The sequence below is a fragment of the Shewanella sp. M16 genome, from assembly GCF_018224605.1.
Taxonomy (GTDB): domain Bacteria; phylum Pseudomonadota; class Gammaproteobacteria; order Enterobacterales; family Shewanellaceae; genus Shewanella; species Shewanella oncorhynchi.
In genome coordinates this window covers 1-57,671 of record NZ_JAGTUL010000023.1, presented here as the reverse complement: position 1 = coordinate 57,671, position 57,671 = coordinate 1, and the positions used below count along the sequence as shown (strand labels likewise).

Annotated in this window: 59 protein-coding genes and 1 pseudogene (1 of these 60 running past the window's edge); 53 read left to right on the top strand and 7 right to left on the bottom strand. The window is 43.8% G+C overall.

Annotated elements, in window-relative coordinates:
* Positions 1 to 162: the end of an LPP20 family lipoprotein gene (locus KFE26_RS15620; protein ID WP_212600942.1), read on the top strand. It extends 291 nt beyond the left edge of the window; only the last 162 of its 453 coding nucleotides appear in the window; its start codon lies beyond the left edge, outside the window; its stop codon occupies positions 160 to 162.
* Between the two features lie 127 nt (positions 163 to 289).
* Here KFE26_RS15620 and KFE26_RS15615 read toward each other — a convergent pair whose 3' ends face one another.
* The 3 genes from KFE26_RS15615 to flgA form a co-directional block, all read right to left on the bottom strand.
* Positions 290 to 715 carry a flagella synthesis protein FlgN gene (locus KFE26_RS15615; protein ID WP_212600941.1) on the bottom strand — a complete coding sequence of 142 codons (426 nt, stop codon included), beginning with the start codon at positions 713 to 715 and terminating at the stop codon, positions 290 to 292.
* Positions 716 to 717: 2 nt separating this feature from the next.
* Positions 718 to 1,041: a flagellar biosynthesis anti-sigma factor FlgM gene (gene flgM, locus KFE26_RS15610; RefSeq protein WP_107948432.1), complete on the bottom strand. Its 324-nt coding sequence runs from the start codon at positions 1,039 to 1,041 to the stop codon at positions 718 to 720.
* A gap of 75 nt (positions 1,042 to 1,116) precedes the next feature.
* Complete coding sequence (gene flgA / locus KFE26_RS15605; protein WP_212600940.1) at positions 1,117 to 1,824, bottom strand: flagellar basal body P-ring formation chaperone FlgA; 708 nt, start codon at positions 1,822 to 1,824, stop codon at positions 1,117 to 1,119.
* Between the two features lie 205 nt (positions 1,825 to 2,029).
* Between flgA and KFE26_RS15600 the strand changes: the two genes are divergently transcribed.
* The 28 genes from KFE26_RS15600 to fliJ all read left to right on the top strand — a co-directional run bounded on the left by KFE26_RS15600 (position 2,030) and on the right by fliJ (position 29,988).
* Positions 2,030 to 2,950, top strand: coding sequence for a chemotaxis protein CheV (locus KFE26_RS15600; RefSeq protein WP_028761211.1), 921 nt, complete (start codon positions 2,030 to 2,032; stop codon positions 2,948 to 2,950).
* Positions 2,951 to 3,050: 100 nt separating this feature from the next.
* A complete protein-coding gene (locus tag KFE26_RS15595; RefSeq protein WP_168824478.1) occupies positions 3,051 to 3,890 on the top strand; it encodes a protein-glutamate O-methyltransferase CheR in 840 nt (279 codons plus the stop codon).
* Positions 3,891 to 4,033: 143 nt separating this feature from the next.
* Positions 4,034 to 4,438: a flagellar basal body rod protein FlgB gene (flgB, locus tag KFE26_RS15590; protein WP_113939454.1), complete on the top strand. Its 405-nt coding sequence runs from the start codon at positions 4,034 to 4,036 to the stop codon at positions 4,436 to 4,438.
* A gap of 2 nt (positions 4,439 to 4,440) precedes the next feature.
* A complete protein-coding gene (gene flgC / locus KFE26_RS15585) occupies positions 4,441 to 4,857 on the top strand; it encodes a flagellar basal body rod protein FlgC (protein WP_006085646.1) in 417 nt (138 codons plus the stop codon).
* A gap of 24 nt (positions 4,858 to 4,881) precedes the next feature.
* The gene (gene flgD / locus KFE26_RS15580) at positions 4,882 to 5,652 is read left to right on the top strand and encodes a flagellar hook assembly protein FlgD (RefSeq protein WP_212600939.1); all 771 of its coding nucleotides are present in this window, start codon (positions 4,882 to 4,884) and stop codon (positions 5,650 to 5,652) included.
* Between the two features lie 82 nt (positions 5,653 to 5,734).
* Positions 5,735 to 7,096, top strand: a complete 1,362-nt coding sequence (gene flgE, locus KFE26_RS15575) for a flagellar hook protein FlgE (protein ID WP_105251929.1) — start codon at positions 5,735 to 5,737, stop codon at positions 7,094 to 7,096.
* A gap of 172 nt (positions 7,097 to 7,268) precedes the next feature.
* Positions 7,269 to 8,012, top strand: a complete 744-nt coding sequence (flgF, locus tag KFE26_RS15570) for a flagellar basal-body rod protein FlgF (RefSeq protein WP_105251930.1) — start codon at positions 7,269 to 7,271, stop codon at positions 8,010 to 8,012.
* 10 nt (positions 8,013 to 8,022) lie between these two features.
* Positions 8,023 to 8,811, top strand: coding sequence for a flagellar basal-body rod protein FlgG (gene flgG / locus KFE26_RS15565; RefSeq protein WP_028761205.1), 789 nt, complete (start codon positions 8,023 to 8,025; stop codon positions 8,809 to 8,811).
* 11 nt (positions 8,812 to 8,822) lie between these two features.
* The gene (gene flgH, locus KFE26_RS15560) at positions 8,823 to 9,497 is read left to right on the top strand and encodes a flagellar basal body L-ring protein FlgH (RefSeq protein ID WP_028761204.1); all 675 of its coding nucleotides are present in this window, start codon (positions 8,823 to 8,825) and stop codon (positions 9,495 to 9,497) included.
* Positions 9,498 to 9,508: 11 nt separating this feature from the next.
* Positions 9,509 to 10,600 (top strand): flagellar basal body P-ring protein FlgI, encoded by a 1,092-nt coding sequence (locus tag KFE26_RS15555; protein WP_028761203.1) that lies wholly within the window; start codon positions 9,509 to 9,511, stop codon positions 10,598 to 10,600.
* 17 nt (positions 10,601 to 10,617) lie between these two features.
* Positions 10,618 to 11,760: a flagellar assembly peptidoglycan hydrolase FlgJ gene (flgJ, locus tag KFE26_RS15550; RefSeq protein WP_028761202.1), complete on the top strand. Its 1,143-nt coding sequence runs from the start codon at positions 10,618 to 10,620 to the stop codon at positions 11,758 to 11,760.
* 40 nt (positions 11,761 to 11,800) lie between these two features.
* Positions 11,801 to 13,726: a flagellar hook-associated protein FlgK gene (gene flgK / locus KFE26_RS15545; protein WP_212600938.1), complete on the top strand. Its 1,926-nt coding sequence runs from the start codon at positions 11,801 to 11,803 to the stop codon at positions 13,724 to 13,726.
* A gap of 11 nt (positions 13,727 to 13,737) precedes the next feature.
* Positions 13,738 to 14,949: a flagellar hook-associated protein FlgL gene (gene flgL / locus KFE26_RS15540; protein ID WP_212600937.1), complete on the top strand. Its 1,212-nt coding sequence runs from the start codon at positions 13,738 to 13,740 to the stop codon at positions 14,947 to 14,949.
* Between the two features lie 94 nt (positions 14,950 to 15,043).
* Entirely contained in the window at positions 15,044 to 15,865 is an 822-nt protein-coding gene (locus KFE26_RS15535) for a flagellin (RefSeq protein ID WP_212600936.1), read from the top strand.
* A gap of 258 nt (positions 15,866 to 16,123) precedes the next feature.
* Positions 16,124 to 16,942 carry a flagellin gene (locus tag KFE26_RS15530; protein ID WP_212600935.1) on the top strand — a complete coding sequence of 273 codons (819 nt, stop codon included), beginning with the start codon at positions 16,124 to 16,126 and terminating at the stop codon, positions 16,940 to 16,942.
* A gap of 140 nt (positions 16,943 to 17,082) precedes the next feature.
* Entirely contained in the window at positions 17,083 to 17,460 is a 378-nt protein-coding gene (locus KFE26_RS15525) for a flagellar protein FlaG (protein WP_212600934.1), read from the top strand.
* A gap of 33 nt (positions 17,461 to 17,493) precedes the next feature.
* Complete coding sequence (gene fliD, locus KFE26_RS15520) at positions 17,494 to 18,864, top strand: flagellar filament capping protein FliD (RefSeq protein WP_131523082.1); 1,371 nt, start codon at positions 17,494 to 17,496, stop codon at positions 18,862 to 18,864.
* Positions 18,865 to 18,894: 30 nt separating this feature from the next.
* Positions 18,895 to 19,215: a flagella biosynthesis chaperone for FliD, FliT gene (locus tag KFE26_RS15515; protein ID WP_212600933.1), complete on the top strand. Its 321-nt coding sequence runs from the start codon at positions 18,895 to 18,897 to the stop codon at positions 19,213 to 19,215.
* Positions 19,216 to 19,221: 6 nt separating this feature from the next.
* The gene (gene fliS, locus KFE26_RS15510) at positions 19,222 to 19,632 is read left to right on the top strand and encodes a flagellar export chaperone FliS (RefSeq protein ID WP_212600932.1); all 411 of its coding nucleotides are present in this window, start codon (positions 19,222 to 19,224) and stop codon (positions 19,630 to 19,632) included.
* Between the two features lie 287 nt (positions 19,633 to 19,919).
* On the top strand, positions 19,920 to 21,353 hold the full coding sequence (locus KFE26_RS15505) for a sigma-54 dependent transcriptional regulator (protein ID WP_283090761.1): 1,434 nt from the start codon (positions 19,920 to 19,922) through the stop codon (positions 21,351 to 21,353).
* Positions 21,354 to 21,462: 109 nt separating this feature from the next.
* Positions 21,463 to 22,545 (top strand): PAS domain-containing sensor histidine kinase, encoded by a 1,083-nt coding sequence (locus KFE26_RS15500; RefSeq protein WP_212600931.1) that lies wholly within the window; start codon positions 21,463 to 21,465, stop codon positions 22,543 to 22,545.
* Positions 22,538 to 23,881, top strand: a complete 1,344-nt coding sequence (locus KFE26_RS15495; RefSeq protein WP_173243795.1) for a sigma-54 dependent transcriptional regulator — start codon at positions 22,538 to 22,540, stop codon at positions 23,879 to 23,881. The genes KFE26_RS15500 and KFE26_RS15495 overlap by 8 nt, the downstream gene beginning before the upstream one ends.
* Before the next feature lie 231 nt (positions 23,882 to 24,112).
* Positions 24,113 to 24,448: a flagellar hook-basal body complex protein FliE gene (gene fliE / locus KFE26_RS15490; protein ID WP_028761191.1), complete on the top strand. Its 336-nt coding sequence runs from the start codon at positions 24,113 to 24,115 to the stop codon at positions 24,446 to 24,448.
* Positions 24,449 to 24,493: 45 nt separating this feature from the next.
* Entirely contained in the window at positions 24,494 to 26,179 is a 1,686-nt protein-coding gene (gene fliF, locus KFE26_RS15485; protein WP_212600961.1) for a flagellar basal-body MS-ring/collar protein FliF, read from the top strand.
* Entirely contained in the window at positions 26,172 to 27,224 is a 1,053-nt protein-coding gene (fliG, locus tag KFE26_RS15480) for a flagellar motor switch protein FliG (protein WP_028761189.1), read from the top strand. Before fliF ends, fliG begins: the two co-directional genes overlap by 8 nt.
* A complete protein-coding gene (gene fliH, locus KFE26_RS15475; protein WP_198572625.1) occupies positions 27,211 to 28,206 on the top strand; it encodes a flagellar assembly protein FliH in 996 nt (331 codons plus the stop codon). Before fliG ends, fliH begins: the two co-directional genes overlap by 14 nt.
* Positions 28,175 to 29,512 (top strand): flagellar protein export ATPase FliI, encoded by a 1,338-nt coding sequence (gene fliI, locus KFE26_RS15470; RefSeq protein ID WP_212600930.1) that lies wholly within the window; start codon positions 28,175 to 28,177, stop codon positions 29,510 to 29,512. Before fliH ends, fliI begins: the two co-directional genes overlap by 32 nt.
* A 29-nt stretch (positions 29,513 to 29,541) precedes the next feature.
* Positions 29,542 to 29,988, top strand: a complete 447-nt coding sequence (gene fliJ / locus KFE26_RS15465; protein ID WP_028761186.1) for a flagellar export protein FliJ — start codon at positions 29,542 to 29,544, stop codon at positions 29,986 to 29,988.
* A gap of 195 nt (positions 29,989 to 30,183) precedes the next feature.
* On the opposite strand, the gene KFE26_RS24040 is transcribed toward fliJ, so the two are convergent.
* Positions 30,184 to 31,203 (bottom strand): hypothetical protein, encoded by a 1,020-nt coding sequence (locus KFE26_RS24040; protein WP_249195768.1) that lies wholly within the window; start codon positions 31,201 to 31,203, stop codon positions 30,184 to 30,186.
* 445 nt (positions 31,204 to 31,648) lie between these two features.
* On the opposite strand from KFE26_RS24040, the pseudogene KFE26_RS24425 reads away from it, so the two are divergent.
* The 22 genes and pseudogenes from KFE26_RS24425 to KFE26_RS15355 form a co-directional block, all read left to right on the top strand.
* Positions 31,649 to 32,134 (top strand): annotated as a pseudogene (locus KFE26_RS24425) (flagellar hook-length control protein FliK); the annotation flags it as partial.
* A gap of 84 nt (positions 32,135 to 32,218) precedes the next feature.
* Positions 32,219 to 32,746 (top strand): flagellar basal body-associated protein FliL, encoded by a 528-nt coding sequence (fliL, locus tag KFE26_RS15455; RefSeq protein WP_212600928.1) that lies wholly within the window; start codon positions 32,219 to 32,221, stop codon positions 32,744 to 32,746.
* A gap of 39 nt (positions 32,747 to 32,785) precedes the next feature.
* The gene (fliM, locus tag KFE26_RS15450) at positions 32,786 to 33,814 is read left to right on the top strand and encodes a flagellar motor switch protein FliM (protein ID WP_212600927.1); all 1,029 of its coding nucleotides are present in this window, start codon (positions 32,786 to 32,788) and stop codon (positions 33,812 to 33,814) included.
* 11 nt (positions 33,815 to 33,825) lie between these two features.
* Positions 33,826 to 34,206, top strand: a complete 381-nt coding sequence (fliN, locus tag KFE26_RS15445; protein ID WP_028761182.1) for a flagellar motor switch protein FliN — start codon at positions 33,826 to 33,828, stop codon at positions 34,204 to 34,206.
* A gap of 30 nt (positions 34,207 to 34,236) precedes the next feature.
* The gene (gene fliO, locus KFE26_RS15440) at positions 34,237 to 34,665 is read left to right on the top strand and encodes a flagellar biosynthetic protein FliO (protein ID WP_105251944.1); all 429 of its coding nucleotides are present in this window, start codon (positions 34,237 to 34,239) and stop codon (positions 34,663 to 34,665) included.
* Positions 34,662 to 35,408 carry a flagellar type III secretion system pore protein FliP gene (gene fliP / locus KFE26_RS15435; RefSeq protein ID WP_028761180.1) on the top strand — a complete coding sequence of 249 codons (747 nt, stop codon included), beginning with the start codon at positions 34,662 to 34,664 and terminating at the stop codon, positions 35,406 to 35,408. Before fliO ends, fliP begins: the two co-directional genes overlap by 4 nt.
* 18 nt (positions 35,409 to 35,426) lie before the next feature.
* Positions 35,427 to 35,696 carry a flagellar biosynthesis protein FliQ gene (gene fliQ, locus KFE26_RS15430; protein WP_012587225.1) on the top strand — a complete coding sequence of 90 codons (270 nt, stop codon included), beginning with the start codon at positions 35,427 to 35,429 and terminating at the stop codon, positions 35,694 to 35,696.
* Between the two features lie 4 nt (positions 35,697 to 35,700).
* The gene (gene fliR, locus KFE26_RS15425; RefSeq protein ID WP_028761179.1) at positions 35,701 to 36,498 is read left to right on the top strand and encodes a flagellar biosynthetic protein FliR; all 798 of its coding nucleotides are present in this window, start codon (positions 35,701 to 35,703) and stop codon (positions 36,496 to 36,498) included.
* Positions 36,499 to 36,516: 18 nt separating this feature from the next.
* Positions 36,517 to 37,647: a flagellar biosynthesis protein FlhB gene (flhB, locus tag KFE26_RS15420; protein ID WP_028761178.1), complete on the top strand. Its 1,131-nt coding sequence runs from the start codon at positions 36,517 to 36,519 to the stop codon at positions 37,645 to 37,647.
* Between the two features lie 182 nt (positions 37,648 to 37,829).
* Positions 37,830 to 39,929 carry a flagellar biosynthesis protein FlhA gene (gene flhA / locus KFE26_RS15415; protein ID WP_028761177.1) on the top strand — a complete coding sequence of 700 codons (2,100 nt, stop codon included), beginning with the start codon at positions 37,830 to 37,832 and terminating at the stop codon, positions 39,927 to 39,929.
* 11 nt (positions 39,930 to 39,940) lie between these two features.
* Positions 39,941 to 41,323, top strand: a complete 1,383-nt coding sequence (gene flhF / locus KFE26_RS15410) for a flagellar biosynthesis protein FlhF (RefSeq protein WP_131523092.1) — start codon at positions 39,941 to 39,943, stop codon at positions 41,321 to 41,323.
* Between the two features lie 4 nt (positions 41,324 to 41,327).
* Positions 41,328 to 42,209 carry a MinD/ParA family protein gene (locus tag KFE26_RS15405; RefSeq protein ID WP_006082389.1) on the top strand — a complete coding sequence of 294 codons (882 nt, stop codon included), beginning with the start codon at positions 41,328 to 41,330 and terminating at the stop codon, positions 42,207 to 42,209.
* Entirely contained in the window at positions 42,202 to 42,915 is a 714-nt protein-coding gene (locus KFE26_RS15400; protein ID WP_028761175.1) for an RNA polymerase sigma factor FliA, read from the top strand. The genes KFE26_RS15405 and KFE26_RS15400 overlap by 8 nt, the downstream gene beginning before the upstream one ends.
* A 47-nt stretch (positions 42,916 to 42,962) precedes the next feature.
* Positions 42,963 to 43,346, top strand: coding sequence for a chemotaxis response regulator CheY (cheY, locus tag KFE26_RS15395; protein WP_007649667.1), 384 nt, complete (start codon positions 42,963 to 42,965; stop codon positions 43,344 to 43,346).
* Positions 43,347 to 43,359: 13 nt separating this feature from the next.
* Positions 43,360 to 44,097, top strand: a complete 738-nt coding sequence (locus KFE26_RS15390; protein ID WP_028761174.1) for a protein phosphatase CheZ — start codon at positions 43,360 to 43,362, stop codon at positions 44,095 to 44,097.
* A gap of 15 nt (positions 44,098 to 44,112) precedes the next feature.
* Entirely contained in the window at positions 44,113 to 46,350 is a 2,238-nt protein-coding gene (locus KFE26_RS15385) for a chemotaxis protein CheA (protein WP_212600926.1), read from the top strand.
* A gap of 20 nt (positions 46,351 to 46,370) precedes the next feature.
* Positions 46,371 to 47,498 carry a chemotaxis response regulator protein-glutamate methylesterase gene (locus KFE26_RS15380; protein ID WP_212600925.1) on the top strand — a complete coding sequence of 376 codons (1,128 nt, stop codon included), beginning with the start codon at positions 46,371 to 46,373 and terminating at the stop codon, positions 47,496 to 47,498.
* A gap of 13 nt (positions 47,499 to 47,511) precedes the next feature.
* A complete protein-coding gene (locus KFE26_RS15375; RefSeq protein WP_212600960.1) occupies positions 47,512 to 48,033 on the top strand; it encodes a membrane anchored protein in chemotaxis locus in 522 nt (173 codons plus the stop codon).
* A 71-nt stretch (positions 48,034 to 48,104) separates the two neighbouring features.
* Complete coding sequence (locus KFE26_RS15370; protein WP_028761170.1) at positions 48,105 to 48,896, top strand: ParA family protein; 792 nt, start codon at positions 48,105 to 48,107, stop codon at positions 48,894 to 48,896.
* Positions 48,880 to 49,875, top strand: a complete 996-nt coding sequence (locus KFE26_RS15365) for a chemotaxis protein CheW (protein ID WP_212600924.1) — start codon at positions 48,880 to 48,882, stop codon at positions 49,873 to 49,875. Before KFE26_RS15370 ends, KFE26_RS15365 begins: the two co-directional genes overlap by 17 nt.
* A 7-nt stretch (positions 49,876 to 49,882) precedes the next feature.
* Positions 49,883 to 50,377, top strand: a complete 495-nt coding sequence (locus KFE26_RS15360; RefSeq protein ID WP_006082380.1) for a chemotaxis protein CheW — start codon at positions 49,883 to 49,885, stop codon at positions 50,375 to 50,377.
* A 230-nt stretch (positions 50,378 to 50,607) separates the two neighbouring features.
* Complete coding sequence (locus KFE26_RS15355; protein WP_028761168.1) at positions 50,608 to 51,006, top strand: DUF2802 domain-containing protein; 399 nt, start codon at positions 50,608 to 50,610, stop codon at positions 51,004 to 51,006.
* Positions 51,007 to 51,059: 53 nt separating this feature from the next.
* On the opposite strand, the gene KFE26_RS15350 is transcribed toward KFE26_RS15355, so the two are convergent.
* Together KFE26_RS15350 and KFE26_RS15345 are read right to left on the bottom strand one after the other, a co-directional pair.
* A complete protein-coding gene (locus KFE26_RS15350) occupies positions 51,060 to 51,368 on the bottom strand; it encodes an EscU/YscU/HrcU family type III secretion system export apparatus switch protein (protein ID WP_028761167.1) in 309 nt (102 codons plus the stop codon).
* 61 nt (positions 51,369 to 51,429) lie between these two features.
* The gene (locus KFE26_RS15345; RefSeq protein WP_212600923.1) at positions 51,430 to 53,337 is read right to left on the bottom strand and encodes a hypothetical protein; all 1,908 of its coding nucleotides are present in this window, start codon (positions 53,335 to 53,337) and stop codon (positions 51,430 to 51,432) included.
* 219 nt (positions 53,338 to 53,556) lie between these two features.
* On the opposite strand from KFE26_RS15345, the gene KFE26_RS15340 reads away from it, so the two are divergent.
* On the top strand, positions 53,557 to 54,342 hold the full coding sequence (locus tag KFE26_RS15340; RefSeq protein ID WP_028761165.1) for a VacJ family lipoprotein: 786 nt from the start codon (positions 53,557 to 53,559) through the stop codon (positions 54,340 to 54,342).
* A gap of 121 nt (positions 54,343 to 54,463) precedes the next feature.
* Positions 54,464 to 55,567 carry a response regulator gene (locus KFE26_RS15335; protein WP_212600922.1) on the top strand — a complete coding sequence of 368 codons (1,104 nt, stop codon included), beginning with the start codon at positions 54,464 to 54,466 and terminating at the stop codon, positions 55,565 to 55,567.
* Between the two features lie 114 nt (positions 55,568 to 55,681).
* On the opposite strand, the gene KFE26_RS15330 is transcribed toward KFE26_RS15335, so the two are convergent.
* The gene (locus KFE26_RS15330) at positions 55,682 to 57,187 is read right to left on the bottom strand and encodes a peptide MFS transporter (protein ID WP_028761163.1); all 1,506 of its coding nucleotides are present in this window, start codon (positions 57,185 to 57,187) and stop codon (positions 55,682 to 55,684) included.
* Positions 57,188 to 57,671: the final 484 nt, after the last annotated feature.

Sequence of the window (57,671 nt, the reverse complement as noted above, 5' to 3'; positions counted from 1 at the left end):
AAAGCGTCAGTTTCTGGCGTGATCCGCGGCGCACGAGTCGTTAAGAGTTATCCAGCAGGCGAGCATTATGTCACTGAGTTAGAACTTGATTTTTCACAGGTTTGGGCGCTTTATCAACAACAAAACCGTCCACAACGAGTGAAGGAAGTGACGTATTTCTAGCGTTTTTGAGAGTATGTTCAACAGCATGTATTGAGCCGCGTATTTACGCGGCTTTTCTTTTTGTACAAGACATTAATATCTAATCAGAGCTTAGAAAAGGGAATGCTAAGTGGGAGTGATGCGCTTGTTAGGCCTTTAAATCATTGCCTAAACTTGAGATAGTCGAGGTCTTGCCTTTATCGTTATAGGTGAGGCTGGAGGCGTTTCTGCTGGCTTGTAAAGCTTGAGCAAAGCGATTTAAACTCGCTAAATTCATCTCAATTAAACTGGCATTTTGTTCGTTTAATTCTTTGCATTCAGTCAATGCGTCTTTGATCTCGGCCATTTTATGCACGAGTTCGACTTGCTGAGTGAGTCGCGATTTATCACTGTGGTTTGCCAGAATATCATCATTAGTCTTTAGTTCTTTCAGACATTGCGATTTTTCGTTAGCAAGGGAAAGCAGTAAATCGGCGTTTTGGTCAACCAAAGCGCCTTTTTCCTTGAGTATGATTTGCTTAAGAACAGCCAAATGGGCGTGTTGTAGATCTACCAGTTTAGCTATTTCAGTCATAGTTACTCTTTATTTAAGTCATTAAGTTCGGCTTCAAAACTTGCAATATTGGCAGCCAACTTTTCAGGGTCAATTTTATAGCGACCTTCGGCAATAGCTTGTTTGATTTCTGCTACTTTCTTTTGATCAACTTCAGGAAGGCTAGCCATTTTAGTCTGAGCTCCTTGAAGTTGTTGTGCCTGGGCCGTAATGACCACTGAGTCGCTTCTCTGTGGTGTTGTCGATTTTGTAGCAACTTGAGCAGATTGATCGCTGCTCGTTTTCGTTGCGCCTGAACGAACTTGCGCAGTCGTTGCAGTGTTGAGTTTGCTAATATCAATTGCCATTTTAGGCTCCAGCGTCGTGTGTACGGGATTTCTTAACTGGGGTATCGGCAGCTTACAAAAAAGCTTTAGATTATTTTACATTCTTACTTCAACTTCGCCAATGCCTGTGACTATAGCATCTAGTTCTTTGTTTGAACTGCTATTTTTGACTCTGATCCGATCACCTTTATTGCCATCTTGTAGGGCTTCGCCCACTGTTTTGAGCTCGAATGAGCCAGAACGAACGTAGATAGATACCGAATCACTTTTACAAACGAAGCATAAGTTGTTGCTTAATATGGGATTATCTTTTGCTACTCGTCGTTTTACTCGCACGCCAGCCAATTTACTCGGGTCATCGAATTCGGCACCTCTCAAGCTATTTTGTTCAATGTAACGGACTTCTACTTGACTAGGAGAGATGAGTTCGCCTGGTGCTAAGATTTCGGTTGAGACAACAACGGGGAATAAGATATCCACCCGAACCGAGATATAGATTTGCCAAGGGTAAGCTAAGTCTTGTGTATCGCAGCTGACTTTTAAGGTGTTATTACGGCTAATTTCCCTATCGCTAGCCAGTTCAACTTTCATTGGAGACGAACATTGTGACGGCAGCATTCTTGCGTCAACCATCTGTGGCGAAATATTTACTTTGGCATTTTCTGGAACGGATATTTTTTCTGAAATAAGCGCTTTAGCTAATTCTGAGATTGCCGATACGGTGGGGACAATAGGCTCTGCACTCGCAAAAGCGGGTATGAAGAGGGTGAAAAGACTAAAAAAACAGACTAAATTTACTTTCATAATGAAGAGACTAGCTTGTAACGCCAGAATGCACCTATACTTTTATTAAGTTCGAAGCTGACCACTGTAATAATAATTTGCATCACTGTCAGAAGATTGACTCAGTTTCGACTATGTTTATCGATAGATAAGACGTAAGCAATTAATATGCCTATACTCAACTGAGTTATAGGGCCGAACATAAACAGAACAACAAGGCAGAGTTATGTCGAGTATTCTTGATTCAGTCAACAAACGAACCCAGCTCGTTGGACAAAACCGTTTAGAATTGCTGCTTTTTAAATTAAACGGTCGTCAACGGTTTGGGATTAACGTGTTTAAGGTGAAAGAAGTACTGCAGTGTCCACCACTGACCACTTTGCCTAAACTTAATCCTTATGTGAAGGGTGTTGCTCATATTCGTGGAACAACCATTTCAGTGATTGATTTGAGTGCGGCAACAGGGGGAAAACCTTTAGCAAGCACTGAAAACTGTTTCATCATTATTTCTGAATATAACCGCAGTGTTCAAGGCTTCTTGGTCAGTTCTGTTGAGCGGATCATTAACATGAATTGGGAAGCGATTATGCCTCCGCCGCAAGGTGCTGGCCGTTATTCTTATCTGACAGCTGTGACTGAAATTGAAGGTGAATTAGTTGAAATTCTCGATGTGGAAAAAATCTTAGATGAGATTTCACCGGTTAAAACGGCTATCAGTGAAGAAGCCAATGAAAAACTGACCCTCGACAGAACTCAGCATTACCATATTATGGTTATTGATGATTCTGCCGTGGCGCGTAAACAAATTATTCGTTCACTCGAGTCATTGAATTTACAAATTGATACCGCAAAAGATGGTCGCGAAGCATTAGATAAGCTTAAAGAGATCGCCAAAGAGATGGATAATGTGGCCGATGAGATCCCCCTCATTATCTCTGATATTGAGATGCCTGAAATGGATGGCTACACCCTGACCGCTGAAATCCGAGATGATCCTAAGCTTAAGCATATTAAAGTGGTACTGCATACTTCGTTAAGTGGTGTATTCAATCAGGCAATGGTTCAAAAAGTGGGGGCTAATGACTTTATCGCTAAGTTTAATCCCGACGAACTGGCCGCTGCTGTGAATAAGCATTTAAGTTTGTAATTGATGTAGGTTAGTACCTAGATACGCCTTACGCTATAATCTCGACTTTATAACATGATGGTTTCGCACTGATTTTGGTGCTTGCTATAGGATTTAGGATGTGAATGTGCCAAATAAATCACTCGCTGAGGCTGAATATAATCAATTTAGGTTGTTCTTAGAGCAACACAGCGGCATCGTACTGGGTGAAAATAAGCAATATCTTGTGCGCAGTCGTCTTGCTCCTTTGATGGGCAAATATAACCTGCCATCCTTATCTGATGTGGTTAAGCATTCGATGAAGCCTACTGAGCGTGCGCTCAGAGCTGAAGTGATCGATGCTATGACGACCAATGAAACCCTTTGGTTCCGTGATCGTTATCCATTTGAGTTGTTGAATAATGTCCTACTACCTGAATACAGTCGTCTGGGGCGTCCGCTTAAAATTTGGTCTGCGGCTTGCTCGTCAGGCCAAGAGCCATACTCATTGGCTATGACTATTCTTGAGTATCAACAGAAGAAGCCTGGTGCCTTGGCTGGTAGTGCTTCTATTCAAGCAACGGATTTATCTCCTTCCATGTTGGAACGTTGCAAAAATGCCGAGTACGATAGTTTGGCATTAGCGCGTGGTTTATCTGAAGAACGTAAGCGTCAGTTTTTTGATGCATTACCTTCAGGCAATATGAAGTTAAAGGACAATGTGAAGCGGTTGGTGAACTTTAGAGCGCATAATTTACTCGAGAGTTATAGTCTGCTTGGCAAGTTCGACATTATCTTTTGCCGCAATGTGCTGATTTATTTTGCACCAGAGGCAAAGGCAAAAATTTTGCGGCAATTCGCTGCCGCTCTCAATCCCAAAGGGATTTTATTTCTCGGTGCATCAGAATCTATCGCTGGTTTAACGGACGAGTTTGATATGGTTCGTTGTAACCCTGGCATTTATTACCAGAAAAAGACTTAACTCAGCCGCTCTAAAGAAAATTACCGACAATTGTCGGTAATTTTTTACCCATCACTTGCTCATCCTTGTTGTTATTCTCAAAATTTTCCTGATGTTGGCACATGAATTGCTTTATTTTCGTGAGAACACGAGGAGGCAATTTTATGGCGATCAATTTTGATAATGCACTGGGTGTGCATCAATACACTCTCGGTATTAGAGCGCAGCGGGCTGAAGTCATTTCAAGCAATATCGCTAACGCAGATACGCCACATTACAAAGCCCGCGATGTTGATTTTTCTGCGGCAATGCAGGCCGCTCGAGGCCAACAGCAGCAGCGAAATAGTCTTGAAATGCAAGAGCCAGATAAGCATTTTGGGCTTGCGGAGTTGACTGGGCAATTTGTTAAGTTCCGTGTGCCAAATCAACCCGATACCGGTGATGGTAATACTGTTGATATCCAACAGGAACAATCGGCATTCATGCAAAATGCACTTGAATATCAAATGTCGCTAGGTTTTTTAGACAGTAAGTTTAGTGGCATGAAGAAAGCGTTGAGAGGGGATTAATCATGAGTTTATTTAGCATATTTGATGTTGCTGGCTCGGGAATGTCTGCTCAATCGGTCAGGCTAAACACCACCGCGAGCAACATAGCCAACGCGGATTCCGTCTCGAGTAGTGTAGATAAGACCTATCGTTCTCGTCATCCCATTTTTGAAGCCGAAATGGCTAAGGCCCAAAGTCAGCAACAAGCCTCTCAAGGTGTAGCTGTAAAAGGCATTGTAGAAAGTGATAAACCACTACTGAAAGAATACTCGCCCGATCATCCAATGGCGGATGCGGACGGCTTTATTTATAAACCGAATGTTAATGTCATGGAAGAAATGGCAGATATGATTTCTGCTTCGCGCTCATATCAAATGAATGTTCAAGTCGCTGAAGCAGCTAAGTCTATGCTGCAACAAACACTTGGGATGGGTAAATAACATGTGTTACTTAGGAGGTAAGCTGTGAGCCTCATTAATCAAATTAACCAAGCGTCGGCGCAGACGGCTCAAAATAAGAGTCAGCCAAATGCCGTTACGACGAATTCATCAACCAGCTCAACGGGTAATCCGTTTCTTGATGGCATACGTTTGCCAAAAGAGTCAATAGTACCGGAAGCAAAAAGCCAGCAGTTAACTCAAGATGACTTTTTCTCGTTATTAAGCCAACAGTTATCGATGCAAGATCCCTTTAAGCCCGTCGACAACGACCAAATGATTGCGCAGATGGCATCATTCTCGACGGTTGATGGTATTACTAAGTTGAATAAGGAAATCGTTAATTTAAACGGTGTTATGACATCAAGCCAAGCATTACAGGCATCAGGACTTGTTGGTCGCAAGGTGTTGATCCCAACTGATACAGGTAACATTTCAGCTGAAAGCCCAACAATAAAAGGTGTGATTAGCACGCCAGCTAAAATTCCTGAAGTTACTGTACGTGTTGAGGATGAGAAAGGCCAAGTTGTGACCACCTTTAAAGTTGATGGCAGTAAGGGGGGCAATGTCGATGTTAACTGGGATGGCCTCGATAAAGATGGAAACCCTGTAACCACAGGTAACTATACGATCAAGGCGAGTGGTTTAGTGGATGGGAAATCCCAAGAATTGCCAGTCTCGACCTATGCTCATGTGACCAGCGTTTCTCTCGGTACGGCCAGTACTGGCGCGATTCTTAACTTGAGAGGCGGTATGGGCATCAAGTTAACCGATGTGTTAGCTGTGTCTGAAACCTAAGTTTGCATAAAAGAATTTTTGCAGTATCCGAATTGAGCGTAAGTTGCTCATAAATGAATTGAGTCAAGTGTAGAGGTGAATTATGTCGTTTAACATTGCATTGAGTGGCATTTCTGCCGCGCAGAAAGATTTAAACACTACGGCGAATAACATTGCTAATGCGAACACCATTGGCTTTAAAGAGTCCCGTGCTGAATTTGCGGATGTTTACGCTAATTCTATTTTTTCAAATGCTAAAACTGCTGTCGGTGGTGGTGTTGCTACGAGTCAAGTGGCACAGCAATTCCATCAAGGTAGCTTACAGTTGACGAATAACTCCCTTGATATGGCGATTAAAGGTGGTGGCTTTTTTGTTACTGCCTCTGAACTGGGTACATTAGACCACTCGTTTACCCGTGCTGGAGCATTTAAGGTCGATAAAAATAATTACATGGTTGATTCTGCTGGTAATTATTTGCAAACTTTCCCAGTGGATAAAGATGGGAACTCAACATCAGTGAGTTTAACGACGGCTAAGCCGGTACAAATACCAGACACTGCAGGTAGCCCTGTAAAGACTGAGAATGTTACTTTACAAATGAACTTAAATGCTAAGGAAAGTGCACTCGACCCCGCGGCATTCGATCCTTTAGATGCAAAAACCTACAATAACGTTACATCAATGACAATTTATGACTCACTCGGTGAGCCACATATTATGACCACTTATTTTGTTAAGCCCAAAGATGGTTCGTACAATGGTGAGAACAATTGGGTGGCTTACTATGCTGTTGATGGAAAACAAGTCGATCTAGCTGGTCCTGCTGGTACTTATCAAACAGATACCACAGGAGATGGTACACCTGATGCAACGGGCACGGCTCAAACTGCTGGTGGTTGGAAAGGCTCTGTCCTCAAGTTTAATTCTGTTGGTGTCTACACTGGTAGTGATCCTGCTATAGTCAAGACTGAGGCTTTGGGCGTCAGTGGTGCGGGTGTTTTAGGGGCTGGTGCCGATGGTACTCAAGATTTGACTGTGAAGTTTAATGCCCCAACGCAATATGCGGCTCCTTTTGGTGCAACTGAGTTGACGCAAGATGGTACAACTGTAGGTCGCTTAACTAACGTTGAAATCGGTGAAGATGGTTTAGTGACCGCGAGTTATTCTAATGGTTCAACCGTGCCTTTAGCACGGGTTGCTTTAGTTCGTTTTGCTAACGAACAAGGTTTAACGCAAGTGGGTAATACGTCGTGGAAGGCTAGTTTGAACTCTGGTCCAGCGTTAGCGGGTGAGGCAAATAGTGGAACTTTTGGTAGCATCAGTTCATCGGCGTTAGAGCAATCTAACATTGATTTAACGACTGAACTGGTCGATTTAATTTCGGCGCAGCGTAACTTCCAAGCGAACTCCCGTACCCTTGAAGTGAATAACACGCTGCAACAAACCGTATTACAAATCCGCTAATCATTACTTTATTTAACTAAGTGTTGCCGCCAGTGGCAACACTTAGCCTTTATCCTGCCGTCAACTCACTTCATTTCTTTATTCTTCAATTTTATCAGTAAATTAAAATCAATTTTTATTGGCACGATGCTTGCTTTGATATCGTCATGTAGAAAATTTGACGGAGCAGTCTGTGGACAAATTCCTTTATGTCGCCATGAGTGGCGCTAAGCAAAATATGAATGAGCTGGCACTCCGTGCGAACAACTTAGCCAATGCTAATACCGATGGTTTTAAATCAGATATGGCGCAGGCCAGATCGATGCAAGCCTTCGGTGAAGGGTTGCCTTCAAGGGTGTTTGCGATGACAGAATCTCCGTCAGCTAATTTTCGCTCTGGTCCGATTAAAACCACTGGACGGGATCTCGATGTTGCCATTAAAGGTGATGGCTGGTTTGCCGTTCAGGCGAAAGATGGCAGTGAAGCTTATACCCGTTCCGGTAGTCTCAGTTTCGATGCGACGGGCATGTTGTATAACGACAGAGGCAATCCCGTGATGGGGGACGCTGGCCCGATAGTGCTGCCATTACCTATTGATAAAGTGTCAATTTCACAGGATGGCATAGTGTCTGTTCGCCCTCAAGGGGCGACTGCTGAAGTAATAGAAGAAGTGGCGAGATTGAAGTTAGTCAATCCCGGCAATGCGCAGATGATGCGTGGTGAAGATGGATTATTTCGACAAATGTCAGGTGAACCTGCACCAGCTGACCCTTTCGTCGCAGTTGAAAGTGGCGCCGTAGAGGGCAGTAATGTTAACCCTGTTGATGAAATGGTGTCTTTAATTGATCTTCAGCGGCAGTTTGAATTGCAAGTCAAGATGATGAAAACCGCGGAAGAGAATGATCGCGCTTCATCTTCATTAATGCGTATTAGTTAGGAGATAGATTATGCATCCGGCGTTATGGATTAGTAAAACTGGCTTAGACGCACAGCAAACTGATATTTCAGTGATTTCAAACAACGTAGCGAACGCTAGCACTGTGGGCTACAAAAAAAGCCGCGCAGTATTTGAAGATTTACTCTATCAAACAGTTAACCAAGCGGGTGGTGTTAGTGCTTCTAACACTAAGTTACCCAACGGATTAAACATCGGTGCGGGTACGAAAGTCGTCGCCACTCAAAAAATGTTTACTCAGGGTAACATGCTGACGACGGATAACTCACTGGATCTCATGATTGAAGGTCCTGGATTTTTTGAAATCCAGCTCCCTGATGGAACCACTGCTTATACTCGAAATGGTCAGTTTACCTTAGACGATACGGGTCAGATTGTGACGCCAGGTTCTGGCTATTTGCTACAACCCGCGATCACTATTCCTGATAATGCGACCAGTATTACCGTTTCAGCAGAGGGTGAAGTTTCAGTAAAAACGCCGGGTACCGCTGAGAACCAAGTCGTGGGTCAGTTGACTATGACGGATTTTATTAATCCATCGGGTCTAGATCCTATGGGACAAAACTTATATACGGAAACCGGTGCGAGCGGCACGCCAATTCAAGGTACCGCTTCGTTAGATGGCATGGGAGCGATTCGTCAAGGCGCCTTAGAAACCTCTAATGTTAACGTGACTGAGGAACTGGTTAACCTTATCGAAAGTCAGCGTATTTACGAGATGAACTCCAAAGTGATTTCAGCGGTAGATCAGATGCTGTCTTATGTGACTCAGAATTTATAGAGGCAAACATCATGGCTAGATATCTTGTGTTGGCCGTCGCGTTATTGCTTGCAGCCTGTAGCTCGACGCAAAAGAAACCCCTTGCGGATGATCCCTTTTACGCGCCGGTATACCCAGAGGCGCCGCCGACAAAAATTGCCGCAACTGGCTCTATTTATCAAGACAGTCAAGCATCTAGTTTGTATTCGGATATACGCGCCCACAAAGTTGGCGACATTATCACTATCGTATTGAAGGAATCGACTCAAGCTAAGAAGAGTGCAGGCAATCAGATCAAAAAAGGCTCAGATATGAGCTTAGATCCCATCTTTGCAGGTGGTAGTAATGTGTCCATTGGCGGAGTGCCAATTGATTTGCGTTACAAAGATAGTATGAACACTAAGCGTGAATCGGATGCGGATCAGAGCAATAGTCTAGATGGCAGCATCTCGGCAAACGTGATGCAAGTGCTGAACAACGGCAGTTTAGTGATCCGTGGTGAAAAATGGATTTCAATTAATAATGGTGATGAGTTTATTCGTGTCACTGGTCTCGTTCGCTCGCAGGACATAAAACCCGATAACACTGTCGATTCAACGCGAATGGCTAATGCCCGTATCCAATACAGTGGCACAGGCACTTTCGCAGATGCTCAAAAAGTGGGCTGGTTAAGCCAGTTCTTTATGAGCGACTGGTGGCCCTTCTAAGGAGTCGTATCATGAAATATAAACTGGTGTTAGCCGTTGCCATGCTAGTGTTTTCTCTACCTAGTCAGGCTGAACGAATTAAAGATATTGCCAATGTGCAAGGTGTGCGTAGTAACCAGTTGATTGGTTATGGCTTAGTGGTCGGTTTACCGGGAACGGGGGAAAAAACCAGTTATACCGAGCAGACCTTTATGACTATGCTCAAAAACTTTGGGATTAATCTCCCGGACAACGTCAAACCGAAAATTAAAAACGTTGCAGTGGTAGCCGTACATGCGGATATGCCTGCCTTTATCAAACCTGGTCAAGATCTTGACGTGACGGTATCTAGCTTAGGCGAAGCCAAAAGCTTACGCGGTGGCACCTTATTACAGACCTTTTTGAAAGGGGTAGATGGTAATGTGTATGCCATAGCCCAAGGTAGTTTAGTGGTGAGTGGTTTTAGTGCCGATGGTTTAGATGGTTCAAAGGTGATTCAAAATACGCCAACTGTAGGTCGTATACCCAATGGCGCAATTGTTGAGCGTAGTGTAGCAACCCCATTTTCAACTGGCGATTATTTGACGTTTAACCTACGTCGTTCGGATTTCTCTACTGCGCAGCGAATGGCCGATGCGATCAATGATCTATTAGGTCCTGATATGGCGCGTCCTTTAGATGCGACGTCTGTTCAGGTAACGGCTCCACGCGATGTATCACAACGGGTCTCCTTTTTAGCAACGCTTGAAAACCTTGATGTTGTTCCCGCAGAGGAATCTGCCAAAGTGATCGTTAATTCACGTACTGGAACCATAGTGGTTGGGCAAAACGTACGCTTACTCCCTGCGGCGATTACCCATGGCGGCATGACTGTCACTATTGCGGAGGCGACACAGGTTTCGCAGCCTAACGCGTTGGCAAATGGTCAAACAACCGTCACGAGTAATAGTACGATCACAGCGACAGAAAGTGACCGTCGTATGTTTATGTTTAATCCAGGCACTACGCTGGATGAGCTGGTTAGAGCGGTTAACTTAGTCGGTGCAGCCCCTTCAGATGTGTTAGCAATACTTGAAGCATTAAAAGTGGCAGGAGCTTTGCATGGTGAACTTATCATCATCTAATTTCTGTCGGGAAAATCATGGAAAAGCTTTCAAGTTCATCACATTTTCTTGACCTGGGCGGGCTAGATTCACTCCGCGCCCAGGCTCAGAAAGATGAGAAGGGCGCCTTGAAAAAGGTCGCCCAACAATTTGAAGGTATTTTCGTGCAAATGCTGATGAAAAGTATGCGCGATGCCAATGCGGTTTTTCAGTCTGATAGTCCACTCAATAGCCAATACACTCAGTTTTACGAGCAGATGCGCGATCAGCAGTTATCGGTCGATTTATCTGACAAAGGTGTATTGGGCCTTGCCGATATGATGGTGCAGCAACTCTCTCCCGAAACAAGTCATTTCACGCCTGCATCGGTATTGCGTGACGATGGTGGCATGAAAATGCTCCACGACGATAAAGCGCTTAATGTGCCTATGCAGAGTTCAGCCGCTCCAGTGGTTGAACCCACAGTTGTAAATCATGGTGTGCCGGCTGCTATTGCTCGGCCTGTATTTGAACCGGATAGAGCTGAAGATGCAAATTCATCAATGGACATTGATGCGCCTAATCGTTCACTGGCTATCGATACGCCTAAGCCGAGCTGGAGTGAACAATCACTTTCAGTGGTAGAACCTGTGATTAGCGGCCAAGTTTTGCCGACGGCAGCATTTAGGGAAACCCAAAAAATTGTCAGGTTCGGTAGTCGAGAAGAATTTTTAGCGACCTTATATCCACATGCTGAAAAAGCCGCAAAAACATTAGGTACCCAACCAGAAGTATTATTGGCGCAATCGGCACTGGAAACTGGCTGGGGACAAAAAATCGTCCGCGGCAATAACGGTGCGCCGAGTCATAACCTATTCAACATTAAAGCTGATCGTCGTTGGTTAGGCGATAAGGCTAACGTCAGTACCTTAGAATTTGAGCACGGTGTTGCTGTCCAGCAAAAAGCTGACTTCCGAGTTTATAGTGATTTCGAGCATAGCTTTAACGATTTTGTGTCCTTCATTGCCGAAGGTGAACGTTATCAAGATGCGAAAAAAGTGGCCGCTTCCCCTACTCAATTCATCCGAGCTTTGCAGGATGCGGGTTATGCCACTGATCCTCGATACGCTGAAAAAGTGATTAAAGTGATGCAGTCGATCAGTGAAGAACTGAAATCAATTCTGCCAGGAGAAGACAAATGATGAATCTTACAACCCTGTTTGTTCATAGGAGTGTCAACTAATGGCCGTTGATCTACTGAATATAGCGCGAACTGGGGTGCTTGCCTCCCAGTCGCAACTGGGTGTTACCAGTAATAACATAGCTAACGCCAATACCGCTGGTTACCACAGACAAGTGGCAACCCAGTCGACTCTTGAATCGCAGCGTTTTGGTAGTAGTTTTTATGGCACAGGAACTTACGTTAATGACGTTAAGCGTATCTACAATGACTATGCCGCAAGAGAGTTACGCATTGGCCAAACAACGTTAAGTGCCGCCGAAGCCAGCTACGGTAAATTGAGTGAGCTAGATCAGCTGTTTTCACAGGTAGGTAAAGTTGTGCCACAAAGCTTGAATGACCTGTTTTCGGGGCTGAATAGTGTGGCTGATTTGCCTGCAGATTTGGGTATTCGGAGTTCGACCCTAACAAACGCACAGCAAGTTGCCAGCAGTCTTAATCAGATGCAGTCGTATTTGAATGGCCAGCTTAATCAGACCAATGACCAGATCACTGGTATGACTAAGCGTATCAATGAGATCAGTACAGAACTGGCAAATTTAAACCTAGAGTTAATGAAGTCGCCGAATCAGGATGCGCAGTTGCTTGATAAGCAAGATGCACTTGTTCAAGAGTTAAGCCAGTACGCTCAAGTGAATGTTATTCCATTAGAAAATGGTGCTAAGAGCGTAATGCTTGGTGGCTCAGTGATGTTGGTTTCTGGTGAAATTGCTATGACGATGGGAATCCAAGCGGGTGATCCATTTCCGAATGAGCTCCAATTGACTTCAAGTATTGGTTCGCAAAGTGTCACTGTTGATCCGAGTAAACTTGGCGGTCAGTTAGGGGCCATTTTTGATTATCGTGATCAAACGTTAATTCCCGCGGGTCATGAGCTCGATCAATTAGCCTTGGGCGTGGCTGATAACTTCAATAAAATGCAAGCACAAGGTATTGACCTCAATGGGCAAGTTGGTGCCAATATCTTCAAAGATATCAACGATCCTATGATGTCTTTGGGCCGTGCAGCAGGTTTTTCTGGTAATACGGGTAATGCAACGTTAGGCGTCACCATAGATGACACCAGTTTATTAACTGGTGGTGCCTACGAACTGTCATTTACCGCGCCTGCAACTTATGAACTGAGAGATTCGAAAACGGGGGCAATTACGCCACTGACGTTAAATGGCTCGACTTTATCGGGTGGATCTGGATTTTCAATTGACATAAAAGCGGGCGCTATGGCGTCTGGCGATCGTTTTGCGATACGTCCGACAGCGGGTGCTTCAAATGGCATTGAAGTGGTCATGAAAGACCCTAAAGGCATTGCCGCCGCATCACCAAAGATTACCGCAAATGCCGCTAACTCTGGCAATACCCAAGTGAAGTTGACTCAAATTAGCAATCGTAATGCCACAAATTTCCCTGTAACGGGCAGTGAGTTGACGATAAAGCTTGATACCACAGTTGTGCCTCCAACCTATGAAGCATTTGACGCCGCGGGAACATCCCTTGGGGCTGCAGCCCCTTATACGCCTCCGAGTATTAGCGCTTTTGGTTTTACCTTTGAAGTTGACAGCAAAGCAGCTGCAGGCAATGACAGATTTACCTTCGATTTATCCTTCGCAGAGGGGAATAACTCTAATGCTGTCGCTATGGCTAAGTTGAGCGAAAGTAAGGTGATGAACGGGGGAAAGTCGACCCTAGCTGATGTGTTCGAGAACACTAAGCTCGAGGTAGGCAGTAAAACGAAAGCGGCTGAAGTGCGTGTTGGTTCGGCAGAGGCCGTGTATCAACAAGCTTATGCGCGAGTAGAGAGTGAGTCGGGCGTGAACTTAGATGAAGAAGCAGCAAATTTAATGCGTTTTCAGCAAGCCTATCAAGCCTCTGCGCGGATCATGACGACTGCACAGCAGATTTTTGACACCTTATTATCCTCAGTGCGTTAGGAGATTTAACTATGCGATTATCATCCGCGCAGATTTTTAATCAAAGCATTACCAGTGTGCTGCAAAAGCAAACGGCGACCAGCAAAATTCTTGACCAATTGAGCAGTGGTAAGAAAGTCAATACTGCTGGTGATGATCCTGTGGCGTCACAGGGTATTGATAATCTGAATCAGAAAAATGCACTCGTCGATCAGTTTATGAAAAATATTGACTATGCGACAAATCGTCTTGCTGTGGCAGAAAGTAAACTCGGTAGTGCTGAAGATTTAACTGGCTCTATGCGTGAGCAAGTTATGCGAGCGATAAACGGCACACTATCAGGAACTGAGCGGCAAATGATTGCCGAAGAGATGAAAGGCAGCTTAGAAGAATTGCTCTCAATTGCGAATAGTAAGGATGAATCTGGCAATTATATGTTCTCTGGTTTCAGTACCGATAAAGAACCTTTTGCTTTTGATAACTCGACGCCGCCTAAAATAGTGTATAGCGGCGATTCTGGCGTCAAAAATAGTTTAGTACAAACGGGTGTTGCCATGGGGACAAACATCCCTGGCGATAGCGCGTTTATGAAAGCACCCAATGGACTTGGTGATTATAGCGTCAATTATTTGGCCAGCCAGCAGGGTGAGTTTAGCGTTAAAACAGCAAAAATTGCTGATGCTGCAACTTATGTGGCTGATACATATACATTTAACTTCACTGATAATGGTGCCGGTGGTACTAACTTGCAAGTGCTCGATTCTGCAAGTAATCCCGTCGCAAACGTAGCTAACTTCGATGCCACTAATCCCGTTAGTTTTAATGGTATAGAAGTTAAAATTGATGGAAAACCCAGCGCTGGCGATAGTTTCACCATGGAGCCGCAGGCCGAAGTCAGTATTTTCGATACGATCAGCAGTGCGATTGCATTAATTGAAGACCCTAATTCTGCCAACACTCCCCAAGGGCGAGCTCAGTTGGCACAGATATTGAATAACATCGATAGTGGCGTCAATCAAATTAGTTCTGCCAGAAGTGTGGCGGGGAATAATCTGAAAGTTGTCGAAAGTTATAAAGAGACTCATACCGAGGAGAAAGTAGTGAACTCATCAGCGCTATCACTCTTGGAAGATCTCGATTATGCATCAGCGATTACGGAATTTGAAAAGCAACAGCTTGCATTGAACGCAGTCTCTAGCGTGTTTAGTAAGGTGGGTTCTGTTTCCCTGTTCGACTTTATTTAACAGAAAGCAAGTACCTATCCATCTGTAAGATAAATTGTTAAAAATTTAGCCAAGCTCCAAGCCTTGGCGGTATAACTAGGAAGAGGAACTCAACATGGCTATTACAGTAAATACCAACGTGACTTCAATGAAGGCACAAAAGAATTTAAATACTTCCAGTAGCGGTTTAGCGACCTCAATGGAACGTTTATCCAGTGGTCTACGCATTAACAGTGCAAAAGACGATGCCGCTGGTCTAGCCATTTCTAACCGTTTGAATAGTCAAGTGCGCGGTCTAGAAGTGGGGATGCGAAATGCTAATGATGCGATTTCAATTGCTCAAATCGCCGAAGGTGCGATGCAAGAGCAAACCAATATGTTGCAGCGTATGCGTGATTTGACCATTCAGTCTGAAAACGGTGCTAACAGCTCTGCTGACTTGGGCGCTTTAAAGGCTGAAATGGATCAGTTAGCAATTGAAATCGATGAAATCGGTAAGTCTACTGCCTTTGGTACGACCAAGTTGCTGACGGGGACGTTTTCCGCCGGAAAAACCTTCCAAGTTGGTGCACAAAACGATGAAGACATTAAAGTTACGGTTAAAGCCAGTAATAAAACGTCATTATCAGTTGGTTCATTAAATAATGCTACTTCAGCTAACCGCGCATCTTCATTAGCAAAAATTGATGCCGCAATCAAAACGATTGATGCCCAACGTGCCGACCTAGGTGCGGTACAGAATCGTCTAGCGCATAACATTAGTAACAGCGCCAATACTCAGGCGAACGTTGCCGATGCGAAGAGTCGGATTGTGGATGTGGATTTTGCCAAAGAAACCTCAGTCATGACAAAGAACCAAGTGTTACAACAAACAGGCTCAGCCATGTTGGCACAGGCGAACCAGTTGCCTCAAGTAGCCTTATCTTTACTTGGCTAATCCAAGTTTATTATATTGACACTGCGAGTATTTTTGCTTGCTTCTTTTGTGTTACAGCAAAAGAGTAGGCAAAACGTTTTGTGAGGTAAATATTTATCTATATGAAAAATTAGCACTTTTTAAAAAGTCATTATTTTTTTTAAAATAGTGCTAAAGATAAAAAAGGTGCTGCCGTTAAATATACTGTAACCACTAACACCCGCCTGGCTTAAAGTAGACAGGCTAGTTAAATAAGCCAGGTATAAAGAGGAAACGATCATGGCCATTACAGTAAACACTAACGTCACATCTTTAAAAGCACAAAAAAACCTAAACACTTCTGCAGGCGGTTTGGCCACATCGATGGAACGTTTATCCAGTGGTCTACGTATTAACAGCGCAAAAGACGACGCCGCAGGTTTAGCGATTTCTAACCGTCTAAACAGCCAAGTACGCGGTTTGGATGTGGGCATGCGTAATGCCAATGATGCCATTTCAATCGCACAAATTGCTGAAGGTGCGATGCAAGAACAAACTAACATGTTGCAACGTATGCGCGATTTAACGGTTCAGTCTGAAAACGGTGCAAACAGCTCTGCGGACTTAACGGCACTAAAAGCTGAGATGACTCAGTTAGCTAATGAAATCGATGAGATTGGCAAAACAACGGCTTTTGGTACGACTAAACTATTAGCAGGTGGGTTCTCAGCTGGTAAGAGTTTCCAAGTGGGTGCACAAAACGATGAAGACATTAAAGTTACTGTAAAAACGAGTAATAAAACGTCATTATCAGTTGGTTCATTAACTAATGCGACTTCAGCTAATCGTGCATCTTCATTAGCAAAAATTGATGCAGCGATTAAGACCATTGACGCACAACGCGCAGAACTCGGTGCGATTCAAAACCGTTTAGCACACAACATCAGTAACAGTGCGAATACTCAAGCAAACGTTGCTGATGCGAAGAGCCGAATTGTTGATGTGGATTTCGCGAAAGAAACATCACAAATGACCAAGAACCAAGTGTTGCAACAAACGGGTTCTGCAATGTTGGCCCAAGCCAACCAGTTACCTCAAGTGGCCTTGTCACTGCTGTAGTTTAAAGCAGAATAGTGAGAAAGTGATAAGGGAGGTTCGGTGACGGATCTCCCTTTGCCACTTTAAAGGTTGATGTAGTTTTATAGGGTAATTTTAATGTAACCATTTAAAGTTATTACTAAATTTGCTGAGGTATGGCTATGGATATCAATATAGCAAGTTCACCTTCTATGCTTCACAGTAAGGTTGATTTAGCTCAAACGCCGCTAAAAGCATCTGCTCTAGATGCTGAATTAAAGCGAAATACGGCTATTGAACAAGCTGTGGAACAAGATGTAACGAAAAATGAACAGAATCCAAGTAAGCTGGCTCAAGTTGCCACAGAGTTGTCTGATATGATGTCTATGATGCGTAAAGGTTTAGCATTTAAGGTTGATGAGAACTCTGGACAAGCTGTTGTGACTGTACTTGACCGAGATACTGGTGATGTGATTAGACAAATGCCGAGTGAAGAAGCATTAGCCTTGGCAGAAAAACTATCAGAAGTCACAGGGCTTTTGATGAAAACAGAAGCATAAATATTTGTAAGTACGTTTGATTGAGAGGTCTATATGGCATTAACAGCAACAGGCATGGGATCTGGCCTTAAAATTAGTGAAATTGTGCAAGTTTTAGTTGATGCCGAAAAAACACCGAAAGAAGCGATGTTTAATAAAACGGAAGACAGCATCAAAGCAAAAGTTTCTGCTATGGGAACCTTAAAAAGTGCGTTGTCTACGTTTCAAGATGCCTTAAAAAAACTTCAAACTGGCGATGCCCTCAATCTGCGTAAGGTTTCTGTTAGTAATCAAACTTATTTGTCAGCAACAACAGACAAAACCGCACAAGCGGGTAGCTATGGTATTAAAGTTGAGCAACTTGCGGTAAATCATAAAATTGCTGGAAAAAATGTTGCAGATCCTGCATTACCTGTAGGTGAAGGGAGCCTTGATTTTGGTATCAATGGTAAGAATTTCTCCATTGATGTTTCGGCTACCGATTCACTTGCTGCGATTGCTAAAAAAGTTAATGAATCCCCAGATAATGCGGGCGTAACTGCAACCGTTATTACCAGTGATGCAGGCAGTCGATTGGTTTTTAGTTCAGATAAGTCAGGTGAAGACAATCAAATTAGTATTACAGCTAATGACACGACTGGAACTGGACTAAATGATATGTTCGGTGCTGGTAATATCTCCACGCTTCAAGATGCTAAAAATGCAGTTGTTTATATCGATAATCAGAAAGTTACCTCACAAACTAATGAAGTTAAAAATGCTATTGCGGGGGTGACGTTAAACTTAACTGATGCTGATGTTTCTAAGACGACTACGTTAAAAATTGAACAAGATGATGATGCAGTAAAGACAAATGTGAAAGCTTTTGTCGATGCCTACAATAGTTTAGCGACTGCAGTTGATAAAATGTCGTCTTATGATAAAGAGAAAAAAACAGCAGCTGCATTACAGGGCGACTCTATGATCCGTTCTATAGAATCGCAACTCCGAAGTATATCGAGTGAACGAGTGCCAACTGATAGCGGCAGTTCGATAGCATTATATGATATTGGTATAAAAACAGATAGATATGGTAAGTTGTCTGTCGATGATACTAAACTTAATAAAGTCATCTCTGAAGATATGGCCAGTGTTGAGGCATTATTCTCGACACCAGATAAAGGGCTTGCTAATCGCTTTAATGATCTTGCTGATAGTTATGTCAAGTCTCGAGGATTAATTGCGTCACGTCAAACCGGATATACTAATCAACAAAGCCAGCTTACAGATAGAAGAGAAGCTTTCACGCTTAAAATGGATCAACTAACAGCCCGTTTAACGAAGCAATTTAATGCGATGGATCTTGTCGTTGGAAAACTAAATCAGCAGAGCAGTGGTCTTGTTGATCGTTTGAATTCGCTTCCTGGAGCTGTTAAAAAACGATAGTGAAATTATAAATGAGTAAGGGGAGTATAAGTGAAACAACTCGATGAGCTTAATGTCCTTTTGAGTGAACATTTAAATAAACTGACTCAGCTTCCTGCTGAAGAGCCTCAATCTGACGAGTTGGTGTCGAACTTGCAAGTACTGGTTGGAGAGCGTCAAATTTTACTCAATGTATTAGTGGCTGATGCTAATATGACAGATGTTGATTATCTTCAACATCAGCTTGAACTTACTCAAGAGTACACAAGTAAAGCAAGTGTTGTTATGGCAGATAGGCAAGCATTATTACATGCAGGTAATAAGAATAAGCGCCAGATTAGTGTTTATGAGACTATAGATTTAAACAGGTAGGTGTTTATGAGAGGATCACTGCAATCGTATCGTAAGGTGTCTTTAGAGAGTGAAATTACTGTTGCGTCACCACATCGTATTATTCAGCTTATGTTTGCGGGGGCACTACAACGTTTAGCACAAAGTCGTCTTGCGATTGAACAAAATGACTTGTCTAATAAAGGTATGTACATTGGCAAAGCTATTGGAATTATTACTGGTTTAAACAATAGCTTAGATATGGATGCTGGTGGCCAGATAGCTAGAAATTTGAGTGATTTATATGACTTTATGTTGCGTAGAATTTCTGAAGCTAACCTAAATAATGATGTGAAAGCGATTGATGATGTATGTGATATTTTACGTACTATCAAAGAAGGTTGGGATGCAATTCCTGCAGATAAACATAATATTTCTGCACATTCTGAAGCGGGTTAATATCTTATTTCGTGATTAAAAATAGACGCACTGGTTGCGTCTTTTTTTTGGCTAAAAGTCAAAGTATTGACGTTTTAGACTAGAATCATGATGTAAATGAACTAAAATCAATTCAGTTTGGCATAAACCTCATCTGAGGCTTGCTTCTCGTCTGCTGATAATACAATATTCATCACAAGTAGTGATGGTGGCACAGATTGTTACATTGAATTTGTTAAGCTTTTACAGCAACTAATCATAAATAATTAATGCGAATTAATACATATTAGAGCTTTACGGCCTACTGAATGATGCAAACAGATCAACGAATTTTACTTATCGGCCCTCCATCAGAGCGATTAAATCGCCTGTGTTGCATTTTGGATTTTTTAGGTGAGCAATTTGTACAAATTGACACCGAAAAATTAAGTGCTAGCCTCCAAGATACCCGTTTTCGAGCTTTAGTTATCCTAACTGATGTTATGGATGCTGATGGGCTTAAAAACATCGCAGGTCAACATCCATGGCAACCTATGCTGTTGCTTGGCAATGTTGACAATCTGCAAGTGTCTAATATTCTTGGACATATAGAAGAACCTTTAACGTATCCTCAGCTCACTGAATTATTACACTTTTGCCAAGTATTCGGTCAAGTTAAACGGCCTCAAGTCCCTACTAGTGCGAATCAAACAAAGTTATTCCGAAGCTTAGTGGGACGCAGTGATGGTATTGCGAATGTGAGGCACTTGATAAATCAAGTAGCAACATCTGAGGCAACCGTGCTTGTTCTGGGTCAATCGGGTACAGGTAAAGAAGTAGTCGCACGTAATATCCATTATTTGTCTGAGCGCCGTGACGGCCCTTTTATCCCTGTTAACTGTGGCGCTATACCGCCTGAGTTATTAGAGAGTGAGCTATTTGGTCATGAAAAGGGGTCATTTACTGGGGCAATCTGTTCTCGTAAAGGCCGTTTTGAATTAGCTGAAGGTGGTACACTATTTCTCGATGAAATAGGAGACATGCCACTACAAATGCAAGTGAAATTACTCCGTGTGCTGCAAGAGCGGGTATTTGAGCGCGTTGGTGGTACTAAGACTATTAATGCTGATGTACGCGTAGTTGCTGCGACACATAGAGATTTAGAAACCATGATCAGCGTTAATGAGTTCCGTGAGGATCTTTATTACCGCCTAAACGTATTCCCGATTGAAATGCCCGCGTTGTGTGATCGCAAGGACGATGTGCCTTTGCTATTACAAGAGTTAGTTAGCCGAGTCTATAACGAAGGCCGTGGTAAGGTGCGTTTTACGCAGCGTGCGATAGAGTCGCTGAAAGAACATGCTTGGTCGGGCAACGTGCGCGAGCTGTCTAATTTAGTCGAACGCCTCACCATTTTATATCCGGGTGGACTGGTCGATGTTAACGATTTACCTGTCAAATATCGCCATATCGATGTGCCCGAATATTGTGTAGAGATGAGTGAAGAGCAACAGGAACGTGATGCTTTAGCTTCTATCTTTAGCGATGAAGAGCCGGTTGAAATCCCTGAAACGCGTTTCCCTAGTGAGCTGCCGCCTGAAGGTGTGAACCTTAAGGATTTGTTAGCAGAACTAGAAATAGACATGATACGTCAGGCGCTAGAGCTACAAGATAATGTCGTAGCTCGCGCTGCTGAAATGCTTGGAATACGCCGTACAACGCTTGTAGAAAAAATGCGTAAGTACGGAATGACAAAAGATTAGTTTTCTATTTTATTGTTATATAAGTTATTTTAACCTCTAAAGTTCAATTTCCAATTTGGCATAGATACTGCAGTCACCCCGTCATAAGCAATTTTTTGACGGAGTGACTATGTCAGCCAACCCACTAGCGCAAATTGAGTCATTCAAGCACACTAGCAAACAATGGAACCAACTGCGTGAGGCCGCGAATATGTCCAATCGAATGGAGCATATTTTACAGGCTATGCCATCCGGCGTGGTGATTATCAATGGCGACGGTATAGTCACGGATGCTAATCCGGTAGCAGTTGAATTACTTGAGCGCTCCTTATGTGGCGTTCGCTGGATTGATGTGATCCACAGTGCCTTTGCGCCACAGGACGATGATGGCCACGAAGTGTCACTGCGTAATGGCCGCCGAGTTAAGTTAGCGATAACGCCACTCACGCCAGAGCCTGGTCAATTAATTGTGTTAACTGATCTGACTGAAACTCGGTTATTACAGAAAAATATCTCCCATCTACAACGTTTATCTGCACTGGGCAAGATGGTAGCAACTTTGGCTCATCAGGTGCGCACGCCTTTATCAGCCGCTTTGTTATACGCTTCAAACCTTGCGAGTCCTAAGTTATCCGATGCCGCTAAAGCTAAATTCCAACAAAAACTTGTTGATAGACTCAATGAACTCGAGCGGCAGGTTAACGACATGCTATTGATGGCGAAAGGCCGTCAGGATGAACTTGGAGAGCTAATCTCGTTGGCTGAGGTTATCGACAATGTTTTGGCAAATTGTGAGCCGATAGCGGCAAAGCAAGGCTGTGACTTGTCATTTGATGATGCATCAAGCAGCTCGATGTTAGCTAATTCCAATGCATTAAGCTCGGCGATTAATAATTTAGTCATGAACAGCATAGAAGCCGGAGCAACTGAAATTCGTATCCAAGCGAAGGAAGAGGGCGAACGGTTATTATTAGATGTAATCGATAATGGCAAAGGCTTAGACGCCACTATGCAGCAGAAGGTATTTGAACCTTTCTTTACGACTAAGTCGCAGGGAACTGGGCTTGGGTTAGCCGTTGTGCAATCTGTGGTGCGCAATCATGGAGGACAACTGCAACTCAGTTGTTTACCGAATAAAGGCTGTACTGTGTCTTTAGTATTCCCTCGGGCTAAATCCGCGGTGATATTACCTTTGGAGATTACCCATGTCTGAAGCAAAGTTATTGCTCGTTGAGGATGATGCTTCATTACGTGAAGCCTTGTTGGATACTTTAATGCTGGCTCAGTATGAGTGTGTTGATGTTGCCTCCGGTGAAGACGCTATTTTAGCCTTGAAACAACATCAGTTTGATTTAGTTATTAGCGATGTGCAGATGCAAGGTATTGGTGGTTTAGGTTTATTGAACTACCTGCAGCAGCATCATCCTAAGTTGCCAGTGCTGTTGATGACGGCCTACGCGACTATTGGTAGCGCGGTGAACGCTATAAAATTAGGCGCTGTTGATTATTTAGCCAAACCTTTTGCACCAGAAGTGTTACTCAATCAAGTCTCACGCTATTTGCCATTAAAACAAAATGTGGATCAGCCCGTCGTCGCTGATGAAAAAAGTTTAGCCTTATTAGCACTTGCTCAACGGGTTGCCGCCTCCGATGCCTCTGTCATGATCTTAGGTCCTAGCGGTTCGGGTAAAGAGGTTTTGGCCCGTTATATTCATCAACACAGTAGCCGTGCTAATCAAGCCTTTGTGGCCATTAACTGTGCCGCTATTCCTGAGAACATGCTCGAAGCCACCCTTTTTGGTTATGAAAAGGGTGCATTTACGGGGGCTTATCAAGCGTGTCCGGGGAAATTTGAGCAGGCTCAAGGTGGCACTTTGCTGCTCGATGAAATCTCTGAGATGGATTTAGGCTTACAAGCTAAGTTGTTGCGGGTTTTGCAAGAGCGTGAAGTTGAGCGTTTAGGTGGCCGTAAAACCATTAAATTGGATGTGCGCGTGCTTGCCACATCCAATCGTGATTTAAAGGCAGTGGTCGCAGCTGGCGGATTTAGGGAGGATCTCTACTATCGAATTAACGTATTTCCTTTAGCTTGGCCTGCGTTAAGTCAACGTCCTGCAGATATTTTACCTCTTGCGCGTCATTTACTGGCTAAACATGCTAAGGCATTGAATGTTGCCGATGTGCCTGAGTTGGATGAGAATGCGCGTCGACGTTTATTGAGTCATCGCTGGCCAGGGAACGTACGTGAACTCGACAATGTGATCCAGCGTGCTTTGATATTAAGAGCCGGTCAATTGATCACCGCCAATGACATTATTATCGATGCGCAGGATGTGATTTTAAGCGGTGAAGATCTAGAACCATTTTCTTCTGAGCCAGACGGTTTAGGTGAAGAGCTCAAAGCTCAAGAACATGTGATTATTTTAGAGACCCTTAATCAATGCCAAGGAAGTCGTAAGTTAGTCGCCGAAAAGCTAGGAATTAGCGCACGAACCCTAAGATACAAGATGGCAAGGATGCGTGATATGGGGATCCAACTGCCAAATTAGTCTATAAATTCAAGTTATCATCTCGCAGCCTCCACATTGAGTGTGAGGCTGTATTGATTAAAACACACAACTGCAAAAGTGGCTCATTTCATCCAAAATCCTTAGATATTGACATCTTCTTATCCCGTCAATTTATTATCAATCACGACCATCTGAAAACTTGGCCGTTATTTTGCATTGTCCCGTTATCGGTATTTTGATCGTCAAGAATTCGACGACTGGGAGCTCAGCATGCAAATAGGCGCAAATTCATTCCTGCAGGAAATGCAGAAACTCCAAGGCGAAATAACGCCGTCGTTTGGCGTTCAGCCAAATATCATGCAGCAAGTGAATAACACTAGTGGTGCAGACTTCGGTCAGTTGCTATCACAAGCCGTCGGCAATGTCAGCGGCTTACAGTCTGCATCGTCAAACCTCGCGACACGTTTAGAGATGGGTGATACTACCGTTTCTTTATCGGACACTGTGATTGCCCGTGAGAAAGCGAGTGTCGCTTTCGAGGCGACAGTGCAAGTGCGTAATAAGCTTGTCGAAGCCTACAAAGAAATAATGAGCATGCCTGTCTAGGCCAGTGAATAACCCAATTAGCAGGTACGAATCGTGAGTACAGAAATGATTGTCGGATCCAATTCCGGTTTAGCTGACCAAGGTGTCCAGCAAGAACATAAGTCAGGAATGATGGGAAATCTTGGCGGTGTCGATATGATGCGCCAAGTGACTATGATTTTAGCCTTAGCGATTTGTTTAGCCTTGGCGGTCTTTGTCATGCTGTGGGCACAGGAGCCAGAGTATCGTCCATTGGGTAAAATGGAAACTCAGGAAATGGTTCAGGTTCTAGATGTACTTGATAAAAATAAAGTTAAGTACCAAATCGACGTGGACGTTATTAAAGTTCCTGAAGATAAATATCAAGAAGTCAAAATGATGTTGAGCCGTGCTGGTATTGACAGTCCTGCGGCCAACCAAGATTTTTTGAATAAAGACAGTGGTTTTGGTGTCAGCCAACGCATGGAACAAGCTCGTCTTAAGCATAGCCAAGAAGAAAACCTCGCCCGTGCGATTGAGCAACTACAAAGTGTCAGCCGTGCCAAAGTCATTCTTGCGTTACCTAAAGAAAACGTCTTCGCTCGCAATGCCTCTAAACCGAGTGCAACTGTGGTGATCAATACCCGTCGCGGTGGCTTAGGCCAAGGTGAAGTCGATGCTATCGTCGATATTGTTGCTTCTGCAGTACAAGGTTTAGAACCATCAAGGGTGACGGTAACTGACTCTAACGGCCGTTTATTGAACTCTGGCAGCCAAGATGGCGCCTCTGCAACGGCTCGACGTGAACTTGAATTAGTACAGCAAAAAGAAGCTGAATATCGCACTAAGATTGAATCGATTCTGGTGCCAATTTTAGGTCCTGATAATTTTACCTCTCAAGTCGACGTCAGTATGGATTTTACTGCGGTTGAGCAAACATCAAAGCGTTTTAACCCTGATTTACCGGCACTGCGCAGTGAAATGACAGTTGAAAATAACACCACAGGCGGCTCTTCTGGTGGGATCCCTGGCGCGTTATCCAATCAACCGCCAATGGAGTCTAATATTCCAGAAGATGCAACAAAAGCGACAGAGTCAGCAACAGCAGCAGGTAATTCGCACCGCGAAGCGACCCGTAACTTTGAATTAGATACCACCATTAGCCATACCCGCCAGCAAGTTGGTGCAGTGCGCCGTATTAGTGTATCAGTCGCGGTGGACTTTAAACCTGGTGCCGCTGGAGAAAATGGTCAAGTAGCCCGTGTTGCCCGTACCGAACAAGAATTGACCAATATCCGTCGTTTGCTTGAAGGCGCGGTTGGTTTTAGCTCACAACGGGGTGATGTGCTGGAAGTGGTAACTGTTCCCTTTATGGATCAATTGGTTGAAGATTTACCCGCACCTGAGCTTTGGGAGCAACCTTGGTTTTGGCGTGCGATTAAGCTTGGGATTGGTGCGCTAGTGATTTTGGTGCTGATTTTAGCTGTGGTACGTCCTATGCTGAAACGCTTAATCTATCCTGACAGTGTGAATATGCCTGAGGATGGCAGATTAGGTAATGAATTAGCAGAAATTGAGGACCAATATGCGGCTGATACGCTAGGGATGCTTAATACTCAAGAGGCGGAATACAGTTATGCTGACGATGGCTCAATTCATATCCCTAATCTTCACAAAGATGATGATATGATTAAAGCTATCCGTGCGCTCGTGGCGAATGAGCCAGAGCTCTCTACTCAAGTCGTGAAAAACTGGTTACAAGACAATGGCTGAGAATAAAACGAAAGAAGTGGCTCCTGCGGCCGCACCTGCCTTTAATATCAAAGATATTAGTGGCGTTGAAAAGACCGCTATTTTACTCCTCAGTTTGAGTGAGGCTGATGCTGCATCCATTTTAAAACACTTAGAGCCGAAGCAAGTGCAAAAAGTGGGTATGGCCATGGCGGCAATGGATGAGTTTGGTCAGGAAAAAGTTATCGGGGTACATAAGCTGTTTCTTGATGATATTCAAAAGTATTCTTCAATTGGTTTCAACAGCGAAGAGTTCGTCCGTAAAGCCTTAACCGCTGCGCTGGGTGAAGATAAAGCGGGTAATCTGATTGAACAGATTATCATGGGCAGTGGCGCTAAAGGTTTGGACTCGTTGAAGTGGATGGATGCACGCCAAGTGGCGACCATTATTCAAAACGAACATCCACAGATCCAAACCATTGTGCTGTCTTATTTAGAACCCGATCAAGCGGCGGAAATTTTTGGTCAATTCCCTGAGAATACCCGCTTAGACTTGATGATGCGTATTGCCAATCTTGAAGAAGTACAGCCTGCCGCACTGCAAGAGTTGAACGACATCATGGAGAAACAGTTTGCCGGTCAAGGTGGCGCCCAGGCTGCGAAAATGGGGGGCTTAAAAGCGGCCGCGAACATAATGAACTACTTAGACACGGGTATCGAAAGCCAGTTGATGGAAACCATGCGCGAGTCTGATGAAGAAATGGCGCAGCAAATCCAAGATTTGATGTTTGTATTTGAAAACTTAATCGATGTCGATGACCGCGGTATTCAAGCCCTGTTGCGTGAAGTGCAGCAAGATGTACTGATGAAGGCGCTCAAAGGCACAGATGATCAGCTGAAAGAAAAAATATTGGGTAACATGTCAAAACGTGCCGCTGAATTATTGCGTGATGATCTTGAAGCTATGGGCCCAATCCGCATCAGTGAAGTGGAAGTCGCACAAAAAGAAATCCTGTCTATTGCTCGTCGCTTAAGTGACAGCGGCGAAATCATGTTAGGCGGCGGTGGTGGCGATGAGTTCCTCTAATCCGAGCGACAATAAATTGTTGAATAAGGTCTTGAGCGAAGGAGATGTCGAATTTAGTCACTGGGCGCTGCCAGATGTGACTGAAGCCGATGATGATTCTATCTCAAATCTGTTCGGCCATTCGAATCATCAAGCCGCTAAGTCAACTACAGTGGAAAGTGTTTCTCCACCGACTATGGCTGAGATTGAAGACATTCGCGCCCAAGCCGAAGAAGAAGGCTTTAGCGAAGGTAAGCAGCAAGGGTATGAGCAAGGGCTAGAAAAAGGACGTTTAGAAGGGTTAGAGCAGGGCCATACTGAAGGGCTCGCCCAAGGGCATGAGCAAGGATTAGAAACCGGTTTAGCCCAAGCAAAAATATTGCTCTCGCGTTTTGAAACCTTATTAGCCCAATTTGAAAAACCATTGCAATTGCTCGATGGCGATATTGAACTTTCGCTACTGAACCTGAGTATGACATTAGCGAAATCTGTCATTGGCCACGAATTAAAAACTCATCCTGAACAAGTGCTTTCGGCATTGCGCTTAGGTATAGAATCGCTGCCGATAAAAGAACAAACGGTCACAATCCGCTTGCATCCTGACGATGTTATTTTAGTCGAACAACTTTATTCCACCGCCCAACTGACCCGCAGTAAGTGGGAACTTGAAGTTGACCCTTCCTTAAGCCCAGGTGACTGTATTCTCAGTAGTCATCGTTCTTTAGTCGATTTGACCCTCGCATCGCGCATCGATGCTGTGTTTGAGTCTTTACGGAACCAACATGCTCACTTAAGTGACAAGCAGCGTCAATTGCAAGAGGCGATAGAGGTTGAAGATACCGCAAAACATGTTGCGGCTTCTGAGGCCGTGGGATCAGAGCTTGATGATCAGGTTGTCGATACGGTTTCTCAACATGCTGAGGATATACAATCTGCCTCAAACACAGGTGAGCAATTAGAGGCAAAATCAGATGCAAAATCGCCAACATCAACTGCTGAATAGACTTAATCATCATCAGGGTAAGGTGCCGCCATTTCGCGCTGTGGCCAGTGGTCAACTGGTGCGTGTTGTCGGCTTAACCTTAGAAGCAAGCGGTTGCCGTGCGCCTGTGGGCTGTTTATGTTCGATCGAAACCATGGCGGGCGAGTTAATCGCCGAGGTAGTCGGGTTTGATGGCGAACTATTATATTTAATGCCCATTGAAGAATTACGTGGTGTATTGCCCGGTGCGCGGGTTGTGCCTTTAGGGGAACAAACTGGACTCAATGTTGGTTTATCCCTGCTAGGACGCGTACTTGATGGTAACGGCGTGCCTTTAGATGGTTTAGGCGCGTTGCAGACCGATCAACAAGCGCCAAGACATAGCGCTGCCATTAATCCTTTATCTCGCCGTGCTATTACTGAACCGCTGGACGTTGGCGTTCGCGCTATCAACGCTATGCTGACCGTGGGCAAAGGCCAACGTATGGGCTTGTTTGCGGGCTCAGGTGTCGGTAAGAGTGTGCTCTTAGGTATGATGACTCGCGGTACCACCGCCGACATTATTGTGGTTGGGCTAGTGGGTGAGCGTGGCCGGGAAGTGAAAGAGTTTATTGAGGAAATTCTTGGTGAGAAAGGTCGAGCGCGTTCAGTCGTTGTTGCTGCGCCTGCGGATACATCGCCTCTGATGCGCCTTCGCGCCTGTGAAACCTCTACTCGTATTGCCGAATATTTCCGCGATTTAGGCTATAACGTTTTATTGCTTATGGACAGTTTAACGCGCTACGCCCAAGCGCAGCGGGAAATTGCTTTGGCTGTGGGTGAACCGCCTGCGACTAAAGGTTATCCGCCCTCTGTGTTTGCAAAATTGCCACGTTTAGTTGAGCGCGCCGGAAACGGTGGCCCTGGGCAAGGTTCAATTACGGCATTTTATACTGTGTTGACGGAAGGAGACGATCAACAGGATCCCATTGCCGATGCTTCGCGGGCGATCCTTGATGGTCACATTGTCTTGTCACGTTCGCTTGCGGATTCGGGGCACTATCCTGCGATTGATATTGAAGCTTCTATTAGCCGAGTCGCGCCTATGGTGATCTCCAATGAACATTTGGAAGCCATGCGCCGCGTGAAACAAACCTATTCTTTGTATCAGCAAAATCGAGATTTGATTTCTATTGGGGCCTATGCCCAAGGAAGCGATCCTCGCATTGATAATGCGATACGACTGCAGCCAGCAATGAATGCTTTTTTGCGACAAACCATGCGTGATGCATTTAGCTTTGCCGATAGCCAAGTCATGCTTGGGCAACTTGCTGCACAGTGCAAATAATGGCGTCATCGAATTAATTGAGGTCTAGTATGGCTAACGCCGATCCCTTGTTGTTAGTGTTAAAGCTTGCCAATGATGCCGAAGAACAAGCGGCTTTATTGTTAAAATCTGCGCAGTTAGAGTGTCAAAAACGGTTGAATCAACTTAGTGCTCTGAATAACTATCGCTTAGAATACATGAAGCAAATGCAATCCCAGCAAGGTCAAGCCATCAGTGCTAGTCACTATCACCAGTTTCACCGTTTTATTCGTCAGATCGATGACGCTATTATCCAGCAAAATCGCGTCGTAGCCGACGGTGAAAAGCAAAAAGAATATCGACAACAACATTGGTTGGAAAAGCAAAAAAAACGTAAGGCAGTAGAATTACTCTTAGCCAGTAAAGAGAAGAAGCGTCAAGTGGTTGAACAAAAAAGGGAGCAAAAAATGACCGATGAATTTGCTTCCCAGCAATTTTATCGCCGTCATCAACGTTAGTGAAATGATAGGCATCTTTACTGCTCGCTAGCCGGATAGGCTCTTTAGTTTTTTTGTATTGATGGCATAAGCATCAATTCGGCACCTCTCAGTGTTAATTCTTTTCGATATGCTGTCGTAAAATCTGATGTTTTGGCATCTTATTTGCTTTGGTTTAGTCCATGACCCTGCAACCGCAGTGTTTAATTGACGTTTCTACCTAGCCATTTCTTTTTTTGCTGGGTGATGTTTGGGAGCACTTATGCAACAAATGACCAATATCCTGTTAAGTAAAACAGGCAACTCTGCGGCCAATTCCGCTAAGACATCTTCCCAAGAGTCTAATAATGAAGACTTTTCATCTACACTTGCGTCAGTCACCGCTAGCTCATTTTCTATTTCTTCGTCTAAAAAAACCATTGCTAACACTGATGATACTGTGCAGGTTACCTCTGCTGATAAAGTAAAAGATGACGATATATCAACTGATGACGCCGACGTAAATCTCATTTTTGCCCAAATTAGCATGGCAAATGATATGAAGAAAACGGCATCAGATGGAGATAGTTTGCCGCTAGCATTTTTAAATACTGAAGAAGATATAACTGGTGAAGAAAATATTGATACTTCACCAGCTTTATTAACCAGCTCAGCATTGGCATCTACTGTTTCTGATAATTCAACATTGGCATCTACTGTTTCTACTGATTCAGCATTGGCCTCTACTGTTTCTGCCGATTCAGCATTGGCCTCTACTATTTCTGCTGATTCAGCATTGGCACCTACTGTTTCTGATAATTCAACATTGGCACCTACTATTTCTGCTGATTCAGCATTGGCACCTACTGTTTCTGATAATTCAACATTGGCACCTACTATTTCTGCTGATTTAGCATTGGCATCTACTGTTTCTACTGTTTCTACTGTTTCTACTGTTTCTACTGTTTCTACTGTTTCTACTGTTTCTACTGTTTCTACTGTTTTTGCTGAGATTGAACTGGCATCAGATATAGATGAAGCGGGTTTTTCTGCTGAATTACAAAAGTTAGTTTCTACTAGTCCAGATATGGCATCAATTTCAATCGCAGATGACGTAAAACCATCTTCTTTGACTGATAAGTCACTCGTACAAATTCTCCCCATAGACCCAAATATACTTGAAGCGTCAGTGGATAGTGATGCTGTGATTGATCCAAATTTGACCGATGACGCTTCAGAATTACCTTTAGAAGACACTGAGCTTGTCTCTGCCACTGAAGTCGGGGTGAGCATAGATGAGTCTTTAGTCGAGAATGAGGTCACACTTAATGCTGTGATTAATCAAGCGGGTTTAGCGAACAGTGCAACGATAAAGTCGGCAACCAACACTGCGGCAAAAGCAACGACTAGTAGCTCGACAGTGAATAGTCCCAATACGGGTAATATCGCTACCTCGGGAAATACTTTCGACCTGAATACCTTAGGCTCTTCAATTTCATCTGAACCATTAGATACAACATCTGTAACAGAAAGTGATCTTGATGGGAATCCCAATTCCGATTTGGCTGCTAACCTATTACTGAAAGATGCTAAATTGACGGTTGCGATGGATATTCCCAGAGACGAAAGTTTTATGGATGATAGTAGTAATACTTTCTCAGAACTTAAGTCGACATCATCCATACAGACACTCTCGATGTCACAATTAAATCGCCAAGAAACCATGCAAGTTCAGCTGTCATTGCGTCAAGGAGTAGAACAGCAAAACCAAATGCAGGAGATGATCCAACGATTTTCACCTGTGATGAAGCAGCAATTGATTACTATGGTGAGTCAAGGCATCCAGCATGCGGAAATCCGGCTCGATCCACCTGAACTTGGACATATGTTGGTAAAGATCCAAGTGCATGGCGACCAAACCCAAGTACAGTTTCATGTTACTCAGCCGCAAACGCGCGATCTGGTTGAACAAGCTATGCCAAGATTACGTGAGTTATTGCAAGAGCAAGGGATGCAGTTGGCTGACAGCCATGTTTCTCAAGGCGATCAAGGTGAGCGTCGGGAAGGTAGTTTCGGTGATGGCGGTAGTTCAAATGCGGCTGATATGGATGAAATCTCGGCAGAAGAGTTACATTTAGGTTTAAATCAAGCGATTAGTGTAACTTCAGGTATAGATTATTATGCTTAAGCAGGTAACCTATAGCAATGACTGACATAATTACGTTTCAAATAAAACTGTAATGAGTTTCCGCCTAAATTAAAGAGAATAGTGATGGCTAAGGAAGAATCGTTAGAACTTGAAAGTACTGAAGGGCCTAAGAGTAAGAAGAAACTATTTATTTTTGCTGGTCTAGGCGTTTTAGTCGCGCTGTTAATCGGTGGCGGCGTCTGGTTATTTATGGGAAGCGCTACCGAAGAGGTTCCCGCCGTAGCTGCCGATGATGCAGTTCAGGCTGAAGTTCCAGCATCAGGAGCAGTGGCTACCGCATCATACGTGCCTATGCCGCGTCCTTTCTTATTCAACTTACCTGGGCCTGATAGGGCTCGTTTAGTTGAGATTAAAGTGCAGCTTATGGTGCGTGGTACCGATGATGATGTGCTAACACAAAAACATATTCCGCTGATTGAAGATGCGCTTTTAACGACCTTTAGTGGTGCAGATGTGCAAAAGCTCAGCACGCAAGCGGGGAAGGATGAGTTACGGCAGTTAGCACTTCTGAGTGTGCAAAATACTCTACAGTCAGTAACTGGGCGTAAAGTTGTCGAGAAAGTACTATTTACCGGTTTTGTAATGCAATAATCCTTTAACTTCAGCACCAAAAGAGGCGAAGGCAATATAGTGAGTGATTTATTAAGCCAAGACGAAATTGATGCGCTATTGCACGGGGTTGATGACGTCGATGATGACGAAATTGACGCTATTGGAGAAGATGCCCGTTCCTACGATTTCTCTTCCCAAGATCGAATAGTTCGTGGGCGTATGCCGACGCTGGAAATCGTGAATGAGCGTTTTGCGCGCCATTTGCGCATCAGCATGTTTAATATGATGCGCCGAGCGGCCGAAGTGTCGATCAACGGTGTACAGATGCTCAAGTTTGGTGAGTACGTACATACGCTTTTTGTTCCTACTAGCTTGAATATGGTGCGTTTTAGCCCACTCAAAGGCACTGCATTGATCACCATGGAAGCGCGACTGGTATTTATCCTAGTGGATAACTTCTTTGGTGGCGATGGGCGTTTCCATGCCAAGATTGAAGGGCGAGAATTTACGCCGACAGAAAGACGAATCGTACAGTTACTGCTTAAGATTATATTTGAAGATTATAAAGATGCTTGGGCGCCCGTAATGGATGTTGAGTTTGATTATTTGGACTCTGAAGTCAATCCCGCCATGGCGAACATTGTTAGTCCTACCGAAGTTGTGGTGATTAATTCATTCCATATTGAAGTCGATGGAGGCGGTGGTGATTTTCATATCACTATGCCTTACTCCATGATTGAACCTATCCGAGAGTTACTCGATGCGGGTGTGCAAAGTGACAAGCAAGATACTGATATGCGTTGGTCACAGGCATTACACGATGAAATCATGGATGTGAAGGTCGGGTTCGATGCCAATATTGTTGAACATGAATTAACGCTCAAAGAGGTCATGAATTTTAAAGCGGGCGATATTATTCCGATTGAGTTACCCGAGTTTATCATGATGAAAATCGAGGATTTACCGACATATCGTTGTAAAATGGGCCGTTCTAGAGATAACCTAGCGCTTAAAATATGTGAGAAAATCCCTCGGCCTGAGACAGTTAAATCTGAGCTGCAATTGGTGACGCGTAAGGGTAAATCTCGTGATATATCAGAATTATAAGGTGAAGTAAGATGAGCACAGACGATACGGATGATTGGGCAGCAGCAATGGCAGAACAAGCGTTAGAAGAAGCCAACGCAATTGAACTCGATGAGCTGGTTGATGATTCAAGACCTATTTCTAAGGCTGAAGCGGCTAAGTTAGATACAATTTTAGATATTCCTGTCACCATTTCGATGGAAGTGGGCCGTAGCTATATTAGTATCCGAAACTTATTACAACTTAACCAAGGTTCTGTGGTTGAGTTAGATAGAGTCGCAGGTGAACCGTTAGATGTGATGGTCAATGGCACGCTTATCGCTCACGGTGAAGTGGTGGTGGTAAACGATAAATTCGGTATTCGCTTAACGGATGTGATCAGTCAAACTGAGCGAATTAAAAAGCTTAAATAATACGAGATGTAAAAGTCGTTGGAACTTTAAATGAGCACATCGGTAATACAGAGTTTAGTGGTAGCGGTTCAAGCGAGCGCAGATAGCCTCGGTGGGGAAGGCGCAGCGAATATTGCTTCAATAGCGCCTGCTGCTACAAAAATGGCAGAACCTTCTCAAGTTGCGACCTTAGCAAGTATGTTAGGTGGCTTGATTCTGGTTTTATTATTAATTTTCGCGTTAGCTTATTTACTGAGAAGGTTTAATTTAGTCCCCACGACCAATGGCGTACTAAAGACCATTGCTGTGACTTCCCTCGGTCAAAAAGAGCGTTTAGTCTTGGTTCAGGTGGGCGAACAGCAATATTTGCTTGGGGTTAGCTCGCAGCAGGTGAGTTTGATTGATAAGTTAGCTGAACCTATCCATCTAGAAGCTGATTCGTTTGCGAGTCGATTACGCCAGGCGAAATTAAAACAATGACAACACGTATCCTCGCGTTAGTTGGGTTAGTTATGCTGCTATTGATGCCGTCAGCATGGGCCGCAGATGGCGTCTTACCTGCTGTAACAGTAACAACGGCGCCAGACGGCTCAACGGAATATTCGGTCACAATGCAGATTTTACTGCTGATGACATCGTTGAGTTTTTTACCTGCGATGCTCATCATGTTGACCTCTTTCACGCGGATTATCATTGTCCTGTCGATATTACGCCAAGCCATTGGATTACAACAGACTCCATCTAATCAAGTCTTAATTGGCATGAGTTTGTTCATGACTTTTTTTATCATGGCACCGGTATTCGACCGGATTTATGATGAAGGGGTGAAGCCTTATATCGATGAGCAATTAACCTTGCAGCAAGCGTTTGATAAAGGGAAAGAGCCGCTGAGAGGCTTTATGTTGGGCCAAGTAAGAACGACGGATTTAAAGACCTTTATTGAGATTTCTGGCTATAAGGATATTAAGTCTCCCGAAGAAGCACCTATGAGTGTGTTAGTGCCCGCTTTCATTACCAGTGAGTTAAAAACCGCATTTCAGATTGGCTTTATGCTATTTGTGCCTTTTTTAGTACTCGATTTAGTGGTGGCGAGTATCTTGATGGCTATGGGTATGATGATGTTATCTCCCATGATAGTGTCGCTGCCGTTTAAGATCATGTTGTTTGTGCTCGTAGATGGTTGGAGCTTAGTCCTCGGGACATTAGCGAATAGTTTCGGATAGCTAAGGGAGAGTAAACACATGAGTCCTGAGGCGCTAATTGATATTTTTCGTGAAGCTCTCGCTGTTATCGTCATGATGGTGTCTGCTATTGTGTTGCCTGGGCTGGGAATTGGGTTAATTGTTGCTGTGTTTCAAGCGGCGACTTCTATTAACGAGCAGACCTTAAGTTTCCTTCCGCGTTTGTTAGTGACACTTTTTGGCCTAATGTTTATGGGGCACTGGTTAGTTGAAACCCTGATGGACTTTTTCATCGAGATGGTGAATCGCATTCCTCAAGTGATAGGCTAACGCGATGGAGCTGCTGCTCGATACCTTAATGCAAACCATTGCCGCTTATATTTGGCCATTGTTCCGCGTGGCGAGCATGTTGATGGTCATGGTGGTATTTGGGGCGGCAACGACACCAACTCGAGTGCGTTTATTATTGGCGATGGCAATTACCTTTGCGATAGCACCTGTTCTTCCTCCAACTCAAAATGTGGATTTATTTTCGTTAAGCGCAGTATTCATTACGGCGCAGCAAATTATTATCGGTGTTGCCATGGGGTTTGTGACTCAAATGGTGATGCAAGTCTTTGTGCTCACTGGACAGATCATTGGTATGCAGACCAGTTTAGGCTTTGCCTCTATGGTTGACCCTGGGTCTGGCCAACAAACACCCGTTATCGGTAACTTTTTCCTTTTATTGGCGACATTAATTTTCTTAGCTGTGGACGGTCATCTTTTGATGATCCGTATGCTAGTGGCGAGCTTTGAAACTTTGCCAATTTCTAATCAAGGCTTAACACTCACAAGTTATCGATCACTGGCTGATTGGGGGTCGTATATGTTTGGTGCGGCACTCACTATGTCGATATCTGCGATTATCGCCTTGTTATTAGTCAACTTGTCCTTCGGGGTCATGACCCGCGCCGCGCCGCAATTGAATATTTTCTCTATTGGTTTTCCGATCACTATGATTGGTGGACTGTTTATTCTGTGGTTAACCCTAACACCGGTAATGGCACACTTCGATGAAGTATGGTCGACGGCTCAAGTGCTGCTTTGCGATATGTTAGCGCTCCAATGTAACGCTGATGGCTTGATATGATGGGATTAGGAGAAGCCCATGGCTGAAGAATCAAGTGATGAACGTACAGAGGAACCCACGGGGAGGCGTCTAGAACAGGCGCGAACAAAAGGACAGATTGCACGTTCGAAAGAACTTGGAACTGCAGCGGTATTAATTTCGGCAGCATGTGGGTTTTATATGCTAGGCCCGAGTTTGGCCATTAGCCTAACTCGGGTGTTTGAAATTGTATTTACCATGGATAGGGCGCAAATTTTTGATACGAATGAAATGTTCAAAGTGTGGGGCGTTGTTGCGAGTGAAATAGCCTGGCCCATGGCTAAAATTATGCTACTGATTGTGGTTGTTGCGTTTATCGGTAACGTCTCTCTTGGAGGGATCAATTTTTCGACTCAAGCTATGATGCCAAAAGCCAGTAAAATGAGTCCCCTTGCTGGTTTTAAACGCATGTTTGGCGTACAGGCTCTGGTTGAACTCACCAAAGGCATTGCAAAATTTTCGGTAGTAGCGTTTTCTGCTTATTTTTTATTAAGCTTCTATTTCAATGACATCATGTTGCTGTCTAGCGACCATCTTCCAGGTAATGTTTACCATGCATTAGATTTGTTGGTTTGGATGTTTATCCTGTTATGTTCCTCGATTTTGTTTATTGTCGTCATCGATGTGCCGTTCCAAATTTGGAATCACAACAAGCAACTTAAGATGACCAAACAAGAAGTAAAAGATGAATATAAAGACACTGAGGGTAAACCTGAGGTGAAAGGGCATATACGGCAGATGCAACGTGAACTAGCACAAAGGCGTATGATGGCTGAAGTGCCAAATGCCGATGTGATTGTCGTTAACCCTGAGCATTTTGCTGTTGCGATTAAATACGATGTGCAGCGCTCTGCGGCTCCCTTTGTGATAGCGAAAGGTGTTGATGATGTGGCTTTTAAAATACGTGAGATTGCCCGCGCGCACAATATTGCGATTGTCTCGGCCCCACCACTTGCAAGGGCTATTTATCATACGACTAAGTTAGACCAGCAGATCCCTGAAGGTTTGTTTACTGCTGTCGCACAGATTTTGGCTTATGTATTCCAGCTGCGCCAATATCAAAAAGGACGCGGTCGTAAACCTATTCCTGTCCCACTCAATCAACCTATACCAGATGAATTGAAATATTGAACCACTAGTCTCAGATGGTAGTCATTGGTAAAGCTGATGATGTCGAGTTCATTTGTTTTTTATGGTTAATTTTATGTATATCAATCAGTCACAGTGCATATTTTTCCTTCATTAATGGCTTTAATCTTGTTGGCGCGTTTTTTGCTATATGCTATTACACGTCAAAGTTTAGGTTATAGCGAATGGATGTTAAAGCGACTCTTGGTCAAGTAAAACAAATTAGGCTCAGCACTTTTAAAGGCATTGGCACGCCGGTGGTTGTGCTTGCTGCATTGGCCATGATTGTTTTACCTATCCCTCCATTTCTATTAGACATACTCTTTTCATTCAACATTGCGTTAGCTCTCATCGTATTACTGGTGGCTATTTATACTGATAGACCCTTAGATTTTGCTGCCTTCCCAACTGTGTTACTGGTGGCGACGTTATTACGTCTTGCGCTCAACGTTGCCTCTACTCGTGTGGTTTTACTTGAGGGTCATAATGGCGGTGATGCCGCGGGTAAGGTGATTGAAGCCTTCGGTTCTGTGGTGATCGGTGGTAACTATGCCGTTGGTCTAGTGGTATTTATCATTTTGATTATCATCAACTTTGCGGTAGTTACTAAAGGTGCAGGTCGTATCGCAGAAGTCAGTGCCCGCTTTACCTTGGATGCTATGCCTGGTAAGCAAATGGCAATTGATGCTGACTTAAATGCTGGAACCTTAAACCAAGATCAAGCGAGAATACGCCGTGCCGAAGTGACCCGTGAAGCCGATTTCTATGGTGCGATGGACGGTGCGTCCAAATTCGTTAAAGGGGATGCGATTGCCGGTATCATGATCTTAGTGATCAACATCGTAGGTGGTTTTATCATAGGGATTGTGCAGCATGGCTTAAGTTTCTCTGAAGCGGTTGAAATTTATACCTTACTGACTATCGGTGATGGTTTAGTGGCGCAGATCCCTGGTCTATTATTGTCAATCGCCGCAGCCTTGATGGTGACTCGTCAAAACGAGTCAGGTGATATGGGCCAAATGATGATGAGTCAGATGTTTGACAGTCATAAGTCATTGGGTATCGCCGCCGGAGTCCTGTTTGTAATGGGTATTGTTCCTGGTATGCCACACATGGCGTTTTTAAGCTTTGCCTTTATGACAGCTGGTGCAGCTTATTTTGTTTATAAACGAAATGAAAACAAACGTCTTAAAGCGCTAGAACAAGTGAAATCGGGTCCTATAGAAAGACAAGATAAAGAGCCTAAAGAGCTGGGGTGGGACGATGTACATCATGTTGATACTATTGGTCTTGAGGTCGGATATCGTTTGATCCCTCTGGTAGACAAGGGCCAAGGTGGCGAGTTACTAAGCCGCATTAAAGGCGTGCGTAAAAAGTTGTCTCAGGAACTAGGCTTCTTAGTGCCCGCGGTGCATATTCGCGATAACTTAGATTTATCGCCTAATGCGTATCGCATTTCATTAATGGGCGTCGTCGTCGGAGAGGCAGATATTCGTCATGATTGCGAATTGGCGATCAACCCTGGTCAAGTCTATGGCAAACTCGATGGTATCGAAACGCGCGATCCCGCTTTTGGCCTAGAAGCGGTATGGATCGCTCCTGAGTTACGTGAGCACGCACAAACATTAGGTTATACCGTCGTCGATGCCGCCACTGTTGTTGCAACTCATATTAGTCAATTACTCACAAATAATGCCGCTAAGTTGTTAGGCTACGAAGAAGTGCAACAACTGATGGATATGCTTGCGAAACACTCACCTAAGCTGGTTGATGGCTTTATTCCAGATATCATGCCACTAGGACATGTCGTAAAAGTGATGCAGAACCTATTAAATGAAGGGGTTTCAGTTAGAGACTTGCGTACTATAGTGCAAACTTTGTTAGAATATGGCACTAAGAGCAATGACACTGAAGTCTTGACTGCCGCTGTACGTATCGCTTTGAAACGTATGATAGTTCAGGAAATCTCAGGCCCAGAGCTCGAAATCCCCGTCATTACTTTGGCGCCAGAGTTGGAACAGATGTTGCATCAGTCAATGCAAGCAACCGGTGGTGATGGTCCTAATATTGAACCCGGTCTTGCAGAACGCATGCAGCAGTCCCTTGCCGATGCGGCTCAGAAGCAAGAAATGGTCGGACAACCCGCCATATTGTTGACGTCAGGTATGTTACGCGCGACGCTGTCACGCTTTGTTAAACATACTATTCCTAATCTCAGAGTCATTTCATATCAAGAAATACCTGATGAGAAGCAAATACGTATCGTATCTGCAGTCGGCCAGTAGAGGACGCATAAGTGAAGATTAAACGATTTTTTGCCAAAGACATGCGCGCCGCACTGGCCCAAGTGAAAGAAACACTCGGCTCAGATGCCGTCATTATGTCAAATAAAAAAGTGAACGGTGGCATCGAAATTGTCGCTGCCGTTGACTATGACGAACCTAAAGCGAAAACTGCAGCCACTGCGCCAGCACCGACCTTTATGGACGTGAGCGACGATCTCGTGTCCTTGGGTGCTAAGCAACCAGTTCGTGTAGAAACTCGCGCTAAGCCAGCCGCACCTGCAGACTCATTACAAGCCTTACTTGAGAAGCAGCAAAGCCGTTTGAATCAACAAATGTCACATCAGCAAGTTGATGCAGAGTTACCTGCATGGGCTAAGGGCTTACAAGCCCCTACTGCTGTGAAACCAGAACGTCGTGAAGCGCCTTCCTCGTTTGATAAAAAGCCACAAACATCACAGAAACAAAGTGCTGATATTGAGGCTATGCGTGATGAATTAGCATCACTGCGTAATTTACTGACACATCAAGTATCCTCCTTGATGACGGAACATAAAAAACGCATCGATCCCGTCGGTGCTATGCTCGAAGCCAAATTGCTTGAGGCTGAATTCTCCCCTGCGGTTGCGAATAAATTAGCCGCGCTGAGCCAGCATTATACACCGGCTGAATTAGTCAGAGCATTACCACAAAGTCTCGCTAATATGCTTGATAATCAGGGCGATGACATTGTTAAGCAGGGCGGGGTGGTTGCATTAGTTGGTCCTACTGGGGTTGGTAAAACAACGTCATTAGCTAAACTTGCTGCCCGTTTTGCGGCACATCATGGTGCTGAACATGTTGCTTTAATTACCACAGATCATTATCGCATCGGAGCCTATGAGCAATTAGCAACTTATGGCAAAATAATGGGCTGCCCAGTAAAGCAAGCTCATGATCTAAATGAATTAGAGCAAATTCTCTATCAGTTTAGGAATCGCAAGCTAGTATTGATAGATACGGCTGGCATGGGACAGCGAGATATGCGCCTTTACCAGCAACTTGATAATTTAACTGCAAATAGCAGGATACCTATCCGCAGTTATCTGGTACTGTCTGCGACAGGGCAGCGCCGTGTGCTGCAAGATGCAGTCAATCATTTTAAACGCATTCCCCTATCTGGTGTCGTTCTCACAAAACTCGATGAATCTGTGTCGTTAGCAGGGGCATTAAGTGTGTTGATCCAAAACGGATTACCATTAAGTTATATTACTGATGGACAAAGAGTTCCTGAAGATATGAAAGTTGCGGATACCCTAGATTTAGCCCAGCAGGCACTCGCAGCGTTAGATAGTACAGAACAACAATCATTACAAGACACAGCGTGGTCAGATAATATGGCCTGTGCATTTGAGTAGATTTATGACCCTGGATCAAGCAAGTGGTTTACGTATGATGAATCAACCCTATAACGAAAAAGTGAAAGTAATCGCGGTCACTGGTGGCAAAGGAGGCGTGGGTAAAACCAGCGTTTCTATTAATACTGCTGTGGCATTAGCCGAAAAAGGCAAGCGTGTCTTGGTACTTGACGCTGACCTTGGCTTAGCAAACGTCGACGTCATGCTGGGTATTCGTGCCGAGCGTAACCTCTCTCACGTGCTCTCTGGTGATGCAGAGCTTGACGATATTATCGTGCGTGGTCCTAAGGGGATAGGCATAGTACCTGCCACCTCAGGAACACAGGGGATGGTGGAATTAAGCCCTGCGCAACATGCTGGATTAATCCGTGCATTTAGTGAGATGCGGACTCAGTTTGATATTCTAGTCGTAGATACTGCGGCTGGGATCTCAGATATGGTGCTCAGTTTCTCACGTGCTTCGCAGGATGTGCTAGTCGTTGTTTGTGATGAACCCACTTCGATTACCGATGCCTACGCCCTGATTAAAATTCTCAGCCGTGAGCATGGCGTGTTCCGTTTTAAAATAGTTGCCAATATGGTGCGTAGTTTACGCGAAGGTATGGAATTATTTGCTAAACTCAGTAAAGTGACCGACAGATTTTTAGATGTTGCACTTGAATTAGTCGCCACGATTCCATTTGACGAAAACTTACGTAAATCAGTTCGTAAACAAAAATTGGTGGTTGAAGCTTATCCTAAATCACCAGCGGCGATTGCGTATCAAGGATTGGCAAATAAAATTTTGAGCTGGCCTGTGCCGCAGCAACCTGGTGGGCATTTGGAGTTTTTCGTTGAGCGTTTAGTACAACGACCAGATTTTCAAGAGGAAAAAACGAGTGAATAAAGCCGCTGCGTATACTTGTTTAGACAATAAATCGTCGATCGTTGAACAGTATGCTCCGTTGGTTAAAAGAATTGCGCATCATTTACTCGCCAGACTACCTGCATCTGTGCAGTTAGATGATTTACTCCAAGCTGGGATGATGGGGTTACTAGAAGCATCATCCAAGTTTGATGGTGGCAAGGGTGCGAAATTTGAAACCTTCGCCGGCATACGCATACGTGGAGCCATGTTAGATGAAATTCGTCGTGGCGACTGGGTCCCTCGTTCCGTTCATCGTAACAATCGTAAGGTTGCACACGCTATTGATGAGTTAGAGCAAGAACTGGGCCGTGATGCACGCGACACAGAAATTGCAGAAAAACTTGATATGACGCTCGATGAGTACCATCATATTCTTAACGATGTTTCTGTCGGAAAAATCATAGGGATAGAAGATTTAGGCGTATCTCAGGATATACTTACAGTGAGTGATCGGTCCGATGATGATTCATTTGAAGCATTAGCTGAGAACCAATTTCATTCTGCTCTGGTTGAGGCAATTAAATTATTGCCTGAAAGAGATGCATTAGTGTTATCCCTGTACTACGATGAAGCATTGAATTTAAAAGAGATTGGCGCCATTCTTGAAGTCAGTGAATCGCGGGTTAGCCAGATATTAAGTCAGGCAATGTTGCGATTGAAAGCTAAACTCAAGCACTGGACATAAGTATAATTATTAATCGAGCACAGAATGTCAGCTCACCGGAGGAAACCTTGGACAAGAATATGAAGATTCTCATTGTTGACGATTTTTCGACAATGAGGCGTATCATCAAGAACTTGTTGCGAGACTTGGGGTTTAATAACACCCAAGAAGCAGACGATGGCTCAACAGCCCTGCCGATGTTGCAAAAGGGGGATTTTGATTTTGTTGTTACAGATTGGAATATGCCTGGTATGCAAGGAATCGATCTGTTAAAAGCAATTCGCGCTGATGATTCGCTAAAGCATTTACCCGTATTAATGGTGACTGCTGAAGCAAAACGTGAACAGATTATTGCTGCCGCTCAAGCGGGAGTGAATGGTTATGTGGTTAAGCCTTTTACCGCTGCAACGCTGAAAGAGAAGTTAGATAAAATATTCGAACGACTCGCTTGAGCAAGGATGAGCTATGAAGTCACAAACATCAGGGCTCATCACGCTCGAGCAAGCTCAGCATTTAGTTGAATTATTAAGTGCAGGTGAGCAAAGTCAGGCAGATGATTTATTTCGGGAGCTTGCTGCTCCACTGCAACGAGAATTATTCGAAGAAGTAGGTAAATTAACTCGGCAACTTCATAGTGCGCTGATGGATTTTCAAGTTGATAATCGTCTTGCTGAATTAGCCAATACAGAGATCCCCGATGCCAAGCAACGTTTAAATTACGTTATTGACATGACCGAACAAGCTGCAAATAAAACCATGGATGCGGTTGAAGAATGTTTACCTTTGGCTAATGCCGTGACTGTAAATATTCAAAATGTCATGCCATCTTGGGACAGATTAATGCGACGCGAGATAGCGCTGACTGAATTTAAGGGCCTTTGTCACGATGTACAAGACCTTATGTCTCGTAGTGCAAATGACTCGACTCGATTACGTGAATTGCTTAATCAAATTTTGATGGCGCAAGATTTTCAAGACTTAACAGGACAAATAATACGTCGTGTTATTGATCTAGTAATGGAAGTAGAAAGTAATCTGGTTTCTATGCTGACGGTATTTGGTGAGCAACCTATGATTGAAAGTCAGATTGCTCAGAAAAATAATATTGAAGCAGAAGGCCCGATAATGAATGCCGAGCTTCGTCAAGATGTGGTAACGGGTCAAGACGAAGTGGATGATCTTCTATCGAGTCTGGGTTTCTAACTGGGAGTCAATTTGATGGCCTTTGATGTAGATGAAGAGATACTCCAGGACTTTTTAATCGAAGCCGGTGAAATTTTAGAGCTTCTGCAAGAGCAACTCGTTGCGCTTGAAAATAATCCTGATGATACTAACTTGCTGAACGCCATTTTCCGAGGTTTTCATACCGTTAAAGGTGGTGCTGGCTTTCTTAGCTTAACTCCCATGGTTGATGTTTGTCATGAGGCTGAGAATACCTTCGATTTATTGCGCACAGGCAAGCGTAGCGTTAACGCAGAGTTGATGGATATTATTTTGCAGGCTGTTGATGCAATTAATACCATGTTTGCGCAAACCCAACAGGGCGAGCAACAAGACCCCGCCGATTCAGGTTTGCTAGCGAGACTTAAAATGCTCAGTTCAGGTGCACCTTTGCCATCTGAAGTCGCTTCCGCCAAGGTTGCAGAGCCAGAACCTGTTGTTGAAGTCATTATTGATACTTCTACCCTTCAAGAAATCCCTGCTGATATAAGTGATAACTCATCTTCCATTGAAAATACGTCTTCAAGTATCGATGATATCAATGATGCTGAATTTGAAGCTTTATTGGATGCGCTTCATGGTTCAGGAAAGGGACCTGCGGTCGCTGCTACCACATTTGTATCTGAACCAGTTGCTGCAAAGCCTGCTGCACCAATTAAAACACCTTCAACATCAGGTGATGACATCACTGATGATGAGTTCGAGGCGTTACTGGATGAACTTCATGGCTCAGGTAAATTTAAAGCTGAGGCTGAAGTGCCTGTTAAGCCTAAGGTTGTGGCAACACCTGCGCCTCAACCGATTGTAGATGCTGATGAAATTACCGATGATGAGTTTGAGCGATTACTCGATGAACTCCATGGGAAAGGCGGAGCACCAGCTAAAGCTGAAGTAAAATCGCCTACGCCCCCTGTTTCGTCTGCTGCACCACATGTTCCTGCGCCAGTTAAAGCCGCAGTACCAGCTCCTGCTCCAGTCGTTGCTGCAAAACCTAAGGTGGAAATTGCGGTTGTCGATAAAGCACCTGCTAAGGCTAGCTCTGCGAATGTGCCTCAGGGTGAAACAACAGTACGTGTAGATACCGCACGACTCGACCAGATCATGAATATGGTGGGTGAGTTAGTGTTAGTTCGAAATCGATTGGTGAGCTTAGGCATCAGCCGTGATGATGAGGAGATGTCGAAAGCTCTCGCGAACTTAGATCTCGTTACTGCCGATTTGCAAGGCGCTGTGATGAAAACCCGTATGCAACCGATCAAGAAAGTGTTTGGTCGTTTCCCTCGGGTGGTACGTGATCTTGCTCGTACACTAAACAAAGAAATTGATTTGATCATGGTCGGTGAAGAAACTGACTTAGATAAAAACCTCGTTGAAGCGCTTGCCGATCCGCTCGTCCACTTAGTGCGTAACTCTGTGGACCATGGTATAGAGATGCCAAACGAGCGTGAAGCCAGTGGTAAGCCAAGAACGGGAACGATTACCTTATCTGCAAGTCAGGAAGGCGACCATATACTGCTGAAAATCGAAGACGATGGCGCAGGCATGGATCCTGAAAAACTCAAAAAAATCGCCATAAACCGTGGTGTGCTCGATGAAGATTCTGCTTCGCGAATGACAGACAGCGAAGCCTACAATTTGATTTTTGCACCAGGTTTTTCAACTAAAGTTGAGATTTCAGATATTTCAGGCCGTGGTGTTGGGATGGACGTGGTAAAAACTCGTATCACCCAGCTGAATGGCACTGTACATATTGATTCCATGAAAGGTAAGGGAACGATACTTGAGATTAAAGTACCGTTAACACTGGCGATTATGCCTACCTTAATGGTCGATGTCGCTAAACAAGTGTTTGCATTACCTCTATCTAGCGTGAATGAGATTTTCCATCTCGATCTCACAAAAACCAATATTGTTGATGGGCAACTGACTGTCATAGTGCGTAATAAGGCCGTACCTTTGTTCTATTTGGAACACTGGCTACATAGAAACAAAACCACCTTTAAACATGGCGATAAAAAGCATGGTCATGTGGTTATCGTGCAATTAGGCATGATGCAAATTGGTTTTGTAGTGGATGCCTTAATAGGACAAGAAGAGGTCGTTATTAAACCTCTTGGCGCTATGTTACATGGCACACCTGGGATGGCTGGTGCGACAATTACATCGGATGGTGGTATTGCACTGATCTTAGATGTTCCTGGATTGCTAAAGCATTATGCGAAAAGTAAGAATTAGTTTCCAAGCTAAGGAATGGAATGGCCATTAAAGTATTAGTCGTTGATGACTCAAGTTTTTTCAGACGACGTGTTAGTGAAATAGTCAATCAAGATCCTGAACTGGAAGTTATCGCGACGGCCTCAAATGGGGCCGAAGCGGTGAAGTTGGCTGCTGAGCTTAATCCCCAAGTTATCACTATGGATATTGAGATGCCTGTCATGGATGGTATTACTGCTGTTCGTGAAATCATGGCTAAGTGTCCGACTCCGATCTTGATGTTTTCTTCTTTAACCCATGATGGCGCTAAAGCAACGTTAGACGCTTTAGATGCTGGTGCATTAGATTTTCTACCTAAACGTTTTGAAGATATTGCGACCAACAAAGATGACGCTATTTTATTGTTGCAACAAAGAGTTAAGGCATTGGGACGACGCAGAATGTTTCGTCCGATTGCACGTCCTGTGGTTGCGCCAACACCTAGTGTGCGTCCAACAGGTAGCGTTTTAGGTACAACGAGTATATCGGCTCATACGCCTGTCGCAGCTCCTGTTAGAACGTCAACGGCAACGACGATTCGTGCAAGTGGTAAGCAGTATAAATTATTGCTGATCGGTACATCTACTGGTGGTCCGGTTGCGCTGCAAAAAATACTCACGCAGTTTCCTGCAAACTATCCGCACCCAATTCTATTAATTCAGCATATGCCAGCAGCTTTTACCCCTGCATTTGCGAGTCGTTTAAATGGCTTATGTAAGATTGAAGTGAAAGAGGCCGCTAATGGCGATCTGCTTAAACCGGGTTGTGCATATTTAGCGCCGGGTGGTATGCAAATGATGGTTGAACGTACTGGAGCAAGTGGCCGATTAAAAGTTATCGCAGGCAGTGCTGATATGAATTATAAGCCCTGTGTGGATATCACCTTTGCTTCTGCTTCTAAAGCCTTTAGTGGTGATGTGCTTGCTGTTGTATTAACTGGCATGGGGGCGGATGGCAGAGAAGGCGCGCGGATGTTGAAAGCTGTAGGCGCAACCATTTGGGCGCAAGATGAAGCCAGTTGTGTGGTTTATGGTATGCCACAAGCCGTTGCGAGTGCTGGGATTGCCACCCAGTCGATAGCCTTAGACAACATGGCCGAATGTATTTTAAAAGAGTCTGTTCGTGTCTAAAAACCAATATCCGATGAGCACAAATAGTGTGCTCATCATCTTGTTGATGGGCATAGCCATTTTGGTTCTTGGTGCCTTAAGCCTTGATTACAAGCGTAAGAATAGTTTGCTGCAGGCGGATGTAAAACGTTTGGAATCGACTCAGGTGCTGTTAATGGTACCTGACGAACAGGCTGAGGCCATTGCAACTTGGTTAGCGTCTCATCCCGATCAGACTAAAGCAATGTTGCAATTAGCGGCTCCTGGTGAGCAGAAGGCTGTAGCGATTGGTCCTGAGCCGGTACAAAATAGCATTCCGCCTTTGCTGGGCGAACCAGATACTGAAATAGATACGGCGAAGGAAAAAACTAATCTGGAATCCTCTATTCCTAAACAGCTTCAAGCGCCAGAAAAAGAGGTTAAAGCTGTTTCTCAGACAATTGCCCCCCAAAATGCAGAGATGCTGCCCGTGGTGATATCTGAGAATGCCGATGGTGTCAAAGTGATTAGTTTGCCCAATGGCGGCATTCGAGTCACGACCAGAAAAGAGCAGTAATTTTTAGAACTTGTGAACTCACAATTTTCTAGTTCATTAGCATATTAACCAGTATAGGTAGGGGTCACTTCTTGAAAGTCTGGACCATAGCGAATCAAAAAGGTGGCGTAGGTAAAACCACGACGGTAGCGAGTTTAGCGGGAACATTAGCTAAGCGTGGTAAGCGTGTTCTTATGATAGATACCGATCCACATGCTTCGTTAGGTTATTACTTAGGTATTGATTCTGAAGAGGTTCCAGGCTCGTTGTTTGATGTTTTTCTTGCCCATAAAAACCTTTCTAAGGAACTCGTTTTATCCCATGTAGTGCCAACCTTAGTCGATGGTTTGGATTTATTACCTGCAACTATGGCATTGGCTACCTTGGACAGAGCCTTAGGTCATCAAGAAGGAATGGGATTAGTATTACGTAATTTATTAGCACTGGTTGCTGATGATTATGATGTTGCTATCGTTGATTGCCCACCCGTACTCGGGGTATTAATGGTCAATGCGCTTGCGGCAAGTCAGCATATCATTATTCCTGTGCAGACGGAGTTTCTTGCCATTAAAGGGCTAGAGCGGATGATTAAAACAATGGAGTTAATGGGCCGATCTAAGAAGACGCGCTACAGTTACACTGTTGTGCCTACCATGTACGATAAACGCACTAAAGCATCACCTGCGGCTTTGCAAGTTCTTGGTGCCGAATACAGTGATACTTTGTGGAAAGACGTTATTCCAGTAGACACTAAGTTTAGAGATGCCAGTTTGGCACATTTACCAGCATCGCATTATGCGAGTGGTTGCCGCGGCGTTAAAGCCTATGAAAGATTATTAGATTTCTTATTAGTTGGGGAGTTTGGCCATGTCAAAATCGGTTGATGAAACTGTTTTTGATTTTTTCGCATTATTGCTGCAGGAAGACGACAGTCCAAACCAGATTGTTTCCCCTCAAAGCATTGTAAAAGCAGACTCAAATCAAAATGTTGCCGTTAATCAAACGGAGGCTGCATTGCTCGATGCGGCAATTTTGGCTGAAAATGGTCGCACTGCTGCACCGCAGAATGTAGAGAAGGCCATAACGCCTACTGCGCAGTTGCAGCCAAAAGCGGCGCCAAGACAACATGAGTTTGTTGCTCCGGTAAGCCAGGTTGTAGCTCAAGTGAATAAGCAAGCGTTAGAGAAATTACTAGCGCCAGTACTAAAGACTGCAAGGTTAGAACCGATACTACCTTCAGTAGATATAGCGCCACCTGTTGATGTTCAACCTGTTGTGGTGGAAGTACCACAAGCTCAGCCTGTTGTTAATGAAACCGTTGTTGATGAAATCGTTGAGCCAGTGGTTGTGCCAGAAACACAAGTCGGCATTACGCCTCCTAGTGTGACAAAAGATTTGCAAGAAGTGCTCGATGATGAGTTTCAGGTACTATTCTTTAAAGTAGCAGGGCTGACATTGGCTGTGCCTTTGGTGAGTTTAGGCGGAATAGTAAAAGTTGAGCGGATAAACCACATCTTTGGTCGACCCGCATGGTTTCTTGGTGTACAGACGCATAGGGAGGAGCAATTGAACATTGTTGATACATGTGCGTGGGTTATGCCAGAAAAATACACAGATAAACTGGCGCAATCGGTAAATTATCAATATCTTGTATTATTAGAAGGCAGTAACTGGGGATTGACTTGTGAGTCCTTGGTCAATGCGGTAAAAATTAATAAATCGCAAGTCAACTGGCGTAGTCAAGCGGGTAAACGCCCTTGGTTAGCGGGTGTAGTGAAAGAACAGATGTGTGGCATTTTGCACGTACAAGCCTTAGTTGAAATGCTTAATGCGGGTTTAGGTTGTCAGGACTCAATTGGTTGAGGTAAACATGAAAGATACAAGAAATGTAGCAGCAGTCGCTGCAAGTAAAGATGATGCAGTATTACAATGGGTTACCTTTAAGTTGGACCATGAAACTTACGGTATCAACGTAATGCAAGTGCAGGAAGTGCTGCGTTATACTGAAATTGCTCCTGTACCTGGTGCCCCCTATTATGTACTAGGGATCATTAACTTACGTGGTAATGTCGTCACTGTAATTGATACCCGCTCACGTTTTGGATTACAGTCTGCTGAAGTTGATGATTCAACCCGAATCGTGATCATCGAAGCTGAAAAGCAGGTCATTGGTATCTTAGTTGATAGCGTTGCAGAAGTGGTTTATTTGCGCCGCTCTGAAATTGACAATGCGCCTAATGTTGGAACGGAAGAGAGTGCTAAGTTTATTCAAGGCGTGAGCAATCGCGACAATGAATTACTTATCTTAGTTGATCTCGACAAATTATTGTCCGATGAAGAATGGGCTGAGTTGACTCAGATCTAATCAATGAGTGTGATAAGGCTGAATGATTAGAATTCATTCAGCCATTTTGTTTATTTGCGAATAAATCGATGATGTTGAGTATTTACGATTTATGGATAGACGAAGTCTTTTTATTATAGCTTGAACAATGGCCAATTATATTGGTGACGTTAAGTGAGCACTTTGGAATAGATAACTCAATTGTAAGCCAGCTCCTAATCTATGGCTTTGAGTGAGTATAAGGATTTTTGATGGGCGATGAATTTTTGATCGCAGCGTTAGTCTATGTCATCGCATGCTTAGGGTTAGTACTCTTTTTACAAAAGCAATTGAGTAAATTAAGAAGCAAAGTTGAGGCATTGACTGTGTTAGTTAAAGAGGGCGATCGGCAGCGAGAGTCTTTTAAACGCGAATTGCAAGAATTACGCAGTGGCACAATCGGTGTAGGCCGTCGTGTTATTGAATTAGAAAAACGCATACTGCAACAGTCTGAACGGATTGAAGAGACGACTCAACAGGATCCACAGGCAAAACTTTATACTCGAGCCATGAAGATGGTCGCGCTTGGTGCTGGCGTCGACGAATTGATTAAGGAATGCGAATTACCTAAAGCTGAAGCCGAGCTGTTGATCCGTCTGCATCGTAAGTAATCGTTAGCCAATTGAACACTAAAAGCTAATTTTTCTGAATTAGCTTTTTTATTTTATGCCTTCTCGACAATTTTTTTATGCATATTATTCCATTGCTCAGGAAATTTACCGTCGAGCATATACACAAATGCAATCAGTTCGGCGATAAGCAGGTAAAGCTCCTTGGGAATTTCCTCTCCTAACTCTAGCAATTGCAAAAAATGGCTCAGATGGGGATCTTGATGGATATAAACGCCGTTAGCCTTAGCTAAGGCAATAATTTCTTCTGCGATAAGCCCTTCACCAGTCGCGACTATTTTAGGAGCGTTACGGCCATCGTAGCTCAGTGCGACAGCTTGTTTAGGTTCACTCTCTTCGCTCATATCGTTATTTCCAATGTTTTGTATAATGAACTCAATATTAGTGTTGGAACATTGTAACTCATTAAGCTTTTGTCTTTACGAGGAAATGATCACCAGGTAATAAGGTTGCTGGTACTTGCGCTATTTGAGTTGATAGTTCTCCAGGCGTAAAACCCAGTTGTGATAGTTTTTGGCTTAAGGGCGTTAAAAAGTTATTAACCTTATTAAGTAGTATCTGACTATTGCCTTTAAACTGGATATCTAATTGTTGATTGTGGTTTTGGGCTGAAATCAACAGGGGTCCTTGTGCTAGATTAAACTTCAGTTGTAAACGCCATCCCATTTTTTTATCTGGGTCATCAGGATCGGCTTCTTGCTCAAATTTCCCTTCCAGTTGCTCCTGTCGTTGGTTAATGCCATAGGGCAGGGCGAAGAACCACACCAAATTGCCAGTGCTCTCATTACTTGCCTGTTGGTATAAATGCAGGTTAGAGGCTAATAGTCCCATGCTATCAAGGCCTCCTGCTTTGCTCAGTTGCCCAAGAAGTTTAGTGGAGAAGCCCACTTTAGCTTGTAACTGTTCAAGGTAGTCGGCAAGCTTTTTGCTCACGGAATTCGAATTGTTATTGGCTTTAAAGCCAAGTAGCAGCTGAAAAAGTGAGGTTATTGCACTCCCATTCATGAGCATTGAGGCTTGATTTGATTGAGGCGTAGCAAGATTTAGACTCGCTAGACCGAGAATATTGGCTTTGAGTTCATCGATATCATTTAATTGGCTCAGTGGTGGCAGCCCTAAATGCGGTAGGTGTTTCAATAACTCAGATGCTAAATTCGAGCTGCTATTAGAACGAGATAACTCAATAGGAAGTGCCCCCGCTTTATTGAACGCTTTTTGTAAGACATCAGCCACTTTTATCGAAGTGTCAGTCTTAGCATCATTGTCTTGTTGTTCAGTCTTTTGGCTACTGGATCCTAAAATATTATTAAGTTTGTTTATGTCTGTAGGACTCACACTTAGGATTTCTTGTGATGTTTTTGAGCCTTGAGACAACCCGTTTTTGCTATTTACGTTTTCACCCATTTGTGATGTTGGTGATTGACCCACAAGCCGATTTTCAAGGGCTGAGTTTTGGGTGCTGATCTGACCTAGGTCTTTAGTTGTTGGCGTTATGACTTGCGCGTTAGAGATATTCTGTGAGCCAGTCGCATTAGGCGATGATGGAACATCTACTTTATTTTGAAGCTGCATAATACCGACTTTAGCCGTGACAATTTGTTTTGTGGGCTCAGGTAGAAAGTTGATATTTTCGAGTTTTTTTAGAAAGGAGGCAATGATCTGGGCTGGTTCAATTTTCGCGATCACAAGATCAGAAGATGGTTTATTTGTGGGAACCTGAGTTTCATTTACTGGCGCTCCAATCATGATTTCGAGTTTGCTCTGTATTGGGGTGAGTAATAAAATAGGGCGCCCCTGTTGAAAGGCTATTTTCGCGATGAATTCACCTTGATTAAGCTGGGGTCCAGGATCTTGTGCTACAACGGTACCATTAGCAAATTGAAACTCCTTGTTAACTATAGTGACGTTGGGTAATGGATAGCCCTGTGTGCGAGCCGCGAGCGCTGAAAGCTGCGTCTGAGATATGCCATTTTGTTGTGCCAGATTGATCACTGCCTCAGGAATTTTCAGTACGAGAGGTGTAGCTAACGCAAGTAGTTGGCTAGTGGAGTTTTGCACTATCGTAGTTGGAGTTGAGCTGTTCTGCGCATTGGGCGTGACTAAAAAGCTATTAGCAGTCAACAATATTTGCCGCTGTTGAGCATTAACTAGCTTTAAATTATATTCTGTACCGTTTAGAATAATACTATCTCCCTCAGGTGATGTTTGCACCTGAGCCGGAATAGGGCGTGGAGTAGCATTGAGGGCATCAGTGTGGGCCATCGCAGTGTGTAACTGCGAATTTTGACTGCTGACAAGTGGAATCGACTCCATTTAATGACCTTATATAGTTTATCCTGCGATACATTCGTTTAGTAAAATTAACAATTGACCAATTTTTTTTGCCAAGTATGCTTATGCGCCTTGTGACAAAGGAACTGTCATACTGGATAGTATGCCACTAAGACGAATTATCTTTATATCGTCATTTTTGTATTGTCACTTTAGCGAAAATTTGATGTCTAAACTGTACATTTATATTAAGAGAGCGATATGAAGTTAAAATGGATGGGATTATCTTTGGGGTTAATGCTGTTGCCTAAAGTGCAATCGGCTGAAGTATCCCTATCAGATACCATTCAGCAGGAAACACCTGCTAAGGTACAAATTACCTATGATGATCCCCGCGATCCGTTCGAAGGCTTTAACCGAGCTATGTGGGACTTCAACTATCTCTACCTAGATAGATATTTATATCGTCCTGTAGCCCATGGTTATAACGATTATATTCCTACGCCTGCTAAAACAGGTATCAATAACTTTGTGCAGAATTTAGAGGAACCTAGCAGCTTAGTAAACAACGTGCTGCAGGGTAAGTGGGGCTGGGCAGCTAATGCTGGTGGACGCTTTACAATCAATTCTACTGTCGGCTTATTAGGTGTCATTGATGTCGCTGACATGATGGGTATGAGCCGCAAGCAAGATGAGTTTAATGAAGTGCTGGGTTATTATGGGGTGCCTAATGGACCTTACTTCATGGCGCCATTTGCGGGTCCTTATGTTGTGCGAGAACTCGCGTCTGATTGGGTTGATGGTCTATACTTCCCATTGTCTGAGTTAACAATGTGGCAATCCATTGTTAAATGGGGACTTAAAAACCTTCATTCTAGAGCATCAGCAATCGATCAAGAGCGACTTGTTGATAATGCACTCGATCCCTATGCCTTTGTCAAAGATGCATATTTACAGCACATGGACTATAAAGTCTATGATGGTAATGTCCCTCAAAAGCAAGATGATGATGAGTTGCTCGATCAGTATATGCAGGAGCTTGAGTAACCCTATTGGCCGTACTTGACAGCATTTGTCTTTAGTCATCAAATGCTAGCCTTGTTAAATTTTGTTATTGGCATATTCACTTGAGTAATGGCTATGCGATGAACTTTATTCGGGAACCTTTATGGCGTTAAATGGTGTTGCGGTTCTTTTAGTTGAAGATGACCCCGTGTTTAGGCAGATTGTTGCAAGCTTTCTCGATAGCAGAGGTGCGCAAGTCACACAAGCCTGTGATGGTGAACAAGGATTGTCAGTTTTTAAATCGCAGCGCTTCGATATTGTTCTTGCAGACTTGAGTATGCCTAAGCTCGGTGGGCTCGATATGCTTAAGGAAATGACAAGGTTAGCACCTTTAGTGCCTTCTATCGTGATCTCGGGTAATAATGTCATGGCTGACGTCGTTGAAGCCTTACGCATTGGCGCAAGTGATTATCTCGTTAAGCCAGTATCTGATTTATTTATTATTGAACAAGCCATTAAACAAAGCCTTCATAGTTCCTACATTGATGATACTCAAGCCTCAGATTTTGACGCGCTATCCCACCAAGAATTAAGTGATAATCTAGCATTGCTTGAGCAAAGTGTTGCTGCGGCAAAACAAGTTCAGCAACAACTCTTTCCCGCTTCAAATATTAGTTATCCGGCAGCCAAGGTTGACTATAGCCTTTATAAAAATAGCGATATAAGCAGTTATTTCATTGATTCAACTATGGTAGGTAGTGATTACCTGATTATGTACATGGCCCATTTGTACCCAGAGGATAATCGAGCTGCGTTTGCCTGCGTTCTGCTGAGAAGTTTTGTTAATCAAAAGCTTAAAGATTTTAGGAATGGTCAGAGTCAAAGCATTATTGAGCCTTTTAACATGATGAGCTATTTGAACGAGCGTTTAGTGAAATCCGGTCTCGATATCAAAGCCGATATGATTTATGTTGCCATTGAGCTAACTAAGTACCGTGCTGCTATTGCACAGGCGGGTAAGGGGCTGCGTTGTTATCTGCGTAATGACGAGGGATTAAGCCCGTTAGCACTGTCTGAGAGTCTTCAGCTTGGCGTGTTAGATTGGGGTAAACCGAGCATTCAGTTCCGCAGTATTTTACCGCAAGAACAGTTATGTATTGCGACAAGTGAGCCTGAGCATAAACAAGCTTTACTTGATAACAAGTTTAAGGGCTTAGTCTATGATGCAACGCTACCCGCAGGTGGTTTTCTACAGTTAAGCCTTTAGTTTTTTTAGACGCTTTGGCAAAATTGAGTATCGAATAGCTGACTTAACAAAAACGCCTTACTCTTGCGAGTAAGGCGTTTTGTTTTAACAGTAAAAAACAGTCGAACAGGATTATTAACGTTTTATCGCTTCATGTTCAGCCGTCACTGCAATTTCACTTTCTAAGGCTTCGGCTTCAGTATGATGCTTGGTTTCTGCGCCATGCATCCAATCGACTAATTTGTCAGCCATAAAATACAGGATCACGCCAGATAGAGCAGCTGTAATCGCAATACCGGCAAAAATTGACATAGCATTAGCAAGTTGTTCCTCTTTGCCACCACCGTGACCAATCAAAGAGCCTACGACCCCAGCAACCTTGTTCGCCATCGCAATAAACAAGAACCAAGCGCCCATCATCAAAGAGGCTATGCGCAGTGGAGCAAGCTTAGTCACCATAGACAAGCCAATAGGTGACAAACATAATTCACCCATAGTATGGAAGAAATAAGCACCCACTAACCACCACATGCTTGATTTAGCAGTAGGATCGCTACCCATCTCAACCACAGCGCCAATCATGAACAAGAAGCCAATCGCCAATAAGAACAAACCTAAGGCAAATTTCACTGGCGAGTTAGGTTCATTTTTACCTAAACGGATCCAGATAGAAGCAATTACAGGGGCAAATAACACAATAAAAATAGCGTTTAGCGATTGGAAATAAGTCGTGGGCACTTCCCAAGTACCTATGTAACGGTCAGTAAACTCATTGGTAAATAAGTTCATTAACCCGCCCGCTTGTTCAAACCCCGCCCAGAAAATAATAGTGAACAAACCCAGCACCATAATCACCTTGAGACGATCACGCTCAATTTTAGTAAGTGGTTCTTTACGGGTATTGCCTAGCTTAGCCTGGCGTTCACGTTCTAGCTTGGCCGCAGGCACGGTGCCAATATTACCTAACAGTTTTTGAGCAAATAAAAATTGAATCACCAGCGACAGCAGCATACCAATACCAGCACAGAAGAAACCTGCCTGCCAGTTATTAACAAAAACCTCTTGGCCATTAACCATTTCAGTGTGGCCAAAGCTAGTATAAGCCCAAGCAACAATAAAGCCGGATAATGCCGCACCTAAATTGATTCCCATATAGAAAATAGTAAATGCACCATCGCGACGGTGATCACCTTCCTCGTAGAGATCGCCCACCATAGTGGAAATGTTCGGCTTAAACAAACCATTACCCAGAATGAGGGTACCTAAACCGATATAAAAAATGGTCGTTTCAATACCAGGAAACCAAGCATGAGGCGCAGCTAGCATAAATTGGCCAGCCGCCATTAACGCACCACCAAAATAAATGGCTTTGCGCTGACCCAGAAAATTATCAGCTAACCAACCACCAATCAGCGGCGTTAAATACACTAACGCAGTAAAAGTACCATACAAGGATAAAGCGTCAGCTTGGCTAAATCCTAAGCCGCCACCGCCTTGTTTACCCACCTGATCAACTAAATACAGTACCAAAATGGCACGCATTGCATAATAACTAAATCGTTCCCAAAGTTCTGTTGTAAACAGCAGGAACAATCCCTTGGGATGCCCAAGCATCGTTCCTTGTGGTTTTGCTACGCTCATGAAGTCTTCCACCTTAAGCTCGTGATTGCCTGTGGGCCCCTGAAACAGGATGATGTCACCACAGAAAAATGGTTGTTGCTCGTCCCAATATCGCCCGCAGGTTTTTATCAACCATTAATTCGCGCTATAGCATTCATTAATTGTTGAATAACCGCTAGTTACGTATGGGTTATTGTTACGTTTTTATAATAAAAGTAATGTGTTTAGCAGTAAAATGAGTATTTTCGCTAAAATCCCACCTTATATACCCCTTAAAAGCAACCAAAGTCAATTTTGGTAAGCTAAGTGGTGACATTATCAGCAGTATAGTGTTGTGATTTTAATTATGAATTAGGGTCTGTTGATCTTTCGAGAGTGATTTTTAGACAGCATGGCAAGACGTTATAATTTGCTTCGCCAAAAGTAACCATAACCTCAAGCCATGCCAAGACTTATGCTAACCGATGCACGCTGGGAAAAGCTATTTCATTTAATGAAAAGCACA

Coding starts and splice junctions, on each gene's coding strand:
- KFE26_RS15615 (WP_212600941.1), bottom strand. CDS start 715: ATGACTGAAATAGCTAAACTGGTAGATCTACAACACGCCCATTTGGCT.
- flgM (WP_107948432.1), bottom strand. CDS start 1,041: ATGGCAATTGATATTAGCAAACTCAACACTGCAACGACTGCGCAAGTT.
- flgA (WP_212600940.1), bottom strand. CDS start 1,824: ATGAAAGTAAATTTAGTCTGTTTTTTTAGTCTTTTCACCCTCTTCATA.
- KFE26_RS15600 (WP_028761211.1), top strand. CDS start 2,030: ATGTCGAGTATTCTTGATTCAGTCAACAAACGAACCCAGCTCGTTGGA.
- flgB (WP_113939454.1), top strand. CDS start 4,034: ATGGCGATCAATTTTGATAATGCACTGGGTGTGCATCAATACACTCTC.
- flgC (WP_006085646.1), top strand. CDS start 4,441: ATGAGTTTATTTAGCATATTTGATGTTGCTGGCTCGGGAATGTCTGCT.
- flgE (WP_105251929.1), top strand. CDS start 5,735: ATGTCGTTTAACATTGCATTGAGTGGCATTTCTGCCGCGCAGAAAGAT.
- flgG (WP_028761205.1), top strand. CDS start 8,023: ATGCATCCGGCGTTATGGATTAGTAAAACTGGCTTAGACGCACAGCAA.
- flgH (WP_028761204.1), top strand. CDS start 8,823: ATGGCTAGATATCTTGTGTTGGCCGTCGCGTTATTGCTTGCAGCCTGT.
- KFE26_RS15555 (WP_028761203.1), top strand. CDS start 9,509: ATGAAATATAAACTGGTGTTAGCCGTTGCCATGCTAGTGTTTTCTCTA.
- flgJ (WP_028761202.1), top strand. CDS start 10,618: ATGGAAAAGCTTTCAAGTTCATCACATTTTCTTGACCTGGGCGGGCTA.
- flgK (WP_212600938.1), top strand. CDS start 11,801: ATGGCCGTTGATCTACTGAATATAGCGCGAACTGGGGTGCTTGCCTCC.
- flgL (WP_212600937.1), top strand. CDS start 13,738: ATGCGATTATCATCCGCGCAGATTTTTAATCAAAGCATTACCAGTGTG.
- KFE26_RS15535 (WP_212600936.1), top strand. CDS start 15,044: ATGGCTATTACAGTAAATACCAACGTGACTTCAATGAAGGCACAAAAG.
- KFE26_RS15530 (WP_212600935.1), top strand. CDS start 16,124: ATGGCCATTACAGTAAACACTAACGTCACATCTTTAAAAGCACAAAAA.
- KFE26_RS15525 (WP_212600934.1), top strand. CDS start 17,083: ATGGATATCAATATAGCAAGTTCACCTTCTATGCTTCACAGTAAGGTT.
- fliD (WP_131523082.1), top strand. CDS start 17,494: ATGGCATTAACAGCAACAGGCATGGGATCTGGCCTTAAAATTAGTGAA.
- fliS (WP_212600932.1), top strand. CDS start 19,222: ATGAGAGGATCACTGCAATCGTATCGTAAGGTGTCTTTAGAGAGTGAA.
- KFE26_RS15505 (WP_283090761.1), top strand. CDS start 19,920: ATGATGCAAACAGATCAACGAATTTTACTTATCGGCCCTCCATCAGAG.
- KFE26_RS15500 (WP_212600931.1), top strand. CDS start 21,463: ATGTCAGCCAACCCACTAGCGCAAATTGAGTCATTCAAGCACACTAGC.
- KFE26_RS15495 (WP_173243795.1), top strand. CDS start 22,538: ATGTCTGAAGCAAAGTTATTGCTCGTTGAGGATGATGCTTCATTACGT.
- fliE (WP_028761191.1), top strand. CDS start 24,113: ATGCAAATAGGCGCAAATTCATTCCTGCAGGAAATGCAGAAACTCCAA.
- fliF (WP_212600961.1), top strand. CDS start 24,494: ATGATTGTCGGATCCAATTCCGGTTTAGCTGACCAAGGTGTCCAGCAA.
- fliG (WP_028761189.1), top strand. CDS start 26,172: ATGGCTGAGAATAAAACGAAAGAAGTGGCTCCTGCGGCCGCACCTGCC.
- fliH (WP_198572625.1), top strand. CDS start 27,211: ATGAGTTCCTCTAATCCGAGCGACAATAAATTGTTGAATAAGGTCTTG.
- fliI (WP_212600930.1), top strand. CDS start 28,175: ATGCAAAATCGCCAACATCAACTGCTGAATAGACTTAATCATCATCAG.
- fliJ (WP_028761186.1), top strand. CDS start 29,542: ATGGCTAACGCCGATCCCTTGTTGTTAGTGTTAAAGCTTGCCAATGAT.
- fliL (WP_212600928.1), top strand. CDS start 32,219: ATGGCTAAGGAAGAATCGTTAGAACTTGAAAGTACTGAAGGGCCTAAG.
- fliN (WP_028761182.1), top strand. CDS start 33,826: ATGAGCACAGACGATACGGATGATTGGGCAGCAGCAATGGCAGAACAA.
- fliO (WP_105251944.1), top strand. CDS start 34,237: ATGAGCACATCGGTAATACAGAGTTTAGTGGTAGCGGTTCAAGCGAGC.
- fliP (WP_028761180.1), top strand. CDS start 34,662: ATGACAACACGTATCCTCGCGTTAGTTGGGTTAGTTATGCTGCTATTG.
- fliQ (WP_012587225.1), top strand. CDS start 35,427: ATGAGTCCTGAGGCGCTAATTGATATTTTTCGTGAAGCTCTCGCTGTT.
- fliR (WP_028761179.1), top strand. CDS start 35,701: ATGGAGCTGCTGCTCGATACCTTAATGCAAACCATTGCCGCTTATATT.
- flhB (WP_028761178.1), top strand. CDS start 36,517: ATGGCTGAAGAATCAAGTGATGAACGTACAGAGGAACCCACGGGGAGG.
- flhA (WP_028761177.1), top strand. CDS start 37,830: ATGGATGTTAAAGCGACTCTTGGTCAAGTAAAACAAATTAGGCTCAGC.
- KFE26_RS15405 (WP_006082389.1), top strand. CDS start 41,328: ATGACCCTGGATCAAGCAAGTGGTTTACGTATGATGAATCAACCCTAT.
- KFE26_RS15390 (WP_028761174.1), top strand. CDS start 43,360: ATGAAGTCACAAACATCAGGGCTCATCACGCTCGAGCAAGCTCAGCAT.
- KFE26_RS15385 (WP_212600926.1), top strand. CDS start 44,113: ATGGCCTTTGATGTAGATGAAGAGATACTCCAGGACTTTTTAATCGAA.
- KFE26_RS15380 (WP_212600925.1), top strand. CDS start 46,371: ATGGCCATTAAAGTATTAGTCGTTGATGACTCAAGTTTTTTCAGACGA.
- KFE26_RS15375 (WP_212600960.1), top strand. CDS start 47,512: ATGAGCACAAATAGTGTGCTCATCATCTTGTTGATGGGCATAGCCATT.
- KFE26_RS15365 (WP_212600924.1), top strand. CDS start 48,880: ATGTCAAAATCGGTTGATGAAACTGTTTTTGATTTTTTCGCATTATTG.
- KFE26_RS15360 (WP_006082380.1), top strand. CDS start 49,883: ATGAAAGATACAAGAAATGTAGCAGCAGTCGCTGCAAGTAAAGATGAT.
- KFE26_RS15355 (WP_028761168.1), top strand. CDS start 50,608: ATGGGCGATGAATTTTTGATCGCAGCGTTAGTCTATGTCATCGCATGC.
- KFE26_RS15350 (WP_028761167.1), bottom strand. CDS start 51,368: ATGAGCGAAGAGAGTGAACCTAAACAAGCTGTCGCACTGAGCTACGAT.
- KFE26_RS15345 (WP_212600923.1), bottom strand. CDS start 53,337: ATGGAGTCGATTCCACTTGTCAGCAGTCAAAATTCGCAGTTACACACT.
- KFE26_RS15340 (WP_028761165.1), top strand. CDS start 53,557: ATGAAGTTAAAATGGATGGGATTATCTTTGGGGTTAATGCTGTTGCCT.
- KFE26_RS15335 (WP_212600922.1), top strand. CDS start 54,464: ATGGCGTTAAATGGTGTTGCGGTTCTTTTAGTTGAAGATGACCCCGTG.
- KFE26_RS15330 (WP_028761163.1), bottom strand. CDS start 57,187: ATGAGCGTAGCAAAACCACAAGGAACGATGCTTGGGCATCCCAAGGGA.